47 protein-coding genes and 6 pseudogenes are annotated in these 57,061 nt (G+C 71.1%); 19 read left to right on the forward strand and 34 right to left on the reverse strand.

Annotated features, from left to right (window positions below):
- The 4 genes and pseudogenes from E4N62_RS15200 to E4N62_RS15215 form a co-directional block, all read left to right on the forward strand.
- Nucleotides 1-1,369: pseudogene (locus tag E4N62_RS15200) on the forward strand (tyrosine-type recombinase/integrase); the annotation flags it as partial.
- The gene (locus tag E4N62_RS15205; RefSeq protein ID WP_230214892.1) at nucleotides 1,366-1,890 is read left to right on the forward strand and encodes a DUF6262 family protein; all 525 of its coding nucleotides are present in this window, start codon (nucleotides 1,366-1,368) and stop codon (nucleotides 1,888-1,890) included. The pseudogene E4N62_RS15200 and the gene E4N62_RS15205, both read left to right, overlap by 4 nt.
- Nucleotides 1,891-1,970: 80 nt before the next feature.
- Entirely contained in the window at nucleotides 1,971-2,270 is a 300-nt protein-coding gene (locus E4N62_RS15210) for a transposase (RefSeq protein ID WP_230211858.1), read from the forward strand.
- On the forward strand, nucleotides 2,267-3,154 hold the full coding sequence (locus E4N62_RS15215; protein ID WP_230211859.1) for an IS3 family transposase: 888 nt from the start codon (nucleotides 2,267-2,269) through the stop codon (nucleotides 3,152-3,154). Before E4N62_RS15210 ends, E4N62_RS15215 begins: the two co-directional genes overlap by 4 nt.
- A 162-nt stretch (nucleotides 3,155-3,316) precedes the next feature.
- On the opposite strand, the gene E4N62_RS15220 is transcribed toward E4N62_RS15215, so the two are convergent.
- Complete coding sequence (locus E4N62_RS15220) at nucleotides 3,317-4,171, reverse strand: NAD(P)H-binding protein (RefSeq protein ID WP_230214893.1); 855 nt, start codon at nucleotides 4,169-4,171, stop codon at nucleotides 3,317-3,319.
- 87 nt (nucleotides 4,172-4,258) lie between these two features.
- On the opposite strand from E4N62_RS15220, the gene E4N62_RS15225 reads away from it, so the two are divergent.
- Nucleotides 4,259-4,855 carry a TetR/AcrR family transcriptional regulator gene (locus E4N62_RS15225; protein ID WP_230214895.1) on the forward strand — a complete coding sequence of 199 codons (597 nt, stop codon included), beginning with the start codon at nucleotides 4,259-4,261 and terminating at the stop codon, nucleotides 4,853-4,855.
- An 866-nt stretch (nucleotides 4,856-5,721) separates the two neighbouring features.
- On the opposite strand, the gene E4N62_RS15230 is transcribed toward E4N62_RS15225, so the two are convergent.
- A complete protein-coding gene (locus E4N62_RS15230; protein ID WP_230214902.1) occupies nucleotides 5,722-6,231 on the reverse strand; it encodes a GbsR/MarR family transcriptional regulator in 510 nt (169 codons plus the stop codon).
- A gap of 135 nt (nucleotides 6,232-6,366) precedes the next feature.
- Here E4N62_RS15230 and E4N62_RS15235 point away from each other — a divergent pair, with 135 nt between their 5' ends.
- Together E4N62_RS15235 and E4N62_RS15240 are read left to right on the forward strand one after the other, a co-directional pair.
- Nucleotides 6,367-7,275 (forward strand): ABC transporter ATP-binding protein, encoded by a 909-nt coding sequence (locus tag E4N62_RS15235; RefSeq protein WP_230214903.1) that lies wholly within the window; start codon nucleotides 6,367-6,369, stop codon nucleotides 7,273-7,275.
- Nucleotides 7,272-8,914: pseudogene (locus E4N62_RS15240) on the forward strand (ABC transporter permease). Before E4N62_RS15235 ends, E4N62_RS15240 begins: the two are co-directional and overlap by 4 nt.
- A gap of 55 nt (nucleotides 8,915-8,969) precedes the next feature.
- Here the strand turns inward: E4N62_RS15240 and E4N62_RS15245 are convergent.
- From E4N62_RS15245 to E4N62_RS15325, 17 genes and pseudogenes are all read right to left on the reverse strand, one after another.
- A complete protein-coding gene (locus tag E4N62_RS15245) occupies nucleotides 8,970-10,199 on the reverse strand; it encodes a cytochrome P450 (protein ID WP_230214904.1) in 1,230 nt (409 codons plus the stop codon).
- A gap of 82 nt (nucleotides 10,200-10,281) precedes the next feature.
- The gene (locus E4N62_RS15250; protein WP_230214905.1) at nucleotides 10,282-10,947 is read right to left on the reverse strand and encodes a response regulator transcription factor; all 666 of its coding nucleotides are present in this window, start codon (nucleotides 10,945-10,947) and stop codon (nucleotides 10,282-10,284) included.
- Complete coding sequence (locus tag E4N62_RS15255) at nucleotides 10,944-12,290, reverse strand: sensor histidine kinase (RefSeq protein WP_230214907.1); 1,347 nt, start codon at nucleotides 12,288-12,290, stop codon at nucleotides 10,944-10,946. The genes E4N62_RS15250 and E4N62_RS15255 overlap by 4 nt, the downstream gene beginning before the upstream one ends.
- 152 nt (nucleotides 12,291-12,442) lie before the next feature.
- A pseudogene (locus E4N62_RS15260) lies at nucleotides 12,443-13,332 on the reverse strand (alpha/beta hydrolase).
- Nucleotides 13,333-13,497: 165 nt separating this feature from the next.
- Nucleotides 13,498-14,889: a kynureninase gene (locus E4N62_RS15265; RefSeq protein WP_230214909.1), complete on the reverse strand. Its 1,392-nt coding sequence runs from the start codon at nucleotides 14,887-14,889 to the stop codon at nucleotides 13,498-13,500.
- Complete coding sequence (locus E4N62_RS15270) at nucleotides 14,882-15,727, reverse strand: tryptophan 2,3-dioxygenase family protein (protein WP_230214911.1); 846 nt, start codon at nucleotides 15,725-15,727, stop codon at nucleotides 14,882-14,884. Before E4N62_RS15270 ends, E4N62_RS15265 begins: the two co-directional genes overlap by 8 nt.
- A 207-nt stretch (nucleotides 15,728-15,934) precedes the next feature.
- Nucleotides 15,935-16,348 (reverse strand): DUF3151 domain-containing protein, encoded by a 414-nt coding sequence (locus tag E4N62_RS15275; protein WP_230214913.1) that lies wholly within the window; start codon nucleotides 16,346-16,348, stop codon nucleotides 15,935-15,937.
- Complete coding sequence (locus tag E4N62_RS15280) at nucleotides 16,345-17,823, reverse strand: MFS transporter (protein WP_230214922.1); 1,479 nt, start codon at nucleotides 17,821-17,823, stop codon at nucleotides 16,345-16,347. Before E4N62_RS15280 ends, E4N62_RS15275 begins: the two co-directional genes overlap by 4 nt.
- 73 nt (nucleotides 17,824-17,896) lie before the next feature.
- Entirely contained in the window at nucleotides 17,897-18,919 is a 1,023-nt protein-coding gene (gene fbaA / locus E4N62_RS15285; protein ID WP_230214924.1) for a class II fructose-bisphosphate aldolase, read from the reverse strand.
- A 166-nt stretch (nucleotides 18,920-19,085) separates the two neighbouring features.
- Entirely contained in the window at nucleotides 19,086-19,640 is a 555-nt protein-coding gene (gene pyrE / locus E4N62_RS15290) for an orotate phosphoribosyltransferase (protein ID WP_230214926.1), read from the reverse strand.
- A 48-nt stretch (nucleotides 19,641-19,688) separates the two neighbouring features.
- Entirely contained in the window at nucleotides 19,689-20,489 is an 801-nt protein-coding gene (locus E4N62_RS15295) for an aldose 1-epimerase (protein ID WP_230214928.1), read from the reverse strand.
- A gap of 209 nt (nucleotides 20,490-20,698) precedes the next feature.
- The gene (locus E4N62_RS15300) at nucleotides 20,699-21,694 is read right to left on the reverse strand and encodes an SRPBCC family protein (protein WP_230214930.1); all 996 of its coding nucleotides are present in this window, start codon (nucleotides 21,692-21,694) and stop codon (nucleotides 20,699-20,701) included.
- Nucleotides 21,695-21,807: 113 nt separating this feature from the next.
- Nucleotides 21,808-23,450, reverse strand: a pseudogene (locus E4N62_RS15305) (polyamine aminopropyltransferase).
- A 299-nt stretch (nucleotides 23,451-23,749) separates the two neighbouring features.
- Nucleotides 23,750-24,271, reverse strand: a complete 522-nt coding sequence (locus E4N62_RS15310; protein WP_230214933.1) for a DUF2617 family protein — start codon at nucleotides 24,269-24,271, stop codon at nucleotides 23,750-23,752.
- 507 nt (nucleotides 24,272-24,778) lie between these two features.
- A complete protein-coding gene (locus E4N62_RS15315; RefSeq protein WP_230214935.1) occupies nucleotides 24,779-25,153 on the reverse strand; it encodes a hypothetical protein in 375 nt (124 codons plus the stop codon).
- A 129-nt stretch (nucleotides 25,154-25,282) separates the two neighbouring features.
- Complete coding sequence (locus E4N62_RS15320; RefSeq protein ID WP_230214937.1) at nucleotides 25,283-25,504, reverse strand: hypothetical protein; 222 nt, start codon at nucleotides 25,502-25,504, stop codon at nucleotides 25,283-25,285.
- A gap of 145 nt (nucleotides 25,505-25,649) precedes the next feature.
- Nucleotides 25,650-25,868, reverse strand: a complete 219-nt coding sequence (locus tag E4N62_RS15325; protein ID WP_230214939.1) for a hypothetical protein — start codon at nucleotides 25,866-25,868, stop codon at nucleotides 25,650-25,652.
- A gap of 251 nt (nucleotides 25,869-26,119) precedes the next feature.
- On the opposite strand from E4N62_RS15325, the gene E4N62_RS15330 reads away from it, so the two are divergent.
- From E4N62_RS15330 to E4N62_RS15345, 4 genes are all read left to right on the forward strand, one after another.
- Nucleotides 26,120-26,578 (forward strand): hypothetical protein, encoded by a 459-nt coding sequence (locus E4N62_RS15330; RefSeq protein WP_230214941.1) that lies wholly within the window; start codon nucleotides 26,120-26,122, stop codon nucleotides 26,576-26,578.
- 123 nt (nucleotides 26,579-26,701) lie between these two features.
- Nucleotides 26,702-27,946 (forward strand): pyridoxal phosphate-dependent aminotransferase, encoded by a 1,245-nt coding sequence (locus tag E4N62_RS15335; protein WP_230214943.1) that lies wholly within the window; start codon nucleotides 26,702-26,704, stop codon nucleotides 27,944-27,946.
- 225 nt (nucleotides 27,947-28,171) lie between these two features.
- Complete coding sequence (locus E4N62_RS15340; protein ID WP_230214945.1) at nucleotides 28,172-28,969, forward strand: calcium-binding protein; 798 nt, start codon at nucleotides 28,172-28,174, stop codon at nucleotides 28,967-28,969.
- 88 nt (nucleotides 28,970-29,057) lie between these two features.
- Nucleotides 29,058-29,207, forward strand: coding sequence for a hypothetical protein (locus E4N62_RS15345; protein ID WP_230214947.1), 150 nt, complete (start codon nucleotides 29,058-29,060; stop codon nucleotides 29,205-29,207).
- A gap of 334 nt (nucleotides 29,208-29,541) precedes the next feature.
- On the opposite strand, the gene E4N62_RS15350 is transcribed toward E4N62_RS15345, so the two are convergent.
- Nucleotides 29,542-30,078, reverse strand: a complete 537-nt coding sequence (locus E4N62_RS15350; protein WP_184905588.1) for a YbjN domain-containing protein — start codon at nucleotides 30,076-30,078, stop codon at nucleotides 29,542-29,544.
- A 219-nt stretch (nucleotides 30,079-30,297) separates the two neighbouring features.
- Nucleotides 30,298-32,967 (reverse strand): ATP-dependent chaperone ClpB, encoded by a 2,670-nt coding sequence (gene clpB / locus E4N62_RS15355; protein WP_230214949.1) that lies wholly within the window; start codon nucleotides 32,965-32,967, stop codon nucleotides 30,298-30,300.
- A gap of 128 nt (nucleotides 32,968-33,095) precedes the next feature.
- On the opposite strand from clpB, the pseudogene E4N62_RS15360 reads away from it, so the two are divergent.
- Nucleotides 33,096-33,506 (forward strand): annotated as a pseudogene (locus tag E4N62_RS15360) (pyridoxamine 5'-phosphate oxidase family protein); the annotation flags it as partial.
- A 228-nt stretch (nucleotides 33,507-33,734) separates the two neighbouring features.
- On the opposite strand, the gene E4N62_RS15365 reads toward E4N62_RS15360, so the two are convergent.
- The gene (locus E4N62_RS15365) at nucleotides 33,735-34,070 is read right to left on the reverse strand and encodes a hypothetical protein (RefSeq protein ID WP_033524521.1); all 336 of its coding nucleotides are present in this window, start codon (nucleotides 34,068-34,070) and stop codon (nucleotides 33,735-33,737) included.
- A gap of 309 nt (nucleotides 34,071-34,379) precedes the next feature.
- On the opposite strand from E4N62_RS15365, the gene E4N62_RS15370 reads away from it, so the two are divergent.
- The gene (locus tag E4N62_RS15370) at nucleotides 34,380-35,396 is read left to right on the forward strand and encodes a helix-turn-helix transcriptional regulator (RefSeq protein ID WP_230214951.1); all 1,017 of its coding nucleotides are present in this window, start codon (nucleotides 34,380-34,382) and stop codon (nucleotides 35,394-35,396) included.
- Between the two features lie 22 nt (nucleotides 35,397-35,418).
- Nucleotides 35,419-36,426, forward strand: a complete 1,008-nt coding sequence (locus E4N62_RS15375) for a helix-turn-helix transcriptional regulator (protein WP_230214953.1) — start codon at nucleotides 35,419-35,421, stop codon at nucleotides 36,424-36,426.
- On the opposite strand, the gene E4N62_RS15380 is transcribed toward E4N62_RS15375, so the two are convergent.
- Nucleotides 36,383-37,447 carry a LuxR C-terminal-related transcriptional regulator gene (locus E4N62_RS15380; RefSeq protein WP_230214955.1) on the reverse strand — a complete coding sequence of 355 codons (1,065 nt, stop codon included), beginning with the start codon at nucleotides 37,445-37,447 and terminating at the stop codon, nucleotides 36,383-36,385. The two genes, E4N62_RS15375 and E4N62_RS15380, sit on opposite strands and share 44 nt — an antisense overlap.
- A gap of 125 nt (nucleotides 37,448-37,572) precedes the next feature.
- Nucleotides 37,573-38,085, reverse strand: a pseudogene (locus E4N62_RS15385) (RNA-guided endonuclease InsQ/TnpB family protein); the annotation flags it as partial.
- A gap of 436 nt (nucleotides 38,086-38,521) precedes the next feature.
- Between E4N62_RS15385 and E4N62_RS15390 the strand changes: the two are divergent.
- The 3 genes from E4N62_RS15390 to E4N62_RS15400 are packed head-to-tail and all read left to right on the forward strand — an operon-like array spanning nucleotide 38,522 to nucleotide 41,879.
- Nucleotides 38,522-40,066 (forward strand): circularly permuted type 2 ATP-grasp protein, encoded by a 1,545-nt coding sequence (locus tag E4N62_RS15390; protein WP_184905598.1) that lies wholly within the window; start codon nucleotides 38,522-38,524, stop codon nucleotides 40,064-40,066.
- Entirely contained in the window at nucleotides 40,063-40,998 is a 936-nt protein-coding gene (locus E4N62_RS15395; RefSeq protein WP_045558194.1) for an alpha-E domain-containing protein, read from the forward strand. The genes E4N62_RS15390 and E4N62_RS15395 overlap by 4 nt, the downstream gene beginning before the upstream one ends.
- A 5-nt stretch (nucleotides 40,999-41,003) precedes the next feature.
- Nucleotides 41,004-41,879, forward strand: a complete 876-nt coding sequence (locus E4N62_RS15400; RefSeq protein WP_230215545.1) for a transglutaminase family protein — start codon at nucleotides 41,004-41,006, stop codon at nucleotides 41,877-41,879.
- 64 nt (nucleotides 41,880-41,943) lie between these two features.
- Here E4N62_RS15400 and E4N62_RS15405 read toward each other — a convergent pair whose 3' ends face one another.
- The 4 genes from E4N62_RS15405 to E4N62_RS15420 all read right to left on the reverse strand — a co-directional run bounded on the left by E4N62_RS15405 (nucleotide 41,944) and on the right by E4N62_RS15420 (nucleotide 46,025).
- The gene (locus E4N62_RS15405; protein ID WP_230214957.1) at nucleotides 41,944-43,101 is read right to left on the reverse strand and encodes a sugar ABC transporter substrate-binding protein; all 1,158 of its coding nucleotides are present in this window, start codon (nucleotides 43,099-43,101) and stop codon (nucleotides 41,944-41,946) included.
- A gap of 855 nt (nucleotides 43,102-43,956) precedes the next feature.
- On the reverse strand, nucleotides 43,957-44,991 hold the full coding sequence (locus E4N62_RS15410; protein ID WP_230214959.1) for a zeta toxin family protein: 1,035 nt from the start codon (nucleotides 44,989-44,991) through the stop codon (nucleotides 43,957-43,959).
- Nucleotides 44,988-45,359, reverse strand: a complete 372-nt coding sequence (locus E4N62_RS15415; protein WP_230214961.1) for a hypothetical protein — start codon at nucleotides 45,357-45,359, stop codon at nucleotides 44,988-44,990. Before E4N62_RS15415 ends, E4N62_RS15410 begins: the two co-directional genes overlap by 4 nt.
- A 159-nt stretch (nucleotides 45,360-45,518) precedes the next feature.
- Nucleotides 45,519-46,025 carry a hypothetical protein gene (locus E4N62_RS15420; RefSeq protein WP_230214963.1) on the reverse strand — a complete coding sequence of 169 codons (507 nt, stop codon included), beginning with the start codon at nucleotides 46,023-46,025 and terminating at the stop codon, nucleotides 45,519-45,521.
- Between the two features lie 258 nt (nucleotides 46,026-46,283).
- Between E4N62_RS15420 and E4N62_RS15425 the strand changes: the two genes are divergently transcribed.
- On the forward strand, nucleotides 46,284-47,429 hold the full coding sequence (locus E4N62_RS15425) for a hypothetical protein (RefSeq protein ID WP_230214965.1): 1,146 nt from the start codon (nucleotides 46,284-46,286) through the stop codon (nucleotides 47,427-47,429).
- Nucleotides 47,430-47,467: 38 nt separating this feature from the next.
- Nucleotides 47,468-49,276: a glycosyltransferase family 4 protein gene (locus E4N62_RS15430; protein ID WP_230214967.1), complete on the forward strand. Its 1,809-nt coding sequence runs from the start codon at nucleotides 47,468-47,470 to the stop codon at nucleotides 49,274-49,276.
- Nucleotides 49,277-49,378: 102 nt separating this feature from the next.
- Here E4N62_RS15430 and E4N62_RS15435 read toward each other — a convergent pair whose 3' ends face one another.
- The 6 genes from E4N62_RS15435 to E4N62_RS15460 all read right to left on the reverse strand — a co-directional run bounded on the left by E4N62_RS15435 (nucleotide 49,379) and on the right by E4N62_RS15460 (nucleotide 56,769).
- Nucleotides 49,379-51,109 carry a type IV secretory system conjugative DNA transfer family protein gene (locus E4N62_RS15435; protein WP_230214972.1) on the reverse strand — a complete coding sequence of 577 codons (1,731 nt, stop codon included), beginning with the start codon at nucleotides 51,107-51,109 and terminating at the stop codon, nucleotides 49,379-49,381.
- A gap of 75 nt (nucleotides 51,110-51,184) precedes the next feature.
- Entirely contained in the window at nucleotides 51,185-52,612 is a 1,428-nt protein-coding gene (locus E4N62_RS15440; RefSeq protein WP_230214973.1) for a PQQ-binding-like beta-propeller repeat protein, read from the reverse strand.
- Nucleotides 52,609-54,690: a peptidoglycan DD-metalloendopeptidase family protein gene (locus E4N62_RS15445; RefSeq protein ID WP_230214974.1), complete on the reverse strand. Its 2,082-nt coding sequence runs from the start codon at nucleotides 54,688-54,690 to the stop codon at nucleotides 52,609-52,611. The genes E4N62_RS15440 and E4N62_RS15445 overlap by 4 nt, the downstream gene beginning before the upstream one ends.
- Nucleotides 54,691-54,696: 6 nt before the next feature.
- The gene (locus E4N62_RS15450; protein ID WP_230214975.1) at nucleotides 54,697-55,386 is read right to left on the reverse strand and encodes a hypothetical protein; all 690 of its coding nucleotides are present in this window, start codon (nucleotides 55,384-55,386) and stop codon (nucleotides 54,697-54,699) included.
- Between the two features lie 333 nt (nucleotides 55,387-55,719).
- Nucleotides 55,720-56,082: a DUF4913 domain-containing protein gene (locus E4N62_RS15455; RefSeq protein WP_230214976.1), complete on the reverse strand. Its 363-nt coding sequence runs from the start codon at nucleotides 56,080-56,082 to the stop codon at nucleotides 55,720-55,722.
- A 48-nt stretch (nucleotides 56,083-56,130) separates the two neighbouring features.
- The gene (locus E4N62_RS15460) at nucleotides 56,131-56,769 is read right to left on the reverse strand and encodes a hypothetical protein (RefSeq protein ID WP_230214977.1); all 639 of its coding nucleotides are present in this window, start codon (nucleotides 56,767-56,769) and stop codon (nucleotides 56,131-56,133) included.
- Nucleotides 56,770-57,061 lie beyond the last annotated feature (292 nt).

Raw genomic sequence — 57,061 nt, forward strand, 5'->3', positions numbered from 1 at the left:
GCACCGACATCGACAACTTCTGCACCGGATGGCCTTCCTCACCGAGACCGGCGTGTTCGGGGCCTACCACCGGGTCCACGTGATCCGGTCCGTCCGGCAGATCCTCAACAGGATCCGCGTCCTGGGCCTGACCGCCCACGGCGAGATACTGGACGGGCTCCCTGCGAGTTTCGCGCTGTCTGTGCAGGACATCCCGGACGAGCCCGAAGACACCGAGGCCGGCAAGGACCTGCCGGACGAGGTGATGCGCGAACTCTGCGACAACCTGGACCGGTTGGAAAAGACCAGCTACCGCGAGATCCGTGTCGCCACCGAGTTGCTGATCGACACCGGTCGGCGGCCCGACGAGATCGCCAAACTGCCCTGGGACTGCCTGACCACGGACCCCGACGGCTCCCTCATTTTGCTCTACGACAACCACAAGAACTACCGGCTCGGCCGACGCCTGCCGATCGCCAAGGCGACCGCCGCCATCATCACCGAACAGCAGAAACAGGTCCGTGAGCGGTTCCCCGACACCCCGATCAGCATGCTCAAACTCCTGCCGAGCCCCGTGGCCAACCCCGAAGGGAAGAAGTCCATCGGCACGATCGGGGACCAGCACCGGGCATGGGTCGACGCACTGCCCGACATCATGATCCCGGTCGTCGTCGAGATCGACGGGAAGCACGTCACGCGGCTGCTGCCGTTCGACAAGTCCAAGATCTTTCCCTACGCCTACCGGCACAGCTACGCACAACGGCACGCCGACGCCGGCATCGCGCCCGATGTCCTCAAGGATTTGATGGACCATCGTGAACTCTCCACCACACAGTCCTATTACCGCGTCAACCAGGAACGACGGCGCGAAGCCGTCGACCGCGTCACCGCCCTGCAGTTCGACCGGCACGGCACCCGTGTGTGGCGCAAGGCCCAGGGCCTGCTCGACTCCGAGCACGTGCGACGGGCCATCGGAGAGGTCGCCACGGCCTACGGCATCTGCCTGGAGCCCCACAACGTCGCGGCTGGCGGACAGAGCTGCCCGCTCCGCTTCCGCTGTGTCGGCTGCGACCACTTCCGCACCGACGTCTCCTACCTCCCTGACCTGGAGCGATACCTCGATGACCTTCTCCGCAGTCGAGAACGGCTGATGTCGGCCTTCGAGGCCGACGACTGGGCCCGCAGTGAAGCGGTGCCCTCCGAGGAGGAGATCCGCCGGGTCCGCCGTCTGATCAGCCGGGTCAAGGCCGACCTCGACGACCTCTCGCCCGAGGAACGCTCCCAGATCGAGGAAGCCGTCGCGGTGGTACGCCGCAGCCGCACCGTCATGCTCGGCATGCCTCGCATCGCCCAGCCCATGCCCGACGTCCGTCCCTGGAGATTGCCATGAGCACCACCATGCGAGACGGCCGTCAGGCCAACTCCGAGCGCCGCCGCCAGCGAGTGGCCGCCGCGATCAAGAACGCCAGGAAGAACGGCACCCCGATCAGTGTCTCGGCCATCGCCCGGCAAGCCGGAGTCGACCGCACATTCCTCTACCGCCATCGCGACCTGCTCGCCCTGGTCCACGCCGCCGAACTCGAACCGGCAGCCCAGGACCAGGCCGCAGCATCGCCGGTGAGCCGAGCCTCGCTCCAGGCTGATCTCGCCAACGCCCAAGCTCGGAATGCCCGCCTGGCCGCGCGAAACCAACTGCTGGAGAAGCGGCTGTCGCAGGGGATGGGGGCTCAAGCCTGGCAGGAGTCGGGGTTGGGCGCCCCGGCCGACATCGACGAACTCCAGCGGAGGATAACCAGGTTGGAGCAACAGAACGTCGAGCTGGCAGCCGCGTTGGAGGAAGCCCGGGCCGACCTCGACGCCGCGCGAGCGGCCAACCGAGACCTGACCAGAGCCTTGAACCAACGCGGCTGAATCACACAGGGGTGAAGCTTCCCCTTGATCGTGGACACCTGGAGACTGGGATCTTGAGGTTCCAGAGGAAGTAGCACCAGGTGGGAAGTAAGTACACGAAGCGGTACACCGAGGAGTTCAAGCGGGACGCGATCGCGCTCGTCGACTCCTCGGGCAAGACGGTCACTGCCGTGGCCCGGGAACTCGGCATCAGCTCGGAGTCCCTGCGCGGTTGGTACCGCAAGGCCAAGGCTGACCGTGGCGAGGGCCAGGGCGGCGAGCTGACCAGCGCCGAGCGTGAGGAACTGCGGCGGCTGCGGCGGGAGAACCGCGAACAGCAGCAGACGATCGAGATCCTGAAAAAAGCGACCGCCTTCTTCGTGAAGGAGAACGACCGGTGAGCGAGCTCTACCGGTTCCTCCACACGGAGAAGGCAAACTACCCGATCACGTTGCTGTGCCGGGTACTGAAGGTCGCTCGCTCCTCCTACTACGCGTGGCGCGAGGGCGAGGCGGCCCGCCAAGCCCGACTGGCCGCCGACGACACGCTCGCCCACGAGATCACCGTGCTGCACATCGCCTCCCGTCGCACCTACGGCGTCCCGCGCATCCATGCCGAGCTGCGGCGTCTGGGGCGGTGGGTGAACCGCAAGCGCATCGCCCGCGTCATGCGCGAGCGCGACATCCGCGGCGTCACCCGCCGCAAGCAGCACTCGCTGACCCGGCCCGATGCGAAGGCGAAGCCGGCCCCGGACCTGATCGGCCGTGACTTCCACGCCGAACGTCCCGGGATCAAGCTGGTCGGCGACATCACCTACCTGCCCACCGCCGAGGGCTGGCTCTACCTCGCTTGCTGGCTCGACCTGGCCACCCGCGAGGTCGTCGGCTACGCCATGGCCGACCACCACCGCGCCGAGCTCGTCGTCGACGCTCTCGACATGGCCCACGGCCGGGGCGGTCTGGAGCCCGGCTGCGTGATCCACAGTGACCGCGGCAGCGAGTACACCTCCGCCCAATTCCGGGCCCGAATACGAGAGTTGGGGATGCGGCAGAGCTGCGGACGCACCGGATCATGCTTCGACAACGCCGCAGCCGAGAGTTTCTGGGCCCTGCTCAAGGAGGAGATCGGCGCCCGGACCTGGCCCGACCGGGCCACCGCCCGCGCCGAGGTCTTCACCTTCATCGAGACCTTCTACAACCGCCGCCGCCTGCGCAAGCACAAGATCTTCGGCTACCTCACCCCGGCCGAGACCAGACAGCGGCATCAACACGCCCTCGCGGCATAACGATCACGTGTCCGAGATCACGGGGAAACTTCAGGGGCGTCGGCATCCTGGTCGATGAGAGTGGCGTTGGAAGCCAGGGCACAGGCAGTGCCGGCGAAGTACTGCTCGTCGGCACCTGCTGCGACGTCACGAGGCCGAAGGCGCAGGTCGCGGTCGACGCGGTTACGAACCCTCGGTGAACGCGGTGGCGTGGTCGGCGGCCCACTGGCGAAATGTTCGCGGCGCCGTCCCGAGGATGTCGGCCACCGCAGTGGTGATGAACGCGGGCTGTCCGACCGCCGCGCTCCACGCGGCGAGCAGCATGTCGACGACCGAGCTGGGCACCGTACCCTGCGACAGGCTTCGGAACTCGTCCGGCGTCATCTCCTCGAATGCGATCCGGCGCCCCAGGGCGTCACCGATGACGTCCACCTGCGCGGCTTGGGTCAGTGATTCGGGGCCCGTAAGGACGTAGTCGCCTCCGACATATCCGTCCTGATAGAGCGTCCGCGCCGCGACGGCTGCGACGTCACGGTCGTCGACCGGTGCCGACTCGGCAGCGCCGTAAGGCCACCGGACGACCTCACCGGCCCGGATCGCGGGCACCCACCAGGCCAGCGAGTTCGACGCGAACATCCCCGGCCGGATGATCGTCGACTCGAGTCCGGTGGCCGCGATGAGCCGCTCGATGTCGGCGTGCAGCACCGCCATGGGATTGGGCTGCTGGAAGAAGGGGTGCGGCGTCCGGTGCGGGGAGGAGAGGAAGACGATCCGCCGCACATGGGCTGCCAGCCGCTCGACGACTGCCGCGGCGGTCTCGGGCGGGGCGGTCCAGACGAGGAAGACCGCACCGGCGCCATTCAATGCCGGGTCGAGCGACTCGGGCACGGTGAGGTCGCCGGTGAAGACGTCGACCTTCGCCGGCATCGTCGCCGCCGCCTCCGAGCGATGGGTGAGGGCGCGGACCGGCACGCCCGCGTCGAGGAGCTGGTCGATGACGACGCGGCCGACCCGACCCGTCGCCCCGGTTACGAGCACGGGAGAAATGTCTGTCTGATTCACGCCGCCCATAAAAACGTTACTCGGTTAAAAAAGCAACTCGGTAACGAATGTTACGGTAGTTAGATGAGCGAGCCGACGGGACTGCGGGCCCGCAAGAAGGAGCGGACGCGCGACGCCATCGGCGACGCGGCCGTCTCACTGTTCCTGGAGCACGGCTTCGACCGCGTCTCCGTCAACGACATCGCCGCGGCGGCCGAGATCTCCAAGCCAACCCTCTTCCGGTACTTCCCCACCAAGGAAGACCTGGTGCTGCACCGTTTTGCGGACCACCAAGGAGAGGCGGCACGCGTCGTACGTGACCGCAGGTCCGGCATCAAGCCGGTGACGGCGCTGCACCAGCACTTCCGGGCCGGCCTCGATCGGTACGACCCCGTCACCGGCCTCAACGATCATCCCGAGCTGGTGGCGTTCCATCGGCTGGTGTTCACCACACCGAGCCTGGCGGGACAGCTCACTCAGTACCAGCTCGAGGACGAGGAAGCACTGGCGGACGCCCTCGGCGAAGGCATCCAGGCACGCCTGCGAGCCGCCCAGGTACTCGCGGTCCAACGGGTGCTCGCCCGGACCAACTGGCAGAAGATCGCCGACGGTCGAACCGCCCACGACGTCCACCCCGAGGCCGTAGCCGACGCCGACCAGGCATTCAACCAGCTGCGGTGACAGCGACGCTCCCGGTAAGAAGGCTCCGCGGCGCGGCGCACGCATTGCCGCGGGCCCGGTCAGGCCGCTTCCGTGGATGCTGGCGGCCACAGCCTCGTCGGAGACAGGCCGCCAGCATGGTGCCGATCCGGTAGTCAGAGAAGGTGACGGGGGCGCGGCCAGATAGCTCGCCGTCCGGTGGTCGCCGGTGGGGAATCTGAACTGGCCACTGACAACTGTTGCTGGTTGGCCCCCCGCGCCGCCTGCCTCCGAAACCCGCGCAGCGGACTCCGAACACTGACACCGAACCTCTGCTGCCGACTCGGCAATCCCGCTTGGCGACCCGGCAGTGGCGCAACAGGTGTTGCACACGATACTGTCGCTCACACCTGCGCTGAGCTGCACAAAGTAGTCTCCATTCGCCTCGCGCCACACGGTTACCCCCAGAGAAGGCGGCTTCCGGCACTCGCAACCTCATGCCCCACAACAGCCGGCGCGGCGGGTTCGCGCGTCGCCGACCCATGCGATCACGCGCACTGGCCGGCGCGCCAAGCACCATGGCCGCGCCAGGATTGGCCTTGTGCCTCCCGGCCTACCAGGCATAACCGCCTCCAGTCGCACACTCGGCCAGCCCGTCGAGACGCACGCAGACACTCCTGGCCATCGCGGCTTCCCCTCGCCACACGGCATCCTCACCCAATCGCTCGGCTTCTCCGGCCGCGGTCGGCGCCCACCCTGATCCGCCTACAGGGCCACCCGACTGCTGCCGCGAGGAAGGGCAACGTCGTTCGTCACGACAGGCTTGCTCGACGAGCGCCCGGCGGCACTTCAGGTCCGCGGACTACGGGACGGTTTCTCCAGGAAGCAGCGCGTCTCCGGGGCGCCCGTCAGTCCCGGCCGAAGAGTTCGTCGCGGTGGGTGCGCCAGCGGTTCATCATCGCCTCGACCTCGGTCTCGAGGAACTCGAAGAAGGCGAGGGTCTCGGAGAGCCGGCGGCCCGCCGGGCTGTCGGCGCCCAGGCTGGCGACGCCCTCGCGCAGCGCCTCCTCCCACCGCTTGATGATGGCCTCGCGGTTGGTGAGGGCCTCGTACCACTGTTCGCTGTGGACGCGGTAGCGCTCACGGCGCGAACCGGGCTCGCGTTCGCGCGAGACCAGGTGCACCTGGGCGAGATAGCGCACCGCGCCCGAGACGGCGGCGGGGCTGATCCGCAACTGCTCACCCAGCTCGACCGAGGTCAGCGCGCCGGTGTCGGAGGCCAGGAGCGCGGCGAAGACGCGGGCCGGCATACGCGCCATCCCGGCCTCGACGAGCTGCGCCGCGAAGTGTTCGACGAAACGGGAGACCGACTCCGGGTCCCGCTCCGGAACATCCGCCTCGACCTTCGGCTCCACCATCCCTCGCCATCTCCCCTGGTCAGACACCGCACTCCGTACTCAGGCGCGCTCTTGCGACACGCCCAGCCAGCCTACCGGCGGTTTATACGTTTCCTTAACTTCACAAATTTCTGAAGCAAGCGTACGTTCTGAAGCATGACGAAGGCCAACCCCGCCCTAGAGGTGTCCGGACTCCACAAGTCCTTCGGACGCACCCACGCCCTGGCCGGCCTCGACCTGACCGTCGCGACCGGCGAGGTCCACGGCTTCCTCGGCCCCAACGGCTCCGGGAAGTCCACCACCATCCGCGTCCTGCTCGGCCTGCTGCGCGCCGACGCGGGCGCCGCACGGGTGCTGGGCCGCGACCCGTGGTCGGACGCGGTGGAGGTGCACCGCCGGATCGCGTACGTGCCGGGTGACGTGACCCTCTGGCGCAACCTCTCCGGCGGCGAGGTCATCGACCTCTACGGGCGGCTCCGGGGCGGACTGGACGCCCGGCGCCGGGCCGATCTCGTCGAACGGTTCGAACTCGACCCCACGAAGAAGGGCCGTACGTACTCCAAGGGCAACCGCCAGAAGGTCGCCCTCGTCGCCGCCTTCGCCTCCGACGTCGACCTCCTCATCCTGGACGAGCCGACCTCGGGTCTGGACCCGCTGATGGAGGAGGTCTTCCAGCGCTGCGTACGCGAGGAGCGCGACCGGGGCCGTACGGTCCTGCTGTCGTCCCACATCCTCAGCGAGGTCGAGGAGTTGTGCGACCGGGTGAGCATCATCCGCAAGGGCGTCACCGTCGAGAGCGGTTCCCTCGCCGACCTGCGCCATCTGACCCGGACCACCGTCACCGCCGAACTGGCGGCCCCTCCCAACGGCCTGGCCCACCTCCCCGGCGTCCACGACCTCGACGTCCAGGGCCACCGCGTCCGCCTCCAGGTCGACACCGCCGAACTCAACGCCGTCCTGCGCTCCCTGACCGAGTCCGGCGTACGGTCCCTGACCTCGACGCCGCCGACGCTGGAGGAACTGTTCCTGCGGCACTACCAGGCGGAAGAGGTGGCCGCGCGATGACCACGACCGCCGACAGTTCGGGCGGCACCGACACCGGTCTCGCGGGGACACTCGCCGTACGATCCGGCGGGAGCCGTCAACTGGCCGGTACGGGGACCCTGTTGCGGTTCGCCCTGCGCCGTGACCGCGTGATGGTGCCGGCCTGGGTCGCGGTGACCGGGCTGATGGTCCTCTCCATGCCGAACAGCCTCGACGCCCTGTACGGCACCGCCGCCGAACGCGCCGACCTCATGCGGCAGTTGACCACCAACTCCTCACTGCGCGCCCTGGTCGGCCCGGTCTTCGACGACTCCCTGGGCGCCCTGACCGCCTGGCGCGTCGGGGGCTTCGCCGGCCTCCTCGCCGCCGTCATGAGCCTCCTCGTCGTCATCCGCCACACCCGCGACGAGGAGGAGAGCGGCCGCCAGGAGCTGATCGCCTCGGGCACGGTCGGCCGCCGGGCCTCGCTGACCGCCGCGCTGCTCACGGCCGCCGTCGCCAACGGCGGGCTCGCGCTGCTGGTCACGCTGGGGCTGGCGGGGCACGGCGCGGCCGGCGCGCTGGCCTTCGGGCTGGGGATCGCGGGCGTCGGGATGGTGTTCGCGACGATGGCGGCGGTCGTGGCGCAGCTGACGGAGAGCGCACGGCTGGCGCGGGGGCTGACGGCCGGTGTGCTGGGCGCGGCGTTCGTGCTGCGGGCGGCGGGCGACGCTTCGGAGAACGAAGGTTCGTCTTTCTTGACGTGGGTGTCGCCGCTGGGGTGGCTCGAAAACGAGCGTTCGTTCGCGGACGAGCGGTGGTGGGTGCTGCTGCTGTTCGTCGCGGCGGCGGTGGCCCAGGGCGTGGTGGCGTACGAGCTCGCCGGGCGCCGCGACGTCGGCATGAGCTTCCTGCCGACCCGGCCGGGACCGGCGACCGGCCGACTGCGAACGGCCGGCGCGCTGGCCTGGCGGCTCCAGCGCGGCAGCGTCCTCGGCTGGAGCATCGGGTTCTTCCTCGCCGGGCTCGTCTACGGCGGCCTGACCGAGGGCACGGCCGACTTCGTCGGCGACAACAAGAGCGCCCGCGAGATCTTCGAACGCATGGGCGGACAGTCCGGACTGACCAACGCCTTCCTGGCGTCGATGATCGGCATGCTCGGGCTGGTCGCGGCGCTGTACATCGTCGGCGCGGTGCTCCGGCTGCACGGCGAGGAGACCTCCGGGCGCGCCGAGCCGCTCCTCGCGAACCGGCTGAGCCGGCTGCGCTGGGCCGCCGGGCATCTGGTGATCGCCTTCGGCGGAACCGTCTGGATCATGCTCCTCGCCGGTCTCGGCTTCACCCTCGGCTACGGCAAGGAGGCCGGTCCGATCCTGGGCGCGTGTCTCGTCCAGGTCGCCGGGGTCTGGGTGATCGGCGGTGCCGCCGTACTGCTCCACGGGCTCACCCCCCGGGCGGCGACCGCGGCCTGGGGCCTCGCCGGCGCCGTCCTCCTCATCGGCTGGATCGGCCCCGCCCTCAATGCCCCCGGCTGGGTCCTCGACCTCTCCCCTTCGGCCACCTCCCGAAACTGCCGGGCGGCACGATGGACTGGACGCCGGTACTGACCCTGACCGGAATCGCGGTGGTCCTGGTGGCCGGGGGCCTGGCGGGGCTGCGGCGACGGGATGTGGGCGGCTGAGGGGCAGGGACCACGGCGGGCGGAAACGACGGCGGGCAGGACGACGGCGGGCGCCTCAGAGCTCTACCGCTAGACCGTCCAGGCCCCGGATCACGAAGTTCGGCTTGCGGGTCGGCTCGGTGGCGAGGGCGAGGGTGGGGGCCTGCTCCAGGAGCGCCGTCATCGAGGCCGCGAGTTCGATACGGGCGAGGGGCGCGCCGATGCAGTAGTGGATGCCCGCGCTGAAGGAGATGTGCGGGTTCTCCCGGCGGGTGAGGTCCAGCTTCTCCGGGTCGGCGAACACGGCCGGGTCGTGGTTCGCGGACCCGAACAGCATCGCGATCTCCGCGCCCCGGGGGATCGTCGTCCCGTCGATCTCGATGTCGTCCAGCACCCAGCGCTCGAACAGCTGCAGCGGGGTGTCGTACCGCATCAGCTCCTCCACCGCCGCCGGCACCAGCGAGTGGTCCGCACGCAGGGCCGCCAGCTGGTCGGGGTTGCGGAACAGCGACCACCAGCCGTTCACCGTGGCGTTCACCGTCGCCTCGTGGCCCGCGTTCAGCAGGAGCACACAGGTCGAGATCATCTCCTGCTCGGTGAGCCGGTCGCCCTCGTCGTGCGCGGCGATCAGGCCCGAGATCAGGTCCTCGCCCGGCTCCGCCCTGCGGTGCCCGATCAGGTCCCGCAGATAGTCCGAGAACTCCACCGACGCCCGCACCGCCCGCTTCGCCGTCTCCTCCGACGGGCTCAGCTCGTACATCCCGCAGATGTCCGCCGACCAGGGCCGCAGCTGCGCCCGGTCCGACTCGGGGATGCCCAGCATCTCGGCGATCACCGCCACCGGCAGCGGCTCCGCGACGTCCGCCAGCAGGTCGCCGCCGCCGGCCTCCACCAGTGCGGCCACCAGCTCACCGGCCAGCTCTTGCACGTACGGCTTCAGCTGCTCCACCGTGCGCGGGGTGAACGCCTTCGAGACCAGCCGCCGGATCCGGGTGTGGTCCGGGGGCTCCAGGTCGAGCATCCCGTGGTCGTTCAGGGTGTGGAACGGCTCGTGCTCCGCCGGCGGGGCGGTACGGCCGAAGTCCTCGTGCGTGAACCGGTGCTGGTACGTCCGCCCGAGCCGCCGGTCCCGCAGCAACGCCGAGACGTCCGCGTGGTGCGGGACGAGCCACTGGTTCGTGGGCTCGAAGTACCGCACCCGGCCCCGGGCCCGCAGCTCCGCGTACGCCGGGTACGGGTCGGCCAGGAAATCGGGGTCCCACGGGTCGAAGCCGAGGTCGGAAGCGGGGTCGGAAGCAGGTGCCATGACCGGACGCTAACCCGCGACCGGGCCCGCTGAACAGGGGGAACCGGCGTGTGACCTCTCCAAAGCCGCTCCCGGTGCCCGGTCAGCCGGGGGTGACCAGCCGGGCCTCGTAGGCGAACACCGCCGCCTGTGTCCGGTCGCGCAGGCCCAGCTTGACCAGGATCCGGCTCACATGGGTCTTGATCGTGGACTCGGCGACCACCAGGCGCTCCGCGATCTCCACGTTCGACAGGCCCTGGGCGATCAGGACCAGGACCTCGGTCTCCCGGTCGGTGAGCTCGCCGTACGCCAGCTGGGTGGCCGCCGAGGGGCGGGGGGCCTGGGCCAGCTTGGAGAACTCCGTGATCAGCCGCTTGGTGACGGACGGCGCGAGGAGTGCCTCCCCGGAGGCCACCACCCGCACCCCGTCGGCCAGTTGGCGGGCCGAGGCGTCCTTGAGGAGGAACCCGGAGGCCCCCGCGCGCAGCGCCTGGTACACGTACTCGTCCAGATCGAACGTCGTCAGCACCAGCACCTTCGCCCCGCCGTCCGACGCGACGATCTCCCGGGTGGCCTCGATGCCGTTCAGCTCGGGCATCCGGATGTCCATCAGGACGACGTCCGGCGACAGCTCCCGGACCCGGTCGACGGCGTCCCGGCCGTTCACGGCCTCGCCGACCACCTCGATGCCCGGCATCGCGCCGAGCAGCACGGAGAAGCCCTCGCGGACCATCATCTGGTCGTCGGCGATCAGCACGCGGATCGTCATGCGTCGGCCTCGCTCGCGCCGGGCACCGGGAGGAACACCGTCACCTCGTAGCCGCCGTCCGCCGTCTCGTTCGCCGTCATCTCGCCGTTCAGCATGGTGACGCGCTCCCGCATGCCGGTGAGGCCGTGGCCCGTGCCGTGGGTGGACTTGACCAGGTTCACCTCCGGGGACGGGCCGTTGACCACGCGCAGCCCGAGGCCGCCCAGGACGTAGCCGATCTCCACGCGGGCCGTCGCCCCGGGTGCGTGCCGCAGGCTGTTGCTGAGGGCCTCCTGCACGATCCGGTACGCCGACAGCTCCACGCCCTGCGGAAGCTCGCGGACCGCCCCGGTGACCGCCTTGTCGACCGTCAGCCCGGCCTCGCGCACATTGGCGAGCAGGCCGTCGAGGTCGGCCAGGGTGGGCTGCGGGGCGTCCGGGGCCTCGTAGTCCTCGGCGCGGACCACCCCGAGGACGCGGCGCAACTCGGTGAGCGCGGCCACCGCGTTCTCCCGGATCGTGGCGAAGGCCTGCTCCAGCTCCGGCGGCGGGTTCTCCACGCGGTAGGGCGCGGCCTCGGCCTGGATGGCGACCACCGACATGTGGTGGGCGACCACGTCGTGCAGCTCGCGGGCGATCGTGGTGCGCTCCTCCAGGAGGGTGCGCCGGGAGCGCTCGTGCTCGGTCACCGTCTGCTGGGCGGTGACCTCCCGCTGGGCCGTGCGGCGGATGGTCAGGGCGGAGGCGGCCAGCAGGGACATGGCGGAGATGACGAGCAGGGGGCCCGTGTTGGACGCGTAGTGACCGCCGCCGATCGTGCTTTCCACGAACACCCCGTACGCCGCGGTCAGCCCCCACATCCAGGCGGCTGTGCGCGGCCGGCTGCGCAGGGCGACCACCGTCATCACCACCAGATGGGCGGCGAAGCTGCCGGCCGTCCACGGCCAGTCGTCCCACATGCCGCTGAACACCGAGGTCAGCGGGGTGGCGATCATGGATGCCCAGAAGGCGGCCACGGGCCGGACCATGGTCAGCAGGATCGGGATCAGGGCGAAGGCCGCCGCGATCAGGGCGGCGATGCCGTCGCTGTCGGTGGCGGAGGCGGCGATGGTCATCGAGAGCAGGCCCGCCGTCACCACCGCCGCGTGCGGGGCCCAGGCCGTATAGGCACGGAGGCGGCCGGAGAGCCTGCTGGTGAACAGGCCGTCCATCTTCATGGGCGGCATCGGCCGGTAGGCGAACGCGTCATCGATCAGGTCGTGTCGCAGCCTGCGCCACGCGTCCATCACCACCCGGAACTCCGGGCTGCTCGGCTTGCCCCCGCCGCGTGAGGGCATCGTCTGCGTCTGGGTCGTCTCGGTCACGTGGAAAACGGTAGGCGGAGGGCGGGTGCGCCGTCGTCACCAGTGAGGAGGGTCTGTCCGGGTCCGTCTCAGGTACTACGGGTCGCGTGCGGGGCGGGGGCGGGAACCCGGAGGGGCGTGGAGGGGCCTCGGAGAGGGCTCGGCGCCGTCGCTCACCAGGCCAGCTGGGCGATCTCCTCCACCACCACCGCGCAGGCGTCCGCCGCCGGGTCGATGAGCGGGAAGTGGCCCACCTCCTCCAGCAGGGTCAGGCCCACGACCTCCCCCGCCTTGGCCGCGGCCTCGGCGTACGCCTCGGCGACGGCCTGGGGCACGACGATGTCCGCACGGCCCTGCACGAGGGTGGTGGCGATGCCGGTCGGGAGCAGCAGGGCCGGGTCGGCGTAGGGGCGACGGTCCGCGAACCTGTCCGGGCCGCCGAGGAGTTGGGTGGTCGCGCCGCCGCAGACGTCGAGTTTCTCGGCCACGGCGAAGTCGGCGATCGGGGCGAGGGCCACCACGCCGCGCAGGGGGCGGGCGGGGCTGTGCCACGGGGTGTCGGGCGGCAGTACGTGGCGGCCCGCGGCCCACAGGGCGAGGTGGCCGCCCGCGGAGTGGCCGGTGAGGACCGTGCGGCGGGGTCGGCCTGGGGCAGGGCCTCGCGCGCGAGGTCCGGGAGGGCGTCGAGGGCGGCGGCGATGTCGTCGAACGTCTCCGGCCAGCGGCCCGCGACCGGCGAGGGGGTGCCGGTGGGGCCGGTCTGGGCGGGGAGTGAACTGCCCCTCCTGTACTCGACGTTGGCCACCGCGAAGCCGTGGCGGGCGAGGAAGTCCGCGAAGGGGGTGATGTGGTGGCGGTCGTACGGGGCTCGCCAGGCGCCGCCGTGCAGGACCACGACGAGGGGGGCGGTGGCCGAGGCCGTGACCGCGCCCCGGGGGGCGTAGAAGTCGATCACCTGGTCGGGGTGGTCGCCGTAGGGCGCGGTCGCGTCGGGGTGACCGGGGTGCGAGAAGGCGGATGCCTCTTCGGCGGCATCGCGGGCTGCGGCGTCGTCGTCCGGCATGCGGCACCTCTCGGGGAACGGATTTGGAAGGGTTTGGGTGGGCGGGTACCGGGAAAGGGCGCCTGCCGTTGGCGGGGACGGTATCAGGCCGGTGACGTGCGCGGACACGGGGATGTGACGGGGGTCAGGGGTGGAGCCGGCGGGGTCGGACGGGGTGGGTTTCGCTCACCGGCGCTCGCCGGTGCTGCTGAGAGCGGCCGGAGACCGGCCGCTCACCCCACCCCCGCCCGCGCGCTCGCTACGCCGCCCCTCCAGCGTCTCCGCCAACACCCGTGCCGCTCGTTCCACGTCCGTGAAGCTGACGTACAGCGGGGTGAAGCCGAAGCGGAGGACGTCGGGGTGGCGGAAGTCGCCTATGACTCCCTGGGCGATGAGGCGCTTCATGATGTCGCCGGCGTCGTCGCAGCGCAGGGCGACCTGGCTGCCGCGTTCCGCGTGGGCGGTCGGCGTGAGGCACTCCACGCGGCCCTCCGGGACGTACGCCGACACGCACCGCAGGAAGAAGTCCGTCAGGGCGAGGGACTTGGCGCGGACCGCCTCGACCATCGCCCCGGCCTCCTGGGCCGGGCCCACGTCCTTCCCGTCACCCTCTCCGCCCCACCCGTACCAGACGTCCAGTGCCGCCTCCAGGGCCAGCATGGACAGGATGTCGGGCGTGCCGACCCGGCCCCGTACCGCGCCCGGCGCGGGCTCGTAGGCCGGGCGCATGGCGAAGGGGGCGGTGTGGGAGGTCCAGCCGGGCAGGGGTGAGTCGAAGCGGGGCTGGAGGTCGCGGCGGACGTAGAGGTAGGCCGGTGAGCCGGGGCCGCCGTTGAGGTACTTGTAGGTGCAGCCGACCGCCAGGTCGACCCCGTGCGCGTCGAGGCCGACGGGGAGGGCGCCCGCGCTGTGGCAGAGGTCCCAGACGGCGTAGGCACCGGCCTCGTGGATCGCCGCCGTCAGCCCGGGGAGGTCGTGGAGGCGGCCCGTGCGGTAGTCGACGTGGTTGAGGAGGACGGCGGCGGTACGGTCACTCAGGGCGGCCGGGACCTCCGCCGGGGTCACGGGGCGGAGCGTGCGGCCGGTCATCCGGGCCGCGGACTCGGCCAGGTAGCCGTCCGTGGGGAACGTCGTCGCGTCGACGAGGATCTCGTCCCGACGCCCGACACCAGTCCCACCAGTCCCACCACTCCCACCCTGCCGCGCGGCCTCGTCCTCGTCCGCCATCCGGACCGCCGCCACGACCGCCTTGAAGACGTTCACGCTCGTGGAGTCGCCGACCACGATCTGGCCGGGGGCAGCGCCCACCAGCGGGGCTATGCGGTCGCCGATGCGTTCGGGCGCGGTCCACCAGCCGCTCTCGTCCCAGGAACGGATGCGCAGCTCGCCCCACTCGCGGTACAGGACGTCCGCGAGCCGGCCGGGGACCGCGACCGGCAGCGCGCCGAGCGAGTTGCCGTCGAGGTACACCGCGTCGTCGAGGACGAAACGGCTGCGCAGACAGGCCAGTTCGTCGGACGCATCCAACTCCCGTGCCAGGGAGGTCAGTTCAGCGCTGAGCGCGGTCGGTTCAGACATGGGAGCGCGCCGTCCACAGCTCGGGGAAGACGTTCTTGCGGGCGCGCTTCTCCAGCCAGGCCACCCCGGCGGAGCCGCCCGTGCCGGCCTTGGCGCCCATCGCGCGGCGGGTGGCGACGAGGTGGTCGTTGCGCCAGCGCCACACCAGCTCGGCGACGTCGGTCAACGCCTCGCCGAGGCGGGCGAGTTCATGGTCCGGGTCGCCGGAGTACAGCGCGGTCCACGCCTCCTCGACCTCGGGGGACGGCTCGTAGCGCTGGGAGACGTCACGGCTCAGCACGGACTCGGGGATCGCGTGGCCGCGCCGGGCCAGGAGCCGCAGGACCTCGTCGTAGAGGCTCGGCTCGTGCAGCGCCTTCTCCAGCTCGGCGTGGACGCGGGGGGCGCCCCGGTGCGGGACGAGCATGGAGGCGGACTTCTCGCCGAGCAGGAACTCCATGCGGCGGTACATCGCGGACTGGAAGCCGGAGCCCTCGCCGAGGGCGGCGCGGTAGGAGTTGAACTGGGCGGGGGTGAGCTGGGCGAGCGGGCGCCAGGAGGCGTTCAGGGCCTCCAGTTCGCGCACGGAACGCTTCAGCGCGTCCCTGGCCCTCGCCACGTCGTCGCCCCGGATCGCGGTGGTCGCGGTCTCCCACTCGTGGACGATGACCGTGAACCACAGCTCCATCACCTGGGTCGTCACCAGGAAGACCATCTCGCCGGGGTCGTCGGAGAGGGGGTGCTGGAGGTGGGTGAGGACGTCCGCCTGCACGTAGTCCTCATACGGGGTCGTGCCCTGGAAGTCGAGATGCGGGGTCTCGGGCTCCGAAGCCTCGTGGGGCTGAGCCTGCTGGGACATCGCTGTCTCCTGTTGTGTACTCCGGGTAGCGGTCCGCCCCTGCCGAATTCCGACACGGGGGCCCCGGTCCCCACCGGCATGGTCGGCGATACCACCCCCGCACCGCAAGGTCCGCCTGGTCACACCAGGCGGACCTGCGCGAACGACCCTCCGGCCGGCCAGTGACCGATCGGCGTCCGCTCGGCCCGGTGACCGATCGACGTCCGCTCAGCTCAGCGTCTGCGCCGCCGTCGGGGAGGAGTCCTTCAGGAACTGGGAGCAGCGCTCGTACTCCTCCTGCTCGCCGATGTCCCCCGCGGCACGGGCGAGGGCGTGCAGGGCGCGCAGAAAGCCACGATTCGGATCGTGCTCCCAGGGCACTGGACCGTGGCCCTTCCAGCCGTTGCGGCGCAGGGCGTCCAGGCCACGGTGGTAGCCCGTACGGGCGTAGGCGTACGACTCCACGACACTGCCCCGCTCGTACGCCTCGTCGGCGAGCTGGGCCCAGGCGAGGGACGAGGTGGGGTACTTGGCGGCGACGTCGGCCGGGGGCGTGCCGTTCGCGAGGAGTTCGCGGGGCTCCGGGTCGTCGGGGAGGTGCGTCGGGGGCGGGCCCCCGAGGAGGTTCTGGTGAATCGTCATGGGTTCCAGTCTGGCTCATCCCCCGCCCGGCCCGCCTCCAACGGCGGCGACACCACCCCGCAGTGCGTCCGGCACTCGGGATGGCGGCAGTCCGGCTCCGGGCGGCGGATCGTGGTGAAGGACAGCACCGCGCCCACCACCAGCGTCGCGGCGCAGACGATCATCGCCGTGCCGAACGCCTCGTCGAACTGGGTCGCCGACCGGTACGCCTCCGGCCCCATCCCCGCGATCAGCGGCAGCGCGGCCACCGCGACCAGACCTGCCGCACGCGCCGCCGCGTTGTTGATGCCGCTCGCCAGCCCCGCGTGTTCGGTGTCCACGGAGGCCAGGACCGTCGCGGTCAGGGGCGCGACCAGGGTGACCATGCCCAGGCCGAGCACGAGCAGCGCGGGCAGGACGTCGAGGACGTACGACGCGTCCGGCCCGACCCGCAGGGCCAGCAGCATGCCCGCCGCGCACAGCAGCGGGCCGACGGTGAGGGGGATCCGGGGGCCGATCCGTTCGCCGAGCGCGCCCGCGCGGGAGGAGAGCAGGAGCATCAGCACCGTGATGGGGAGCAAGGCCGTGCCCGCGCCCAGCGCCGAGTACCCGGACACCACCTGGAGCTGGAGCGCGACGAGGAAGAAGAAGCCGCCGAAGGCCGCGTACACGCACAGGGTGACCAGGTTGACCGTCGTGAACTGACGGGAGGCGAAGATCTCCGGCGGCATCATCGGATCGGGGCGGCCGCGTTCGACGTACACGAAGGCCACGCCCGCCGCGACCCCGGCGACGGCCGAGACGGCCACCACCAGGGAGCCCTCCCCCGCCTCGATCAGGGCGTAGGTCACCAGCGCCAGCGAGGCCGCGCCGAGGAACGCGCCCAGCACGTCGAAGCGGTTCTCGTGGGCCCGGCCGTCACCCGACTCGGGGACGTGCCGGGTGGCCACGAGCACGCAGACGAGCGCCAGGGGGACGTTCAGCAGGAAGACCCAGCGCCAGCCGGGGCCGTCCACCAGCCAGCCGCCCAGGAACGGGCCGACGGCCGCGCCGATGCCGCCGAAGCCGGACCACAGGCCGACGGCCCGCGCACGGTCGTCGGGGTGGAACGAGGCCTGGATGAGCGCCAGGGAGCCCGGGGTGAGCAGCGCCCCGCCCACGCCCTGCAGCGCGCGGGCCGCGATCAGCACGCCGGCGTTCGGCGCGAGACCGCACAGCAGGGACGCCGCCGCGAACCACACCACGCCGATCACGAACACCTTGCGCCGCCCGAAGCGGTCGCCGAGAGCGCCGCCCAGCAGGATCAGACCGGCGAGGGTCAGCATGTAGGCGTTGACGGTCCACTGGAGGGCCGCGAGGTCCGCGTCCAGGTCCTCGCCCATCCGGGGCAGGGCGACGTTGACGACGGTGGAGTCCAGCAGCGCCATGCCGGAGCCGAGGATCGTGGTGAACAGGACCCACTTGCCCTGGGGCGAGGCGAGCCGGATGTCGGGCATGGGTCCAGGTATACAGCGAGCCCGGCGCCGTGGCGCCGGGCTCGCTGCACGAAAGGAGATGTGCGGGCTGGGCTTACTTGATCTTCTGGCCCGCCGAGCGCAGGTTCTGCGTCGCCTCGACGACACGCGCGGCCATGCTCGCCTCGGCGAGCTTGCCCCAGGTGCGCGGGTCGTAGGTCTTCTTGTTGCCGACCTCGCCGTCGACCTTCAGGACGCCGTCGTAGTTCTGGAACATGTGCGCGGCGACCGGACGCGTGAAGGCGTACTGCGTGTCGGTGTCGATGTTCATCTTGACGACGCCGTTCTCCAGCGCGGTGCGGATCTCCTCCTCCGTGGAGCCCGAGCCGCCGTGGAAGACGAAGTCGAACGGGGACTCCTTGCCGAAGCGCGCGGCCACGCCCTCGTTCAGCTCCTTGAGGAGGTCGGGGCGCAGGACGACGTTGCCCGGCTTGTAGACGCCGTGGACGTTGCCGAAGGAGGCGGCCAGCAGATAGCGGCCCTTCTCGCCCAGGCCGAGCGCCTCGGCGGTGCGGATCGCGTCGTCGACCGTCGTGTAGAGGGAGTCGTTGATCTCGTGGGAGACGCCGTCCTCCTCGCCACCGGTCGGGGTGATCTCGACCTCCAGGATGATCTTCGCGGCGGCGGCGCGGGCGAGGAGTTCCTGGGCGATGGAGAGGTTGTCGGCGAGGGTCTCGGCCGAGCCGTCCCACATGTGCGACTGGAACAGCGGGTTGCGACCGGCCTTGACCCGATCCTCCGACACGGCCAGCAGCGGCCGTACGTAGCCGTCCAGCTTGTCCTTCGGGCAGTGGTCGGTGTGCAGGGCGACCGTGACGGGGTACTTCTCGGCCACGATGTGCGCGAACTCGGCGAGGGCGACGGCGCCCGTCACCATGTCCTTGCTGTACTGACCGCCCAGGAACTCGGCTCCGCCGGTCGAGATCTGGACGATGCCGTCGCTCTCCGCCTCCGCGAAGCCCCGCAGCGCGGCGTGCAGCGTCTGGGTCGAGGTCACGTTGATGGCCGGGTAGGCGAACTTGCCTGCCTTCGCCCGGTCGAGCATCTCGTTGTAGACCTCGGGGGTTGCGATGGGCATGGTCCGCTCCTTGTATGTGCGGGTGGCGTTGTGCTTACGGTCCCTGACCTAGGGTTGCGACATCATCGTCGGCCCCATCCTTCCAGACGGGACCCGATGCTCCGGCCAGGGTGTCCGGAACTGTTCGGTAACCCCTGACCTTGGTGTTCCTCCCGGCGCGTCGGCCTCAGTCGAGACCCAGTTCGTCCTTCGAGAACGCGAACCGGTACGGGACTCCGGCGCCCTGCTCGATCTTCTCGGCGGCACCCGTGGCACGGTCGACGATCGTGGCGACGGCGACGACCTCGGCACCGGCCTCGCGGACGGCCTCGACGGCGGTGAGCGGGGAGCCGCCGGTGGTGGAGGTGTCCTCGACGACGAGGACGCGACGGCCCTTGATGTCGGGGCCCTCCACCCGGCGCTGCAGACCGTGCGCCTTGGCGGCCTTGCGGACGACGAACGCGTCCAGCCTGCGGCCCCGGGCGGCGGCCGCGTGCAGCATCGCGCCGGCGACCGGGTCGGCGCCCATCGTGAGACCGCCGACCGCGTCGAAGTCGAGGTCGGCGGTCAGGTCGAGGAGGACCTGACCGACCAGCGGCGCGGCCGCGCCGTCGAGGGTGACGCGGCGCAGGTCGACGTAGTAGTCCGCCTCCAGACCCGACGACAGGGTCACCTTGCCGTGCACCACGGCCTTGTCCTTGATCTGCTGCAGCAAAGATCCACGTACGTCCACGTCAGTCATGGCAGTCAGCTTAAGGGGGCCCTTATGTCCGCTTACCGGCGTGTCCGCCTACAGGCGACGCCAGGTCCAGGTCGTGCTCGCCTCCAGCGGGTCGATGGGGGTGACCAGACGGGGGTGGGTGTTGAGGCCGTTGGGCGGGCCGGTCTGCGGTTCGACGCACACGGCCTCCGCCTGCTCGTCGTAGACCACGACCCACTCCTCGCGCGAGGTCACCTTGAGCTCCAGCCGTTCCGGCCAGGTGAGGGTGACGTCGACGCCGTCGGGCATCCCGAAGCAGTCGTCCCACGGACCGCTCTTGGGATCGACGCGGTTACCGGTGGGCAGGTGGTCCGCGCCCCGCTCCTCCTGCCAGGCGGGCTGGAAGTCGATCCGTACGTCCGCGTCCTCGCCGCCGCCGTCCAGGTTCCGGTTGAACCAGGGGTGCCAGCCGATCTGGGCCGGGAAGGAGGAGTCGTACGTCTCCACGGCCATGGTGAGGGTGAGGGCGTCCGGGGTGAGGGTGAACACCTGGGTGACACGGCCGGGGTAGGGCCAGGGTTCGACCAGGTCGTAGGTGAGGACGGCCTCGGTGGCGTCGTGACGGGCGACGCGCCAGGCGCCCTCGCGGGTGGTGCCGTGGATGGCGTGGGGCGGGGCGTTGAGGGGCATCTGCTGGACGAAGCCGCCGCTGAGGAACTGTCCGTCGCGGATACGTCCGCACCACGGCACCATCGGGAAGCAGCCGAACCGCTCGCCCTGCCGCAGCAGTTCGACCCCACCGACGCGCAGCCCCGCGACCCGGCCACCGTTCCCCGGCGCCAACACGACCTCCGCGTCACCCGCGGCCAACGTGATCTCTTCACTACTCACGCCTCGACCCTACTGGTCGACGGGACGGGGGAGTTACGGACGACGATGCCGCGGCGCGAGCCGCCGGGGTGAGGCGGGGAGAGGTGGTGGGGAAGGCCGGAGCAGGAAGGGCGGCTGGGCCCCGGACCGGAAAGAAGGGCCGTAGGCAAGCCAGCACCGACCGACAGCAGAACTGAGCCGAGGAATGGGCAGAGCCCGGCGGCCTACGGTCAGCGGCGTCTGCGCAGGGCTCGACTCACGATGATGGCCGACGCCACAGCCAGGGCCGCCACAGGCGCCGCCCAGCGGAGGGCAGCGCTCGCGGAGACTGTTTCCGGGGCCGGGACCGGGGCGTATCTGCCGCGGGGCGGGGCGTGGTCCACCTCCTCCGCGCTGCGGCCGATCATCGTCCGGCGGGCGTGCGCCGCCTCGGCCGGGGGTTCGTCCCCGGCCGCGAAGCCGCCCTCGCCGAAGGGGTCCAGAGCCGAGGGTGGGACGTCGGTCTCGAAAACGGAGGCCGGCGGCTCGTCCTCAGCGGGGACCGGGGGTTCTTCGTCGGCGGTGCCCGGGGGTTTCTCCTCGTCGGCCGTGGCCGGGGGCTCCTCGTCGCCGGAAGCCGGGGGTTTCTCGTCGGCGGTGGCACCGGGCTCGCCGGCGGCCTCGGTCTTGGTCTCGTCCTTGGTCTCGTCCTTGGTCTTGGTCTCGTCCTTGGTCTTGGGTGCGGCCGGCTGTTCTTCCTCGGCCGGGGCCGGGGGCTTCTCGTGCTCGTCCCGGTCGGCGAGGGCTTCGCCTTCGGATGCTGTCGGCCCCGCCGCCCCCAGGTTCTCCGCGAACCTGTCCAGCAGACGGGTCGTCGCCGAGGTCACCGAGTCGGGCGGGAGGTCGGTGATCCGGCCGGTGGCGGTCGCGGCGGCAGAGCAGGCGATGGTCGTGCCCTCACCGGCCTGGACGAGGCGGAGGGTCAGGGTGAGTTTCACGGTGCCGGAGCCCCTGACCTCGGCGGCGTCCCCGTCCACGACGTAGGAGCCGTCCTCCTGCGGCGTGACACGCAGGGTGCCCCGGTAGGTGATGGTGTGCCCCGCGACCCGTACCTTCAGGCGCCCGGCGACCGGCGGCGTACCCGCGTCCTGCTGGAGCCCGGGGACCGCTCGGGCCACCCGCTCGGGGTCGGACAGCGCCTCCCGGAGGCGGCCGACGGGAACCGGAACGAACACCTCATGCTCCATGGCAGTCGAGCCTACCCACGAGGCCCCGCACCGCACCCGTACATACGCGTTATTGCTCGTGTTCCGCCCACGCGGCCCCGCACACCTCCCTGCGCCCCACCACCCTCCACGGCTCAGTCCGCGTACCTCGGGTGCACCAGCGTCGACGGCGGCAGGTCCCGCAGCCCGTCGGCCGCGCCGAGCCGCATCACCCCGGCGCCGAGGGCCGGGCCCGGGCGGCGGCCGTCGTGGGGCGAGGGACGGGTCGCCAGGACGAAGCCCCAGTCGTGGGGCGTGCGGGAGGTGTGGGCCGTACGGTCGGGGCCGGTGACGAAACCGGGGTCGGCGGCCGTGACCCTGTAGGGCGTGGTGCGCAGCCCGGCGGCGCGGACGGTCGCGTCGACGGTCCAGAACACCTGCCGCCGGGACGCCACCGGCCCGGCGTGCACCACCATGCGCCCGTCGACCGCCAGGACCTCGCGGGCCAGCCCGTAGAACTCCTGCGAGTAGAGCTTGGTGCTCGCGGTGATCCCGGGGTCGGGAAGGTCCGAGATCACGACGTCGTACGGCTCGGTCGGCCGGGCGCCGCGCAGCCAGGCGAAGGAGTCCTCCGTGTGGACGCGTACCCGGTCGTCGTCGTGGGCGTGGCCGTTGAGCGCGGAGAGCGCCGGGTCCGTGCGGGCCAGGCGCACCACGCCCGGGTCGATCTCGACGATGTCCACACGGCGTACGCCGTCGTGGCGGAGCACCTCGCGGGCGGCGAGGCCGTCACCGCCGCCGAGGACGAGGACACGGGCGTGCGGTCCGGCGTTCATGGCGGGGCGGACGAGGGCCCGGTGGTAGCGCTGTTCGTCGTTGCCGTTGATGCGCAGCCGCCCGTCGAGGTAGAGGGAGAACGGGCGCCCGTCCAGGCCGCCGGTGAGGACGACCTCCTGCCGGCCGGTCTGCAACGCGATCCGGACGTCCTTGCCGTACACCGCGTGCCGCGCGGCACGCTCGAAGTCGTCCACGTGTACGGCGGCGGTGGCGAGGAGGCCGAGCACGGCGAGGTTGGTGACCAGCAGGAGCCAGCGCGCGCGGCGGCTCAGGTCGCGGTGGAACAGACCGAGGACGAGCGCGCCGCCGACCAGGACATTGACCGTGCCGGTGAGCAGGGCGCCGGTCAACTGGCCGAGCCAGGGCAGCAGGAGGAAGGGGAAGGCGAGGCCGCCGACGAGCGCGCCCACGTAGTCGGCCGCGAACAGGTCGGCGACCGCGCCGCCCGCGTCCTGGCGGCGGATGCGCTGGATCAGCTCCATCAGCAGCGGGACCTCGGCGCCGATGAGCAGGCCGATGGCCAGGGAGAAGGCGACGAGGAGGTAGCGGGAGCCGCTCGCCCACATGCCGCCCCAGTCGCCGGTCCAGGCGAACGCGGCGTACAGCACGAGGGCACTGCAGCCGCCGACGAGGGCGAGGGCGGCCTCGATGAGGCCGAAACCGAGGGCCGCGCGGGGGCGGAGGCGTTTGGCGCCGAGGGAGCCGATGCCCATGGCGAAGACCATGACCGAGAGGACCACGGAGGCCTGGGTGACGGAGTCGCCGATCAAGTACGAGGCGAGGGCGACGAGTTCGAGTTCGTACACCAGTCCGCAGGCGGCGCAGACGAATACGCCGGCGAGGACGAGGAAACGGCCGAGTCCCGGGCGGACCGGGAGCCACGCCTGGGCACCCGGGCCCGGGCCGCTGTCGCCGCGCCAGGGGAGGGGCGCCGGGGGTGCGGGGCGTGCGGCTCGATCACTCCTGGCACGCTACCGTCACGGTCGCGCTGCGCTGGGTCACCCACACGGGTGGTCTGCGACGCTTGGCCGGGTGCCTGATAGCTCGGGGTTCGGGTGGGTGGGCGGCCGCGGGTGCGTGGAGCGTCTCGCGCAGTTCCCCGCCCCTGAAAACCGGGGCTACGCCCCGCACTTTCAGGGCGCAACCCCGGCTTTTCAGGCCCGCGGGGCCTGATCTTCAGGGGCGCGGGGAACTGCGCGAGAAGCCCCACAGGAGCCGCGCCCGCCGACGAACCCGCACCCCCGAGCTATCAGGCACCCGTCACAGCGCCGCAGGCACCCGCACCCCCACCCTCGTTCTCGTGGCCACCAGTTGCCCGTCCTGGGGATACGCGTGCCACGTACGCCAGTGCACCTGCCCCTCGTGGCGCTGCGCCAGCATCGCCGTGAAGGCGTGCGGGCTGCCGGGGAAGACCCCGGCCAGTCCATGGGGATGGTCGGAGACGAGCGCCAGGAGTTCCTGGGCCCGGCCCGCGAACGACCCCGGCGACAAGACCTCGACCCGCGCGGCGAATTCGTACTCCCAGTCGCCCACACGTTTGGCCACCCCGAGCGGGAGCGGCGTGCTGGATCCCGGGATGCACGCGACCGTCTCCGAACAGTGGCTCCCCCGCTCCTCCTCCAGGAGAACCTGGTGGGACGCGCCGAGCAGCCTCAACTGCAGCTTCGCACCGGTGAGTTCGAGATCGAGCGTGGCGAGCGCGGGCAGCGGCTCGCGCCCCAGCGCCCAGGCGAGGTCGGCCGCGCGCGTGTCGGTGTAGGCGGTGTTCAGGGTCGTGAGCATGGGTCGGCTCCGCAGCGACGCAAAGAGAAGAGGAGGTGGGTCCGGCGCACCCCGGTAGGCACCGGGAGCTGAGGCCCGGTCAGCCAGGTCACGTGAGGACGACGTCCCGGTCGGTCCGGTCAGCCAGGTCAGGCCTGCCGGGAGGGACGTCCGGGGGGCCGCGTTGGCGATTTATAGGGAATCATGAACTGTGGCGCCACCACAGCGTTTTTACCCAACTTGACGTGCTTTCCATCCCCCCGAGGGCTGCCCAGCTCAACTGTTCAACCAGGCGTACGCCCCGTCGGTCGACGCGCTCCCCACGCGCCCATCGGGCCGGGCGCGCGAACTCGGGGGAGCGCCTGCCGGACAACCGGGCCCACCCGGCGTACTCAGGCGTGAAAGACCGCCACATCGGTGCGCCTGCCCCCTTGTGCCGGACATACACACGCGAACCTGGACACGCGAGCGCCCGCCGGGAGGTTCGTCCCGGCGGGCGCTCGTGTCGTGGAGCTCGGCTGCCCCGTGTCAGCTGCCTCCACCGCATCCGCCCCCGCCGCCGCCTCCGCAGGACGAGCCGCTACTGCTTCCGCACGAGGAACCACTGCCGCTGCCGCAGGACGAGCCACCACCACCGGACGACGAACCGCGGTCGTCGTTCGAGGAGTGGGACGATCCCGAGTCGCCGACGGTCGCCGCCCCGATCACCCACCAGCTGTTGTCGGAGCTGCTGCTGTGGGCACCGCTGTCGCTTCGACTGCCGCGGTACGCGCTGCCGCCCCGGGCGGTCGACGGGCGGCGACGCGCCGCGTGCCTCCTTCTGCGGTTGTTGACGGCGACGATGGCCACCGTCCCCACGAAGACCACCGCCAGGATGATGCCGATCACCACGATCGCGTTCATGGCGTCACCCCTCCCCTCTTGTCCTGAGTCCCCCGAAGCGACCCCCCATGGGTGCCTCGTTCAATGTCGTTGCCCCACTTCGTTCGTGGGCGCTGTTGCCGAACTTCGTTCGTGGGCGCTGTCGCGCGGTCAGCTGCCGCCACCGCAGCCGCCGCCCCCACCGCAGGAGGACCCGCCTCCGCAGGACGCGCCGCTCCCGCACGACGAACCACTGGACGACGAACTGCTGGACGAGCCCTTGTCCGCCCACCAGCTGCCGCGTCGGCCGCGTCGCCGGGAGTTCCTGACGACTCCGATGGCGACGGCCAGACCGATGGCGCTGAGCACCAGGATGAAACCGACTTCCGCCATGGCCCACCCTCCCCTCTTCCTTGCGTGTGCCCCCGAAGCGACCCCCGTGGGTGCCTCGCTCACTTGCGTGTGGCGGGGATGCCCCGCCGGTGACCGCTCAAAGCCGAGTTGAGCAAGTCCAGAGCTTCGCGCGCGGCGGCACGTCTCAGCTGCCGCCACCGCAACCGCCGCCACCGCCGCCTCCCCCGCCGCACGACGAGCCACCGCCGCAGGAGAACCAGCTGCCGCCCCCGGACGACCGGTGGGACGACCCGCCGTCCGCCCACCAGCTGCGGCGGCGGCTGCGCCGCGAGCCTCGGCCGAGCGACGACAGCACCCCGATCAGGGCCACCGCGCCCAGGAAGAGAATGAAGAAGCCATCCATGACGGCACCCGCCTTTCGTTCCCCCGTACGCCCCCCGTGGGCCGTGCGTGACGTGGGGATGCCCTCGCGTCTCACCGGTCAAAGCCGAGTTGAGCAAGTTCAGAGGGTTCTCCCGGGTCAACACCTCCTGACCTGCACAGACATGCGGGTCGCGGGCCGCCCGACTTGCGGTTCCGGGTGGCCGCGCGAACCTGGAGCGGAGGGGAGGGACGTGAACGCCTGTCCGGGCGTTGAATAAGGAGACGGATCATATGTCTGTTCGAAGCATGACGTCGGCGCGGCTCACGGACGGTCGTCCGCAGGTGTTCGCGGGGAGCAACCACGGGCTCTTCACCCGCTGGAAGGTCAGTGAGCACCCGGACGCCGGCTGGACCGACTGGCAGCCGTTCCCCTTCGACCACGGCCGCGTGGTGTCGCTCGCCGCGGCTCCGCTCACGGACGAACGGCCGCAGATCTTCGCCGTGTCCGAAGGCGGCGAGCTGTGGAGCACCTGGAAGGTGACCACCGACGCGAGCGCCGCCTGGGCCGACTGGACGAAGTTCAACGGCCTGCCGGGGTCGGCCCGCAGTGTGGGTGTGGCCACCCTGACGGACGGCCGCCCGCAGATCGTGGTCGGCACCGACAACGGTTCGGTGTCCTCGTGGAAGGTGAGCACCCACCCCGACGACGCCTGGTCCGAGTGGTCCTCCTTCGACGGTCCGCCCGCCTGATCCCGGGAAGCACGCCGCCCGGCCGGGGTTTCCGGCCGGGCGGCGCGTGGGCGGCACGTGGGGCGACACCTCGAGTGCCACACTCCGAACCAGGGTTGAGGAACTCCAGAGCTTCGGCGGAGGATGGCGGCCATGACCTCCAGCGCCAGCTCCGCTCCCGCCCCTCGCCCCGCGCTCAACCGGCGGCTCGCCGAGTTCGGGACCACGATCTTCGCCGAGATGTCGGCGCTCGCCCTGCGGACCGGGTCGATCAATCTCGGGCAGGGCTTCCCGGACACGGACGGCCCCGAGGAGATCCGTGAGGCCGCCGTACGGGCACTGCGGGACGGCCGGGGCAACCAGTACCCGCCGGGTCCCGGCGTGCCCGAGCTGCGGACCGCGATCGTCGACCACCAGCAGCGCCGGTACGGACTGACGTTCGACCCGGACACCGAGGTGCTGGTCACCGCCGGGGCCACGGAGGCCATCGCGGCCGCCCTCCTCGGGCTGCTGGAGCCGGGGGACGAGGTGGTCGCCCTGGAGCCGTACTACGACTCGTACGCGGCCTGCATCGCGATGGCGGGCGGGACGCGCGTACCGGTGACGCTGCGGCCGTCGGACGGGCCCGGCGAGGGGGCGGACGAGGCGGGCGGGGGCCGACGGTTCCGGCTGGACCTCGACGAGCTGCGGGACGCCGTCACCGACCGGACGCGGCTGCTGCTGATCAACACGCCGCACAACCCGACCGGGACGGTCCTCACCCGCCAGGAGCTGACGGCGATCGCCGAGCTGGCGGTGGAGCGGGACCTGCTGGTGGTGACGGACGAGGTCTACGAGCACCTGGTCTTCGACGACGCCGAGCACCTGCCGCTGGCGTCGTTCCCGGGGATGCGGGAGCGGACGGTCACCATCGGCTCGGCGGGCAAGACGTTCTCGTTCACCGGGTGGAAGGTGGGCTGGGTTACCGGCACCCGGGAACTCGTGACCGCCGTACGCACGGCGAAGCAGTACCTGACGTACGTGGCGTCCGGGCCGTTCCAGTACGCCGTCGCCGAGGCGCTGCGCCTGCCGGACTCCTACTTCGACGGCTTCCGCGCCGACCTCCACCGCAAGCGCAACCTGCTCGGCGACGGCCTGCGGGCAGCCGGGTTCGAGGTCTACCAGCCCCAGGGCACGTACTTCATCACCACCGACATCACCCCCTTCGGCGAAAAGGACGCCTACGCCTTCTGCCGCGCCCTCCCCGAACGCTGCGGCGTCGTCGCCATCCCCAACTCCGTCTTCTACGACGACCCGGATGCCGGCCGCAGTCAGGTCCGGTTCACCTTCTGCAAGAAGGACGACGTTCTCCACGAAGCCGCGAGCCGACTGCAGCGCCTCGCGTCCTGAATGAGGTTCGGACAAGATCACCACCGGGATGGACGGATACCCGGGCGCGCGACCTACTTGACGCGTTCACGCCAGAATTGGCGTGAACGGATCGCCACAAGATGCACACCATATCGACACGATAGGCATCGCAGCGACACCGTCCTTGATCGGGCCCCAGTAGCGGAGAGACCGGAGGTCGCAGGGGTCCCGGAGTTCTTCGCCCCCAATCCGAGAGGAAACCTGATGAGCACTGCGAGACAAGCACTTGTCGTGGCCATGCTGGCCAGCGCGATGGCCTTCACTCTGCCGACGGCGGCGCACGCCGCGCCGGCGGCGACATGCAACGACGTGCCTGCCGACATCGTCGGCACAGACGGCGACGACCGGATCGTGCTGAACTCCGACGATCGCCTCGTGGTCTCCGTCGGAGCCGGCACCGACATCATCATCCTCAGCGGCGCCGGGAACCACATCATCTGTGCCGGAGACGGTGCGGACACGGTCGTCGGGGGCAGCGGCGCCGACTGGATCGACGGTGGGCAAGGCCAGGACCACATCGAGGGCCGGGGCGGCGATGACACCATCTTCGGCGGCGCCGGCCCCGACACCGTCTTCGGCGGCGCGGGCAACGACAGCCTCACCGGGGGCGCCGGAGCCGACACCCTGGACGGCGGTGCCGGCGCCGACTTGATCGACGGCCAGGCAGGGGCCGACCGGATCTCCGGCGACGCGGGCGGCGACACCATCTACGGCAGGGCGGGAGCCGACCGGATCTCCGGTGGCGCCGGCCCGGACACCGTTGAAGGCGGGGCCGGGCCCGACACCCTTCAGGGTGACGCCGGAGCGGACACCCTCCGTGGCCAGGCAGGCGCCGACGACCTCGACGGCGGCGCGGGCAACGACCAACTCTACGGCGGCGACGGCAACGACCTGCTGGCCGATCCCGCCGGCGCTGACGACTTCGGCGACGGAGGCGCGGGCGCGGCCGACCGCTGCGACATCCGGATCGAAACCCGGGTGAACTGCGAGGAACTCTTCTGAGTCCCGCAGTGACTGCTCAATCAAGGGCGACCGTCACTCCGAGTCAGAACGGCAGAACGGCCTGCCGCTGACGAATACCCAACAGCCGGTGTCCGTGCCCCGCCTGCCGAACCGCACCCGCGGCTCAAGTCACTGGCCATATAACAGCCGCACGGCCCGGTTCGGCCTCTTCCAGGACGCCTGCACGGCCGAACCGACCGACTTCACCGACACCGACCGCAACAACAACCGTACGTAACCGGTCACGGCAACCGCGCCGCCCCCCACGATCGCCGTCGCGGCGGTCCGCTCGGTATCGGATGGGGGGACCGGTGTGGGTCGAGGATGTCAGAACGGCCCGTCCTTCGTCTCTCGGGTGAGTTCCAAGGGATACCGGTGCCGACCGACCGACGGTCTTGAGGGTCGAGCCATCGGTCCACGGTGTCCACGATGGTGAGCCGCCCGGGAGAGACCGCCGCGGTCAGGGACCACCGGAGTCCCGCGGCGGCGGTCCTCGCCGGCACTTCTGGCGTCCCTCCGGACGGCCACCGGGGGCGGTCGGCCGCCGGTGGCCACGGAAGCGGGCGGGGCGGCTACGCGTCGCCCTCGTCGTCCTTGGGCTTGTCGGCCTCGTCGACGTCCTCGGCCAGGCCGAGCTGCTCGACGAGCCACTTGTCGAACTCGATGGCGGCGCGCACCCAGCTCACCGTCGACGAGACGAAGTGCTCCAGGCTGACGCCGGTGCCGATCAGCAGCTGGGCCTCGCCGATGAGGCGGACCGTGCCGTCGTCGTGGGTGTGGCTGTAGACCTTGGGCCACAGGGTGCGGCGGTTCCAGTCGTCGATGGTCTCCAGCAGGGCCGGCTTCTCGTCGATCTGGTGCGGGCGGTCGTAGAACGTGCGCACCGAGAAGACCTGCTGGTCACCCTCGCCACGGAACATGAAGTACGTACGGAATTCCTCCCACGGCGCCGCGAGGTCACCCTCGTCGTCGACGACGTACTTCAGCTCCATCTGGTCCAGGAGCTGCTTCACGAGGTCCTGATCCGGGACCACGGGGCCGGGCGGCGGGCCGGGCTGCGGCTCGGGCTGGCCCCCGAAGTTCGGAATCGAGGACGGGTCGATGCTCACCGTGATTTTCCCTTCGTACGGATTCCGCCATCCTCCCCCATGCGGGGGCGGGAGTGGCAACCCCCGCCCCGCGTGGTTCGTCGCCCTTGGCCGGATCCGGGAAGGGATTCACCCGCGGATTCAGCTACGAGCGTGGAGGGGAACCTTTCGGGTACCCCCGGTCACGCGTTTTCGGGTACCCCCGGTCACGCGTCCTTCTCCGTCCATCGGCATCGACGGTCACGGGTTCTTCTTCTCCATCGACGGGGCGGTCGGGCCGTCCGTCGCGGAGGTGGCCGGCGTGCCCGTCGTCGGCCCCACGATCAGGCCCTCTCCCTCTCCGAACGTGTCCACCCGGACCGTGTCGCCGTCCTTGACCTCGCCGGAGAGGATCTCCTTCGCGAGGCGGTCGCCGATGGCGGTCTGGACGAGGCGGCGCAGGGGGCGGGCGCCGTAGGCCGGGTCGTTGCCCTCGTCCGCGAGCCAGGCCAGGGCCTCGGGGGTGATCTCCAGGGTGAGGCGGCGCTCGGCGAGCCGCTTGGAGAGGCGGTCGATCTGGAGCTTGGCGATGCGCTCCAGCTCCGCCTTGTTCAGGGCGGAGAAGACGACCAGGTCGTCCAGGCGGTTGAGGAACTCCGGCTTGAAGGAGGCCCGGACCACCTCCAGGACCTGCTGCTTCTTCTCCGCCTCGGTGGTGACGGGGTCGACCAGGTACTGGCTGCCCAGGTTCGAGGTGAGGATCAGGATGGTGTTGCGGAAGTCGACCGTACGGCCCTGGCCGTCGGTGAGCCGGCCGTCGTCCAGCACCTGGAGGAGGATGTCGAAGACCTCCGGGTGGGCCTTCTCCACCTCGTCGAGCAGGACCACGGAGTACGGGCGCCTGCGGACGGCCTCGGTCAGCTGCCCGCCCTCCTCGTAGCCGATGTAGCCGGGGGGCGCGCCGACCAGCCGGGCCACGCTGTGCTTCTCGCTGTACTCCGACATGTCGATGCGGATCATGGCCCGCTCGTCGTCGAAGAGGAAGTCGGCGAGGGCCTTCGCCAGCTCGGTCTTGCCGACGCCGGTCGGGCCGAGGAAGAGGAAGGAGCCGGTGGGGCGGTCCGGGTCGGCGATGCCCGCGCGGGAACGCCGTACGGCGTCCGACACCGCGCGTACGGCCTCGGTCTGGCCGATGAGACGGCGGCCCAGCTCGTCCTCCATGCGGAGCAGCTTCTGGGTCTCGCCCTCCAGCAGGCGGCCGGCCGGGATGCCGGTCCAGGAGGCGACGACGTCCGCGATGTCGTCGGCGCCGACCTCGTCCTTGACCATGGTGTTCTTGGAGTTCTTGGACGCGGCGGCCTCCTCCTCCGCCTCGGATGCCTCTTCCAACTCCCTTTCCAGCGTGGGGATCTCGCCGTAGAGCAGCTTGGAGGCGGTGTCGAAGTCGCCGTCGCGCTGGGCGCGTTCGGCCTGGCCGCGCAACTCGTCGAGCTTCTCCTTGAGTTCACCGACGGCGTTGAGGGACTGCTTCTCCTTCTCCCAGCGGGCGGTGAGGCCCCGCAGCTCCTCCTCCTTGTCGGCGAGGTCGCGGCGCAGGCGCTCCAGACGCTCGCGGGAGGCGGCGTCGGTCTCCTTGTCGAGGGCCATCTCCTCCATGCGCAGCCGGTCCACGGACCGCTGGAGCTCGTCGATCTCGACGGGCGAGGAGTCGATCTCCATCCGGAGGCGGGAGGCGGACTCGTCGACGAGGTCGATGGCCTTGTCGGGCAGGAATCGGGAGGTGATGTACCGGTCGGAGAGGGTGGCGGCGGCGACCAGCGCCGCGTCCGCGATCACGACCTTGTGGTGGGCCTCGTAGCGGCCCTTGAGTCCGCGCAGGATGGCGATGGTGTCCTCGACGGTCGGCTCGGCGACCAGCACCTGCTGGAAACGGCGCTCGAGCGCCGGGTCCTTCTCGATGCGCTCGCGGTACTCGTCGAGGGTCGTCGCGCCGACCATCCGCAGCTCACCCCGCGCGAGCATGGGCTTCAGCATGTTGCCGGCGTCCATGGCGGAGTCGCCGCCGGCGCCCGCGCCGACGACCGTGTGCAGTTCGTCGATGAAGGTGATGATCTGTCCGTCGGAGTCCTTGATCTCGGCGAGGACCGTCTTCAGGCGCTCCTCGAACTCGCCCCGGTACTTGGCCCCGGCGACCATGGCGCCGAGGTCGAGCGCGACCAGCCGCTTGTTCTTCAGCGACTCGGGCACGTCGCCCTTCACGATCCGCTGGGCGAGCCCCTCGACGACGGCCGTCTTGCCGACGCCCGGCTCACCGATGAGCACGGGATTGTTCTTCGTACGGCGGCTGAGCACCTGCACGACCCGCCGGATCTCCTGGTCCCGGCCGATGACGGGGTCGAGCTTCCCCTCCCGCGCGGCGGCGGTGAAATCGGTCCCGAACTTCTCCAGGGCCTTGTACTGGCCCTCCGGATCGGCGGTGGTCACCCGGCGTCCTCCCCTTGCCTTCTGGAACGCCTCCTGCAACTTCCTGGCGCTCGCCCCCTGCCGGGAGAGTACGTCCCCGGCCTGGCCGCCCTTCTCCGCGATCCCGATCAGGAGGTGCTCGGTGGAGACGTACTCGTCGCCCAGCTCCTTGGCCTTCGCCTGGGCCTCGGCGACGACGCTCAGCAGCTCGCGGTTGGGCTGCGGCGGCGAGACGGTGGAGCCGGTCACACTGGGCAGACCGGCGAGGATCTTCTCGACGCCCGCGCGTACGGCCGCCTGGTCGGCGTCGACGGCGGCGAGCAGGTCGGTGATGTTCTCGTTGTCCTGCCCCTGGAGCAGAGCCAGCAGCAGGTGGGCGGGGGTGAAGTCGGGGTGCCCCTCGGACACGGCCCGGTTGCTGGCCGCGTTGATCGCGTCCCGGCTCCTGTTGGTCAGCTCGGCGTCCACAGTCGCGATTCCCTCCTGGCGTCAGTCGTCGGTCACAGTGACAGTGACTTGAGCAACGTACACAAAGTTGAGTCTATTCCACTCAAGGTGGAGTCGGGAGCGTTCCCTGTTGGTTAGATTCCGGGACCGTGAGCACCTACCGAGTGGATCCGGGCGATCCCGACGACGCGTACCTGGCCTTCTGGCGGGAGCGCCACCTCTGCACCCTCACCACCCTCCGCGCCGACGGCAGCCCCCACGTGGTGCCGGTCGGGGTCACATACGAGCCCGGGGCGCGTCTCGCTCGGGTGATCACCAGTTCGACGAGTGCGAAAGCGCGGCATGTGGCTCTCGCCGGGGAGGAAGGCGCCCGGGTCGCCGTCTGCCAGATGGAGGGCAAGCGCTGGGCCACGCTGGAAGGGCGCGCGTTCGTCCGCACGGACCGGGAGCGGATCGCGGACGCCGAGCGACGGTACGCGGAGCGGTACGGCAGGGATCCGCGACCGAATCCGCAGCGCGTGGTGATCGAGATCGAGCTGACGCGGGCGTTGGGGCGGGGGAGGGCAGGGCCGAGGGGCCGCGGGGGCGGCTACACGTCGTCGGCGGCGACCGCCTGCTTCCGGTTGACCTTTTTCGGCCAGATGAGCAGGCGGGTCGGAGGATTCCGAAACTGGCGGGCATGCCGAAATGTCCCCACAAACCTGCAGCGGCGTCACCGTGTTCAGGTCACGGTGACGCCGCTGCTGGGGGGAAGCGCCTGAGCGATTTGCAACGACGGGGGAATCGCTTCAGGCACTGCGGGGGGTGGCTGAGACGGCCGTGGAGGCCTGGGTCTCCGGCTCGGCGAGCCGGTGGTCGCGCTGGTCGAGATTGACGAAGACCATCCCGTACCGAACGGCACACCGCACTGGCTGCGGCGCGCCGCGCGGTCGCCGCAGACACCGGTACGCCCGGATGTCCTCGTCCTCGTCCCGGGTCACCACCACCGGTTCGCCGAACACGGTCACCATCAACGAGTCACCGCTGTGGGGGATGGCGGTGGCCAGGTCGATGAAGTGCCAGCCGGAGCGATAGGCGGTGGCCATCTCGCGCCGGAAAGAACGGTCGTCGGGAGGAGTGGTCATGTCAGGCCCCTGCTCCGTCATCAGCCGGGGGCACCGGCCACGTAGTGTCCGCGGCCCACGCCAGTGTCGTCGACTCCGCCACCGCCGGCCAACTGGTGTCCGCGCGAGTGTCACCCTTCGCCTCGGAGAGGGCACTCAGCGCTCCGAAAGCGACAACGGTGGAGAAGGCGGCGACAAGCACCGAGCGAAGCATTCTCTTACGCATAGTCGGCTTCGTCCTCACTTGAAGGTCCCCTCTTCCCCCGTCGAGTACGACGATGGCTCATTCGGGCACGTCATGGCCACATAATCAATGCATCATGTTCCTGCATGTTCAGGACCCTGGGGGGTGGAGATTTGGTGGAAAATCGGGTTGAAGCGACACATCCCCACACGGTGGCTGATCTGTGCGACGAGGGAGCACGTCTCTACGCACACGCACTGCGGACGGGACGCATCGCACGCGAGGAGGTGGGGTCCGCCCCCTGCCTCATGGAGTTCCCCCTGCTCCATCCCGACCCCGATGACGCGAACTGGCTCCGTCCCGTTCCCCCTTCGGTCGCACTGGCCCAGCGGCTCAACCCGATAGAGCGCGAGATCGCCGAACAGCGCCGCCGGTCGATCGAGCTCAGCGACGCGTTCGAACCGTTTATGGCACTCAGCGCCCAGGTGTCGGCCCCGACGCACGCCATCAGGGTGTTGGAGGGCGGAGAGCAGATACAGACGGCTCTCAACCTGGCCACCGCCGAGTGCCAGATCGAGGTGCTGACGGTCCAGCCGAGCAACCGCATATCGGAGCGCAACCTGCTCCAGGGACTGGAACGTGACAGACCGTTGATCGAACGTGGTGTGCGGATCCGCACCCTGTATCAACACACGGCCCGACACAACCCGGAAAAGCTGGCCTACGTGGCGCGGCTGTCCGACGGCAAGGTGGAATACCGCACCATCGACGAGTTGGTCGAGCGCCTCATCATCTGCGACGACACCGTGGCCTTCATCCCCACCCGCGACGACCAGCAGGTCGCCCTGGAACTCAGGCATCCGGGGCTCGTGCGCTACCTGGTCAAGGTCTTCGAGTTCATGTGGGGCCGAGCTGTCCCACTGACCGCCGGCGCGCCCTACGAGACGGCCCCCGACGGCATCACGGACATCCAGCACTCCATCGCCAAGCTCCTCGTCGAGGGCCACGTGGACGAGGCCATAGCCCGCCGCCTCGGCATGAACGTCCGCACCTGCCGCGCCCACATAGCCAAGCTGGCCACGGTGCTGGGCAGCGGTAGCAGGGCCCAACTCGGTTATCTGATCGCGCAGTCGGGGATCCTGGAGCAGGGCCAGAGCCACTGACGGCCGAGGGAGGCGAGTACAGGTGACCAGCGAGGTCCACGGGCATCGGACCGACGAACTGTGCGCAGCCGGCAGTGAGTTGTACGCGCGGGCGTTGCGGGACGGACGGGTGCGGGGCAAGGAAGCGTCCGCGGCACCCTGTCTGATCCAGGCCGGGTTGCTGCACCCGGCCATCGAGGAGCCCGACTGGCTGGAGCCGGTCGCTCCCACGGTCGCCCTGCACCGGCTACTGCGCGACATCGAGGAGAGAGTCGCCGAGGAGCGGCGCCGTGAGGAGCGGTTGGCGGCGGCATTCGAGCCGATGCTGCGGATCGCGGACCAGCGCACCGCACCCGGCGGCAGCGTCATACAGGCGATCACTTCGCTGAGCGGGATCGAGCAGATCAACGCCGCCATCGCCGAGGCCATTGCCGGGGCATCCGAGGAACTGCTGTGCATCCAGCCGCACGCGAACTACTACGCCCCGCGCGGCCGGCAGGGCCAACAGGGCCACGCCGTCGCCCTCGATCGGGATCAGGCACTGCTGGCCCGAGGCGCCCGCATCCGCACGCTCTACCCGCACACTCTCCGGCACTCCCCCTTCGTCCTCGACCGCTACGAGCGACTGCGCGGCGACGCCGAGGCCCGCACCCTGGACCAGGTCACCGACCGCCTCATCCTCGTCGACCGCACGGTGGCCTTCATCCCCGCCGACGCCGAGCGCACCTTGGCCCTGGAGATCCGCCACCCCACCCTGATCTCCTTCTTCGCCACCACCTTCGACCGACTGTGGCACCTGGCGACGCCCATGTACCCCGAGGCCGTCCGGCTCCCCGTGATCGATGGCTTCACCCCCCGCCAACGCGCCATCGCCCGCCTCCTCGTGGAAGGCCACACCGACACCGCCATCGCCGACCGTCTCGGACTCAACGTCCGGACAGCCCGTGCCCACATCGCCAAACTCGCCGCCCAGCTCGGTAGTGAGAGTCGGGCCCAACTGGGTTACCTCATAGGGCAGTCGGGGATTCTGGAGCGGGAAGCGGCGCCGTAGGGGCGGGCACCCTGAGGGTGTCGTCGTCCGCTGATGTGGTGCGGGGCGGACTGTCCAGGCCCGCCTCGGCGATGCGGACGCCCAACTGCGTCCGGCTGGCCGCGCCGAGGCGTTCGGAGAGGCGGGCGATGTGGGCCCGGCAGGTGCGGACGCTGATGCCGAGCCGTTCGGCGACCACCGCGTCCTGGTGACCCTCCGCCAGCAGCGCCGCGATGGACCGTTCCCGATGGGTGATGCCCGCGACACCGGTGGAGGGGAGGGACGCGGCTAGCGGAACTCCGAGACGCCACAGACGTTCGAAGACCGTGACCAGGTACTCCACCAGCGCGGGGTGACGGATCTCCAGGGCCATGGTGCGGTCGGGGTTCGCGGGGATGAAGGCCACCGTGCGGTCGAAGACGATGAGGCGTTCCACCACCTCGTCCAGGGTGCGGGCCTCCGCCGACTCCCCCATCAGCTCCATGTAGTTGTGCAGGCCCTGCCCGTGCCGGGCCACATGCGTGTACAGGTCCCGCATCCGCACGCCCCGGCGGCACATCGCCAGCGCCCGGTGCAGCCCCTCGCGCAGTTCGTCCTCGCGCCGGATGCCGCCCGGCTGCACGGTCAGCACCTCGGTCGTACAGCGGTCGGTGGCCTCGTCGATCGCCGCCCGGATCCGGGACAGCCCGTCGAGCACCCGGATCGCCGCGCTCTCCGTCGTCTGCCGGGCGCGGGAGCCCCCGAGGCCCGCGTACCACTCCACCGCGTCGACCGCCGCGCCCATCCGGGCCTGACTGGCGCTCACCTCTGCGTGGACGCCGCGCAGCAGCCGGGTCATGACCTCCTGCGGGGAGGTCGGCACCAGCCAGCCCATGTCGTCCGGGTCGGGGTGCAGCAGGGCGAGTTCGAGCAGACAGGGCACGGCGTCGGCGTCCGCGCGCGGGACACGGCCCCGCCGTACGGCCCTGGAGTACACCCGGTCCCCGGCCGCGCAGAGCCGGTCGGCACCGTGCGGATGCTCCTCGGTCGCGTGCCCGGCCATCACCCATTCACCCCCGGTTCCAGCCCTTCGCAGCGCAACTATGCGCGGCCCGCACCGGCTCCGCAACACGGCTGCGCCTGGGTTATGCCCCTATAGGAGGGGTAGTGTTCGCTTTTCTCCACCCCTCAGGCAGTGCGCTCTGCAACAAGGTCAACGACCCGGGACTGAAGTCCCGGGCTTGCAGAGCGGGCGCCACTGGTTGTGGTGTTGCGCCTGCGTCCTGTCCCGCCCTCGGATGTCGGGGGCGGGACTGAGGCGGTTGACTGCGCCCCGCGTCGCCACAACTCTTCCGCGCGGGCGCGGATGTTGCGGGAGCTGTTGCGGTCCGCGTGATCAACGAATCCGCAGGACCGGCACGCGAACCACGCCTGTGAGGCGCGGTTCGCCTTGTCGATGTGGCCGCACTCGGCGCAGGTGCGGGAGGTGTATGCCGGATCGACGTACACCACCGGCACCCCGGCCTTCTTGGCCTTGTACGCGATGAACGCCCCCAGCTGAGCGAAGGCCCAGCTGGAGTGGGTGGCCCGTTGGGGCTTGCGAAGCCGTACCCGTTCGCGAATGCCCGTCAGTTTTTCGAGGGCGATTCCGCGACCGGTGCGTTCTGCCTCGGCCACCACATGCTTCGCGATCTTGTGGTTGCCCCGGCCGTACGTTCGACAGCGCCCCGGCTTCGCCAGACAGCCCTACGGGCGCTCCGCGCCCGAACTCCCGGACACTGCGACGCTCCGCGTCGCCACCACACGATGCGATTCCTCCCAGGCGTAAACGCCTGGGGTTCCTCGCATGAATCTCGCTGAAGTCAACGACGCAGGCGCCCCGCGCACGCCTCGGTCCGTCACACCCGCGCCGCGCCGGGGCCGTTGCACCCGCGCCCGCGTGCCTGCGCCCCGCACGCCCGTGCGAACGGCAGGTCGTCGGACGGAGACCCCGGTGACTGTTCCCCGCGCGCCGCACCCCGCCTCCCCGCCCGGCCGTACTTCAAACCCTCCGCTTCCGCAGGTCGTGGCCGTCCCCGCAAGGTGGCGGAAACGCGATGGTGATCACGGTGTTACGGAGCGCGCTTACCGTCGGCCCATGGCGGACATATTTGACGCGTACGCGCTGGCCGACGCGTGGGACGAGATGTTCGAGCGGCCGGGTGAGGTCAGGGCCGCCTACGAGCCGGTGCTCGCGGCGCTCCAGCCGATCGAGCCGGCCGAACTGCGGTTCAGGGCGGACCAGATGGCCCGCGCGTTCACCGACCGGGGCGTGACCTACGCCTTCGCGGGCGAGGAGAGACCCTGGCCGCTGGATCTGGTGCCGAGGATCCTGGACGCCCTGGAGTGGGATCTGATCCAGCGCGGAGTGGCGCAGCGCGTACGGGCGTTGGAGGCGTACCTCGCGGACGCCTACGGGCCGTGCCGGGCCTTCGAGGACGGGGTGGTGCCCTGGCGGCTGCTCCTCAACTCCCCCCACTTCCACCGGGCCGCACACGGCGTGGAGCCCGCCGGCGGGGTCCGCATCCATGTCGCCGGCATCGACCTCGTACGGGACGAGGCGGGCGACTTCCGGGTGCTGGAGGACAACGTCCGGGTGCCGTCCGGGGTCTCGTACGTCATCGAGAACCGACGCGCGATGACCCGGGTGTTCCCGTCCCTCTTCGCCGAGCAGCACGTGGTGCCCGTCGACGGCTACGCGCAGCGGCTGCTCGCCGCCCTGCGGGCCGCCGCGCCCGGCGGGATCGGGGACCCGCGCGTCGTCGTCCTCACCCCCGGCCCCAACAACGCCGCCTACTTCGAACACGCGCTGCTGGCCCGGCTGATGGGCGTGCAGCTGGTGGAGGGACACGATCTCGTCTGCCGGGGCAACCGGGTGTGGATGCGGACCACCCGCGGGGAGATGCCGGTCCATGTCGTATACCGGCGCCTCGACGACGACTTCCTCGATCCCCTCCACTTCCGGCCCGACTCGGTGATCGGCTGCCCCGGGATCATGAGCGCCGCGATGGCGGGGAACGTGACGCTGGCGAACGCGGTCGGCAACGGCATCGCGGACGACAAGCTCCTCTACACCTACGTCCCGGACCTCATCCGCTACTACCTCTCCGAGGAACCGATTCTCCCGAACGTGGAGTCCTTCCGGCCGGACGAACCCGGACAACTGGAGGCGGTCCTCGACCAGATCGACCAGCTGGTGATCAAGCCGGTCGACGGGGCCGGCGGCCAGGGCATCGTCATCGGCCCGAAGGCGGACCGGGAGACGCTGGAGCGCACCCGGGAGGCCGTGGCGGCCGATCCGCGCGGCTGGATCGCGCAGCGGCCGGTCGCGCTGTCCACCTCCCCCACCCTCGCCGGCGAACGGATGGCCCCGCGCCACATCGACCTGCGGCCCTTCGCCGTCAACGACGGCGACGAGGTGTGGGTCCTGCCCGGCGGGCTGACCCGCGTCGCCCTCCAGGAGGGCAACCTCATCGTCAACTCCAGCCAGGGCGGCGGCTCCAAGGACACCTGGGTGCTCGCCGAGGGCCCGGCCGAGCAGCGCCCCGAGGCGATCGGCGGCCCGCTGCCGCAGAAGGCACCGCGTCTGCTCGGGCCCGACGGCACCCGCGCGGTCGTACAGGAAGGGGCGCAGCAGCAGTGAACGACGTGATCCTCTCCCGGATAGCCGAGGCCCTGACCTGGACGGGACGGTACGTGGAGCGGGCCGACGCGACCGGCCGCATCCTCGACGCCTACCTCCACCGCCTCCTCGAAGATCCCTGGCGCGACGAGGACGCGGCCTGCCGCTCGCTCTACGCGATCCTCGGCGTCGACGCGCCCGACCGGCACTGCGACATGCAGCAGGTGCTGGACCGGCTGGCCTTCGACGCCCGCTCGACGGGGTCGATCGAGGGCGCGCTCGGCGCGGCGCGGCTGAACGCCCGCAGCGCCCGCGAGGCGGTGTCGTCGGAGATGTGGGAGTGCCTGAACTCCACCTGGCACGCGCTCGCCGACCAGCGCACGGCCGCGCGCCGCACGGGTGGCCCGTACGCGTACCTGGAACTGGTACGGCGTCGCGCGGCGCTCTTCTTCGGGCTCGCGGACTCCACGATGAGCCGGGACGACAGCTGGCGTTTCGTGGTGCTGGGCCGGAGCCTGGAGCGGGTGGACATGACGGTGCGGCTGCTGTCGGTACGGGTGCTGGACGCGGCGCACGCGCCGGACTGGCCGACCCTGCTGAGCGCGAGCGGCGCCGACGAGGCGTACGCGCGGGTGCACGGCGGGTTCGGAGACAGCCCCAAGGTGGCGGAGTTCCTGCTCCTGGACCGCGACTTCCCGCGCTCGGCGCTGCACGCCCTCACCACGGCGGAGGAGTGCCTGGCGGCGCTCGGCCGCCCCCGCCAGGACCCCGCCCGGCGTCCGATCGGCGCCCTGCGCACCCACCTCGAATACCTCGACTCCGAGTCGCTGGAGGCCGGGCTGCCGGCGCTGCTGCGCGACCTCCAGCAGGCATGCATGGCCTCGGCGGAGGCGGTCGCCGAGAAGTTCTTCCCGTACCAGGGGCCCGTCGAATGGGCCCAGGAAGGCGCGTGAGCACGATGAACATGCCCGCCACGCCCGCCACGGCTCCTCGGGCGCCCCGGCGCCTGCGCATCCGGCACACGACCCGCGTCGCGTACGCGCAGCCCGCGGCCTCCTCCCACAACGAGGTCCGCATGACGCCGCTGACGATGCCCGGCCAGACCACCCTGGACGCCCGGGTCCTGGTGAACCCGTCGACGCCGACCTGGTCGTACTGGGACTACTGGGGCACCCAGGTCACCGGTTTCGACCTCATCGAGCCGCACTCCGACCTGACGATCACCGCGACCAGCCTGGTGGAGACGTCCCCGCCCGAGCCGCTCCCGGACGCGCCGGACCGGGCGGAGATCCGCCGGGCGAGCGCCGACTCCCGCCTGCTGGAGTACCTGACGGCGACGGGCCGTACGACGCTGCCGCAGGACCTGCTGGACCGGGCCCGGGAGGCGTCGGAGGGTCTCTCCGCGCACGAGACGGCGATCGCGGTCTCGTCCCTGGTCGCCGACCGGGTGGCGTACGTGCCGGGCGCGACCGGGGTGCACACGAGCGCCGCCGAGGCGTGGGCGCAGGGGGCCGGCGTCTGCCAGGACATCGCCCACCTCACCCTCGGCATGCTCCGCGGCCTCGGCCTGCCGGCCCGCTATGTCTCGGGCTACCTCCACCCGGAGCGCGAGGCCGAACTCCACCGCCCCGTCGCCGGCCAGAGCCACGCCTGGATCGAGTACTGGGCGGGCGACTGGACGGGCTACGACCCCACGAACAGCGTCCCCGCCGACGAGTCCCACGTGGTCGTGGGCCGAGGCCGCGACTACGACGACGTGACACCGCACAAGGGCATCTACCGGGGTGGCGGGGGCCCACCGGAGGTGACGGTCGAGTTCACCCGGGTGGCTTGAGGGCTGCCAGGGGCGGGCCGGGCCGCCTGGGCGCTGCCTCAGGTCGGCCGGGGCCGCCTGTGCGCTACTTCAGGTTGACCGCGTCGCAGTCGGACTTGAACTCCGCCGTGCAGATCTGCTTGACGGTGTAGATCTCGTCGGCGATGACCGTGTCCTGGATGTTGTTCTTGGTGAGGGCGACCGGCGGCACCAGCTGGGCCGGGATGTTCTTGGTCGTCGGGGAGTCGATGCTGTCCTTGGCGAGGGCCTCGAACTCGATCGAGCGGCCCTGGACCTTGGCGACGGCCATCTCGGCGGCGGCGCTCGCCTGCGTCGGGAACGACTTGTACACGGTCATGTACTGGTCGCCCGAGAGGATCCGCTGCACCGCGTCCAGGTCGGCGTCCTGCCCGGTGACCGGCGGCACCTTGGCGACGCCGGCGGTCTTCAGCACGTCGATCACGGCACCGGCGATGCCGTCGTTGGCCGCGTAGACCGCGTCGATGTTGTCGGCACCGAGCTTGGCGACCACCTGCTCCATGTTGACCCTGGCGACCTTCGGGTCCCAGTCCTTGGTGTCGAAGCTCTCGGAGATCGTCACCTTGTCCTGGAGCTCGGAGAGCGCCCCGTCCTTGAACAAAGCGGCGTTCGGGTCGGACGGCGACCCGTTCATCATGACGATCTTGTTGGCGGCGCTGTCACCCAGGTCCTCGACCAGCGCCCGTCCCTGCACCTGCCCGACGAGCTCGTTGTCGAAGGAGACGTAGCCGTCGATCGGGCCCTCGGCCAGCCGGTCGTAGGCGATGACGGGGATGCCCGCGTCGTCCGCCTTCTGCACGGCGGGCGCGACGGCCTTCGAGTCCACGGCGTCGAGGATGATGATGTCGACCTTGTCCGCGACCATCTGCTCGATCTGGCTGTTCTGGGTCTCCGCGTCCTTGTCCGCGTTGGCGTACTTGGTCACGCCCTTGTTGTCGGTGAGCTCGGCGATCTTCTTCTTGATGTTCGGGTAGTCGAACTGCTCGTACCGCTTGGTGTCCTTGTCGGGGAACAGCACGCCCACCGTGATGTCGTCGCCCTTCGTGGGGCTCGCCTCCGCGCTGTCGCCGATGTCCGAGACCCCGCAGGAGGCCAGGGACACGGCCGCCGCCGAGGCGACGAGGGCGGTGGCGGTACGGCGCAGGACTGTGGCGCGACGACGTATACGAGTGCTGAGGGTGGTGCTGGTGGTACGGGCGTTCACATCAAGGGCCTTCCGGGCGTGGGCACGCAGCACTGCGACCCAGGTGGCTGAAAGCCAACGCGGTGATCACCTCTGCGTCAAGGACCAATCACTTAACGAGATGACAACAGCCTTGTGTGGTCTCGGTGTGAAGAGGGTAAAGCAAGGGCCCTCGATCTCGCCGCGTGGCCTTCACCCCCGACCCGGGCGGGCGGCTCCCGCCGGTGGCCGCCTGGCGCCAAGGTCCGGCGTACGGCCGCGTGTTGTCCGCGCAGGGGGTGGTGCCGGCCGGGACGGGGGTCGCCGAGGAGAGGTGGCAGGTCAGGGCGGAAGCCGACCGGGGTGGTGTGGCGTGCTGGGGCGGCCGACTGCGACAGGGATCACCACGGGCTCGCCACGGCTTGTTCTGTTTCTCCGACCGACGGGGGCCGGCCGAGAGGGTGGCGGACCTCACGCGGAGGCCGCCACCCGCCGAGCGGACCGGCCGCTGTCCGCTACCTGCCGCGCCGGTTGGGGTCGGGGCCGGTCGGGCCCTGCGGAGGGGCACGGCTGCCCGACCGGAGCCGGGGCGGGGCCTGTCCGGGAGGCGGGGCCTGTCCCGGGTGGTCGGGCCGCCGGGCGTGGGGTGCTGCGGGAACGGGCGGCGGCGGCCGAGGGAGAAGTGGGAGGGAGAGGGCGCTGCCGGCCGGCGGCCGGCGGCGCCGGGCGTCGGAGGCGTCGGAGGCGTCGGAGGCGTCGGAGGCGTCGGAGGCGTCGGAGGCGTCGGAGGCGTCGGAGGCGTCGGAGGCGTCGGAGGCGTCGGAGGCGTCGGAGGCGTCATGGAGGGCTGTGGCGGCGACGGTGCCGTGGAGGGCAGCCGGGCGGCGGTGGCCGGGGTCAGCAGGGGCGGGCCTGGTCCTCGATGCGGGTGAGGCGGTCCGGCCACTCGGGGCCCAGGACTTGTGCGCCTTCGCGCAGGCGCAGCTGCGTACTGACGAAGGAGTCGCTCTCGGCCGCCGTCCAGGGGCGGGCCCGTTCCGTCGCGAGGGCCTGGCGCAGCTCCGGCGGGCCTGCCCAGTTGCCGGTGCCGTCGAGGGAGTTGCTGTAGCGCGGCTTGCTCTCACCCCGGCGGTAGACACTCGCGAGGTCGGCGAGGGCGCCCCGGTCGACGCGGTCGGCGAGTTCGAGGATGCCGACGTAGGACTCGTCGGCGTTGGACTGCACGGTCAGCCGTCCCTGGCCCCGGTCGGCGAGCTGCTCGAAGTACCGGTTGACGATGCCCTGGTTGCTCATCGCCTGCGGCACGCCCATGAACAGGGCCTCGACACGGGCGCCGGAGTCGCGGTAGGCCCGCATCTTCTCCTCCACGGCCCGCGCGTTCTGTGAGGTCTCCTGGATGATCGCGTGCAGCCCGTGCTCGCGGACGTACGCCTCGGCCTGGGCCATCCAGGCCCGCCCGTCGGCACGGGTGTACGCGGCCATCAGGGTGTCGTCCTCGGCCATCAGCCGGGCGTACGCGGGGTGGTACGGCTTGTAGAGGTCGCTGTCGACGTCGGCGAAGCCGCCGTGCCGGTTCAGTGCGCCGGCGACCATCTCGGTGACCCGGCTCTTGCCCGCGCCGGGCTGGCCGACCAGGAAGACCACGGTGGGGGTCTCCTGCCCGAGGCGGCCCGCGAGGAGGTCGGGGACGATCCGCTCGCGGAAGATCCGCCGGTTCTCGGCGTCGGACAGCCTGTGCCGCTCCACCTCGGCGGGGTCGATCTGGCGCGGGGGTGGAGCGGGCCGGGGTGGCGGCGGGGCAGCCGAGGACGGCGGGCTGGGCTGGGGTGGTGGGGAGGCCTGGGACGGCAGGCCGGGCCGGGGCGGCGAGCTGGGCTGCGGCGGGGTCGACTGGGGCCCCGCACTGGACCGGTGTTCGGCCGGGTCGGTCACGTGAGGTCCGCCATGACCTCGCGGGCGAGCCGGGCGTAGTGCGAGCGGGCCTCGGCGATCTGCTCCCGGTCGGCCGACCGCAGCCGTTCACGCTCCTTCGCCAGCCGTCCCTGCGCGGCGCGCGCGGCTTCGATGACGGCGGTGTCGGGGGCGTCCTTGGCCTCCTCCGCCGCGATGCGCGCGCTGTACGCGCCGACCGCGCCGTTCACGGCCTCGATCGCGGCCTCGTACGCCGCGGTCTCCTCGTTCGACCAGTCGTGCGGCTCCAGGTCGTGGGTGACCGAGACACCGCTGTTCCGCGCGGTGCCGCGTGCGGTGTCCCGTGGAGCGCCCTGCGGGGTGGTTGACGGAGTGTCCCGTGCGGTCATGTGTCCCTCCGGTGTCCCGGTGTCCAGTGGTCATTGTGGGGGACGGCGGACGAGGGGAACGGGGTTCCCGGGAACGCGCGGGCGGGAGAGAGACACCGCGCGGGACACCCCGGCGGCTCGGGCCCTGGGCGCAGGCCACGACCGCCCGCTCCCGGCGGCTCAGGCCACGGCCGCCCACTCCCGCAACAGAGCCTCGCGCCGCTCGCGTCGCGGGGTGCCCTCGGCGGCGTGGTCGCGGCCCCAGCGTGCGAGGGTGTCGACGTCCGCCGTACCCGCCACGAGGCGGTCCAGCAGGGCGACGGAGAGGTCGTACTCGGACTGGACGTAACCGCCGAGGGCCGCGGCCGACAGCGCGTTGAGCTCCACGGTCCGGTCGGCGGTCTCCAGGTGCACCTCGAACGCGGCCGCGGCGTCCCCGCCGCCGGCGACGGCGTGGGTCACGAGGTCGACGGCGGTGGTGGCGAGCAGCCGGGCGCCGGACCGGACCCGCACGTACCGCACGGTGGCGGACTTGATCTCCGACCAGCCCCACACCGCGCTCTGCCCGGTCCCCAGCCCCTCCACCCAGTCCCGCGTCAGCCGCACCCCGAGCCCGAACCCCTCCGGCTGCGCCCCGACGTACACCCCACCGTCCTCGGCGATCCAGAACAGTCCGACCATGGCCATGAGTGCCTCCCCAACCGGCGACCTACGCGTTTCACCTGGTGAGACGTCACTCGGCCGTAGATGGTTCAGCGCCCTGAGCCGTCCACGGGGGCACACCTGACGCACGCGCAGGCTCCGTGCGAGGCACGCGAACTGCCGTCCTCGGCTTTCGCCCGACGCTCACCGAAGGACCCGCCCCCACCGATTTGATCTTCACCGCTTCGCTAAAGCGCAGTGTGAGAATGTGAGTTACTTGATCAGTCGTGAAGGAGAGCCGGGATGAGCGGCCAGATGCAGCTTGCCGACGCCTACGACCTCGTGTACTCGGCGGCGGCGCGGATGTTGTGGGTGGAAGAGACCCGTGTGTGGCGCCTGGACAGCCCGGGTGGCGGTTGGCCGGAGGAACGCCGGGAGGCCTGGCGCGCGCTGGAGGCGGCCCTCAGCGTCTCCGAGGCGCCCGAGCCGCAGGCCGGTGAACCGTCCGACCCGGTACGTCATCTGATCTCCCGTCGCGCGTCGGGCCCCGTCGACCGGCCGATCACCTTCGCCGAGGCGGTCGCCGAGTGGACCGCCCGGCTGGCCGAGGATCCCGGCCCCTACGAGCCGCGGATGGAGCCCTACCCGGACGACTACATGGTGCCGGGCCGGACCGTGGTGATCCCCGAGGGCCACATGATGGTGCTGTGTCGCCCGCTCGACGAGTTGGTCCACCGGCTGGCGGCGGGACGTCCCCCGGTGACCATCGCCGCGGACACCGCGGAGTTGAGCCGTCTACTGCACGAGGCGGCCGACGAACTGAGGGCGGCCATCGGCCTGCCCACACCTACCCCGCACCCGGTCGGCACGGTCGACGTGGCGCGGGTGTTCCACCGGCCGTCCGACGTGGACGACCTGCAGACGCGGTACGAGACCATGTCCCGCGCGGCCTGGCGTGCGTCGGAAAACCTGCCGTCCCTGAAGGACATGCGGGACCACGGGGACTTCTCGGTGACTCCGGCGACGACGATCGCGGCCGACGACCTGCAGAACCTGCTGGCCGGGCGGTCGGGGCTGTACTGGCGGGAGCGGCACGAGACGATCGATCCGCGGGTGCATACGCTGTTGGGGGTGGACTGGCACGAAGGGCAGCCGGTTCCCGACTCGATCGCGACCGAGGCCGAGAGTTTCGAACGCAGTGTGACGCTGGGGCGAAAGCCGAGGGCTCCCCACCCGAACGAACGCCGCATTTTCCGTGAGAAGGGGAACCCCGAAGACGTCGCCATCTCCGCCGTCCGCGCGGAGATCCTGGCGGAGCTTCTGGACGAGTACGCGGCGAGGATCCACCCGGGCGCCCAGTGCGGTGTCATGCATCTCTCCTCCTACGACCTGACGGACTTCATCGCCCAGGGAATCGGCCGCGAACTCAGGGCGACATTCGGCTTCTGAGACGGGACGGATGAAGGTTGCGAAACACGGGGGAATCGGTGTCCGAAGCGCGCTACAACATTCTCGTCGTCTCCGACAACAGCGGCAGAGGCCAGGGCGGCGCGGAGGTCTTCAACCAGGAGTTGGCCGAGGCTCTCGCCCGTCGGCACAACGTCACGCTGTTCACGGCCAATCCCGACATGCCCGCACACCAGGGCATTCAGAGAACGGTGCAGACGCAACCGCCCTTGATGGAGCCGGGACCGGGCGCGGAGGGCGAACCGCAGCCGATGGAGCGGCGGGACTGGCTGACACACCTGGCCGGCCAGGACCCTCGGCAGTACGGACTGGAGGACCCGGCGGCCCAGCCGTACGACATCATCATCGGGCACTCGCGGTTCTCCGGGCCGGCCGCCGCCGGGCTGCGGGAGAACTGGTACCAGGACGCGCGTCTGGTGCACTTCCTGCACACGAGCCCCGAGCGGCTTCCGTTCGTACGGGGCCTCACGCCCGAGAGGGCCGAAGCCAAGGCTGCCAAGGACTCCGGCATCGAACGCGGTCTGATGGAGCGTTCGGACGTCGTGGCCGGAGTCGGCCCACTGCTGGCGCAGGCAAGCAGAGACCTCTCCGCCGAGGGCGATCACATTCCGCACTCCCACGAGTTCGTTCCGGGTACCAAGATCTATGATCCGGTGCAACACGACCCGGAGCCGGACCGGTTGAACCTGTTGGTCATGGGGCGGGTGAACGATCCCCTGAAGGGCGTGCAGGACGCCGCGGAGGCAGTGGCTCGGCTGAATGCGGCAGGTGTTCCCGTCCATCTCACCGTCCGTGGTGTTCCCGAGGCCGAAATGGAGCGCGAGGGAAAACTGCTGCGCAAGCTCAGCGGTGGAAACGTCACGGTCAAGGGTCGTACGAGCAGCGTGGACGAGCTCAACGAGGACATCAGAGCCGCCCACGCGATGATCATGCCCTCGAAGCACGAGGGTTTCGGCATGGTGGCGTCCGAGGGCCTGGGCCATGGCGTGCCGGTTCTGGTCAACGAGGAGAGCGGCGCCGCGCTGTTCCTCCAGGATGCCGACAGGTTCCCGCCGGAGATCGGTGGAGCATGCGTGGTGAAGGAGCCGACTGACGGCACCAGCCGCGCACACGCATGGATGCAGGCGATCAATCAGCTCAGGCAGGACCTCCCCCAGCGCCAGGCCGGTGCCCTTCGCATTCGGGAGATCCTCCAGCAGTACTCCTGGGAACACGCCGCCGAAGCCACCGTTCAGGCCGCGATGGAGCGGACTCCGCTGCCGCGCCGGGACCCCAGGGCTCTGGTCACCGCTCAGGAGCGGGACCTGATGCGTACGGTGCAGGGACCCGACGGGCGGTTGCTCAGGCCCGACGCGCCGGAACAGGCGTCGCCCGCGACGGAGGGGCCGGAACCCGGGGTCGGCGTGCAGCGGGCCGGGCCGGTGCGGGAGGGCCGGGCACCCGGCGCTCCCGCACCGATCTGGCAGGCGGGTCTGCCGCAGAACGCCCAGAACACGCAGAGCACGCAGAGCACACAGGACGCGCCCGGCGGACAGAGCCGGCAGGGCGCGCAGCTCCAGGCCGGGGCCGAGAGCGCCCGGAGTGCCGCCTCGCCCGAGCAGCAGACGCCGCTGTGGCAGGTGGGCCTTCCCCAGCATCAGGGCGGCACCGGCAGCCCTCGCGGTACCGCCCCTGCCGAGAGCGCGACACCCCTGTGGCAGGTGGGCGTCTCCCAGGACCCGCCCGCGGCGGGGCGCGATGCCGGGGAGAGCGGAGCGGGACGGTCCGGGGGTGCACAGCAGCCGCCGCCGGATCTGTCCGGACCCCGCGGCGGCGAAATCGAGGTGTGAGGCGGTGAGGCCGGGGCGGCGCGTCCGCCCCGGCCTCACCGAGGCCTCACCCCGGCCGGGCCGGCGAGGCCTCAGGGCGTGCGCCGGGCTCCCGCCTCGCGTTCAGCGCGCCCCGGGGTCGTACTTGCGCAGCGACTCCTGGACCTCGCGGGCGTACGGCCCCTCCCACCACGGGATCGTCTCGACGAGGACCGGCTTGGTGCCGGAGGCGAGGACCAGGGCGCGGCCCGCGGGCATGGCGCCCAGGTCGGACACGCCTAGGACGCGCTGGCGGCTGACGGACTCGCTGACCGTGCGGTTGCCGCTCCAGCCGCCGAACTCCGACTCACGGCTCGCCTGGTACTCGCGCATGTCGTACTCGCCGGCCAGTTCGCTGAGATCGCCCAGGAAGCGGGTGTCGGAGACACCGCCGCCGTAGACGCGGATGTTCGCGGCGGACCACAGCTTCTCCATGCCGCGCTCGCCCCACACCTCGATGCCCTGGGCCCAGGACTGGAGGATGGTCATGAGGATGATGCCGCGCGAGCCGTAGTGGGAGTACAGGTCGGGCAGCGTGCGCCAGCGGCAGACGTTCGCGGCCTCGTCGAGGACGCCGACGAGAGGCAGCGGGAGGCGGCCGCCGCGCTGGGTGGTGGCGTACTCCTCGGCCGCCTCGACGACGGCGACGGTGAGCGCGGTGACCAGTGGTCCGGCGGAGTCGCGGCCCTCGCGGGAGAGGGAGTACAGGGTGCCGCCGGTCCGGACGAAGGCGTGCGGGTCGAACTGGGGTGCGTTCGGGTCGGCGGGCGGGGTCACCCAGCGGTTGACCTCCGGGTTGATCAGGCAGGACGCCATCTGCTGGGCGACGCCGTAGATGCCGCTGCGCTGCTTGTCGGGGGCGGTGAGGACACCGCTCAGGCCGTCGGCGGCCATCGTGTGCCCGGAGCCGCGCAGGATCCGCTCCGGGGTGTCGTCCTTGGGGTTGGACAGCCAGGTGTAGATCTGCGTGATCGGCATCTTGCCGCAGGCGGCGGCGAGGAGGAGGTTGGCGAGCAGGTCCTGGCCGGCCGGGTCGAAGAAGGCGTCCGTGGAGGCGTTGGCGTCCCGCGAGCCGCTGGCGAAGTGGTCGGCCATCTTGCGGGCCTTGGCCACGTCGGTGACGTACGACAGCGGGTTCCACCACCAGCTGGGCGTCTCGGCGGCGACCTGCTGCGGGTCGAAGACCCAGACCGGGCCGCGCGCGGAACGGGGGCCCCGGGTGGAGTCCACGATGTCCCGCTTGTTGGAGGTGACGAGGACCGCGCCGGGCCCGTCGAGGATGGCCGGGACCGCCCGCCGGGTCGTCTTGCCGGTACGCGGGCCCCAGATGTCGACGTGCATGTCCTCGTACGAACCGAACAGCGGCTGGCGGCCCTTGACGGACCGTCCGATGAAGACACCGGGGGTCTGGGCCTTCACGCCGAGCCGTTCGGCGATGGCCGCCGCGCCCTTCATCGTCAGCTTGCCCAGCTCCTCGCCCTTGGCGAGATGCTGCGCCGCCCCGTCCACCTTGGGCTTCTTCTTGAACCGCTGCACCATGCGGTACACAGCGGTCCCGAGGATGCCGAGCAGCACGGCCTCGGCGGCGGCGACGGCGCTGGCGGGCGACCCCGGCCAGCTGTAGTCGCCCTTGACCAGGGCGACGAGGAACGTCAGCGGGTTCGACGCGGGCGCCGGCGCGTCCGCGAACGGCGCGCCGATCTTCGCCGCGAGCCAGGCCCCGACGACCCCCAGGAGCACGATCGCGACGACGATGACGATCTCGATCGTCCAGTCGTCCTCGGCGCGGGGCTTCTTCTGCTGTTCTGCGGTCACCCGCGGGTCCGTCCTTTCTGGGGTGGGATGGGGTTGGGGCGGCGTCCGCCACCACACCATGCGTGCCGGTCGCGGTTACCGCTTCGTCTCCGGGGCGAAGACGAAGAGGTCCGTCCCCGCCAACACCCCGTAGCCGTTCGTGGTGAATTGCAGGGGTTCTGCGTCGGCGGTCAGGCCGGGGCTCAGGTCCGGGGCGAGGTCGGAGGCCAGGACCTTCTTGGTCCTCGGGTCCAGCGCGGTGAGCCCCATGCCGTCGACGGAGGCGTAGAGGACATCCGTGGTCGTCAGTCCCCAGGGTTCGACGCTGTGCTCGTCCTCCTCCTGCCGCCACAGTTCGGCGCCCGTCCCCGGGTCCCAGGCCACCGCACCACCACCGAACCGGGTGACCACAGTGCCGCCGTCCGGAGCCAGGACGATGTTCCCCCGTCCTCGGGAGGGCTCGTCGAGGTCCTGCTTCGGCCCTTCGGCGATCAGCCGACCGGTCTTCAGGTCGACGACGGTCAGGATCTCGTCGTCCGCGTCGTCACCCGGCTGCTTCCAGGCGAGGACGCCCTTGTCGTCGGTGAGGGGGAGGAGACGGGCATCCAGGTCGCCGGAGTCCTCGACCGCGGCGAGGGCGGACGGCCGGTCGACGTCCCCGAGGTCCCACAGTTCCTTGCCGGTGAGGCGGTCACTGACGACCAGGCGGCTTCCGCTGCCGTCGACCACGGACCAGGTCGAGGCGGTGCGGTAACCGAACCCGGGGCCCAGCGGCTGCCGGCCAAGGCCCCGGTCGCGGACCTCGACGGGGGAGCCGCCGCCGATGGGGGTGTACGTGTCGCTCTTGTACTCCTCCTTCGTGAGGAGGTGCCCGGCCTCGGCGCTCAGGCCGGAGCCGTCCTCACCGGCGAGGGTGGAACTGCCCAGCTCCTTCCCGGACGGCGCGTACATGGTGTACGTCGTGGTGATCGCGGCCTTCTTCAGTCCGTCCGGCTCGACCACGGCACCGGAGACGACCAGGAGGGCCGGGGAGCCGTCCTTCCACTCGGAGATCTGCAGGAAACGGTCCAGGGACCGCTCCCGGTCGCCCTTCCACTCGGCGGGGACCGTGACGTCGACAGTCCGACGGATCTCGCCGGTGGCGGGGTCGTACAGCCGGGCCCGGAAGCGGCTCTCCGTCTCCGCGGCCTCGGAGTGCTCCGACAGGTCCTCGGTCAGGACCACGGCGTCACCCAGCACACAGGTCTGGGCGTCGAAGTGGACGACCTCGGTCGCGGCCGCCTCGGCCGGGTCGTCGGCGCAGCCCCTGAAGCCGCCGCCCTTCAGGCTCCACACCGGTTCCGCCGACAGGCCGGGCAGCCTCCCCCCTTCGTAGGCGGGACCCGTCCGCTGCACGGCTGAAGGTGAGGCCTTGGGCTTCGCCCTCTCCGTCGCCTCCGTGTCCTCGGGATCGCCGCTCCCGCCGCATGCGGTCAGGACACCGAGGGACAGGATCGTCCCGGTCACCAGGAACGTGCGCCTCATGCGTCCTCCGTACCGGTCTTGCCGTCGCCCTCGACCGCGTTCGTACCGGCCGGGATCGGCACGCGGTAGACGCCCGTGATCTCGTCCTGGACGTCCCAGGTGCTGAAGGAGACCGACTTGCCGGGGCGCGGGGCGTGGATGATCTTCTTGGTCTTGGGATCCCAGACGAGGCCCACGTGCCCGGAGAAGCCGCCTCCCTCGGGCCGGAAGAAGATCAGGTCACCGGGTTGCGCCTCGGACAGCGGCACCTCGTACTTGCGGAGCCTGGGCTCCTGATCACGGGTGGTGGCGCCGATGTTGATCTTCCCGTCGCTGGCCATGTAGTACGCCCACTGCGTGAAACTGGAGCAGTCGAAGCTGGTCGGGTTCCGGCCCTGGAGGCGCGGCGCGCCGTACACGTACGGGACACCGACCCCGCGCTGCGCCCAGCCGAGGACAGCGCGGATCACCGGGTCGTCGGAGTCGGGGAGGACACCGGAGGCCCCGGCGCCGTCGGGGGCGACGGCCGCGCCGCCGTTGTCCTCGGCGCACTCCTCGTACTGCGCGTTGCGGCCCTCGCCGTTACTGTCGCCCGGGACGGTGCCGTAGTCGGGGTTGGCGGTGACCCGGCCCGCCATCCACTCCGCCGGGTCGACCATGCCGGGGCCCTGGTCCTGGCCGCCGACGAACGGGTTGTCGACACCCGGGACGAGGACCTCCCAGTGCAGATGAGGGCCGGTGACATTGCCGGTCGCACCGATCGTGCCGATCTGGTCACCGCGCTTGACGGACTGGCCGACGGACACCTTGATCGAGGTCTGGTGGGCGTAGAGCGTGATGACACCGTCCGCGTGGCGGAGCTTGGTCATGTTTCCGTACGACCCGCCCGGCCCGGCGACGATGACCTCTCCGTCGGCCGGAGCATAGATCGGCGTGCCGGTGGTGGCCGTCAGGTCCAGGCCGGTGTGGTAGCCGAGGCTCCACATGTTGCCCTGTTTGTGGTAGGGCGTACCTATCTGGTAGGTACCCTTCTTCATAGGCCACTGCCAGTCCTTGCCACCGGTGACGGGCTTGGCGGCGGGGAGCGCGAGGGTCGTCGAACCGGCGTCTGCGTCTGCGGAGTACGCGGCCAGGGACATCGCGGTGGTGGTGTCGTCGCCGCCGTCGTCCAGCGGGGGCGTCGACCAGGAGCGGGCCGGGCTCGCGGCGATGCTGAGGGCCCGGCTGGGCTGGGCGCCGTTGCCGACCGGCTCGGGGATGTCCGACTGCTTCCCCAGGGTGGGGAAGGCTGGGTTCTTCTCGATCGTCTCCTTCAGATGGGCGTACCAGCGCTTGATGAGGTCCTTGTCACCGGTGAGCGCGCCTCGGTAGCGGGCGGACTGGGTGAGGACGACACGCGGGTAGACGCTGTTGGAGGAGGCCGAACCGGAGTAGATCTGGAGGGCCTTGAAGGGCTGGGTCTCCGCCTTCTTGGCGTGCAGGAAGTTGGCTGCGGCGTAGGCCGCGTCATCGATGTTGTACAGGTCCCTCTTGCCGTCGCCGTTGCCGTCGTCGCCGTAGTCCGTCCAGGCCGGTTTGCCGAACTGCAGGATGCCCATGTAGCCGAGGGAGTTGGCACCGCCGGGCGCGGCCGAGGGGTCCTGGCCGTACTTGGTCTCCTGGTACATCTGCCCGGCGATCATGGTCCAGTCGAGACCGTCGTAGCGGGCGGCCGCGCGCATCGCGGCGAGGATCATCTTCGGCGGGATCTCGTTGCGCGCGGTCTCGCTCGGCGTGTACATCTTCCCGGCCGGCATGACCGGGTTGGTGGCCGCCGCGTCGTCGGTGTTGCCCGCCTCGGCGTTGTCGGCGTAGTCCTCACAGGAGGCGGCGGCGGCTCCCGCTCCCATGCCTCCGAGGAGCGATCCCAGCAGCACGAGGACGAGGGTGCCGCTCCCGGCCAGGGGCAGGAATCCGACACCCGCTGCTATCCACAGCCACTTCTTGTTGTTGTTCTTCTTGCCGCCACCCGAGCCGTTCTTGACCTGGGCCGCCGCCTTGGCCGCCTTGGCGACCTTCGCCGCCTTCGCGGCGGCGGCCAGTACCGCCGGTGCCACCATCGCGCGTCACGCCCCCGAGTCGTCGGAGGCGCCCACGTCACCGAGCCCGAAGATGTCGAAGCCGGAGACGACCCACTTGCCGTTGACCTCCTGGACGCTCACCAACCACTGGTTCGACTCGGTGATGGTCTCGCCGCCCTCGGTGCGCGTGGCCTTCACCTCGACCAGGCTGGAGATGGAACGGCCGCTGCCACGCACCAGATCGTCGGAGATCACCGCGTCGCGCTCCACGGCGGCGGTGCCCTTGGAGGTGCACCGCTCGGCCTGGCAGGTGGCCCACGCCTTGCCGGTGGGCAGCGCCGTCAGCTCCTTCATCCGCTCGTCGTTCAGGGTGAGTTCGAGCAGCGGTGCCCGCCAGGCCGCCGCCCTGGCCGTGTGGTCGTAGGTGTTGATGCCGGCCATGTACCGCGTCATGATCCCGTGGGCCTCGGCGGCCTCGGCTACCGAGACGATCGGCGCGGTGGCCGCGTCGCGGCCTCCATCCGTCGTGTCCTCGTCGGAGTCGGAGGTCTCCTGTCCGCCCGATCCCGTGCCGCCCTGGCCGGCGGTGGCGGTGGGGCTCGCCGAGCCACCGTCCTCGTCGCTCCCCTCGTCCCCGTCGAAGACGGTGAACACGGTCAGGACGGCGATCAGGAGAACGCCGAGCACCCCCAGGGCCAACAGCCCCGTGCGCTTGTTCTCCTCAGGCAACTCCACGCTCCCGCGCCTCCCTTGTGCTGAGCCGGTACGGCGGTCGACGGGTGACCGGGACACGGTAGGGGGAGGTGTGGGGCGGGGAGCCGAAGGGATTCCCGGCGGGGAAAGCACGGGGTGCCGCCGGGAAAGAGCGGGACACGCGAGCAGGGGGCGGCTGGCCGTGCCGCCCGGACGGGCCGCCCGGCGTCACCGCCCGGGCAGGGGCGAGGCGGGCCGTCGGCGTCCGAGGCACTCGTCTCGGCCCGTACGCCCGGCATCGCTTCGTCGCGCTGTTCCCCGCCCGCTCGTCGCGCTCACTCCGGCCGCGCTGTTCCCCCCACCCGTCCGTCCCGCTCACTCCGGCCGGGCGTCCACCGGCAGCGGGTCGAACGGATAGGCCGTGTGCCCGTCCTTGGGTGAACACGCCGCGAACGGGCCCGCGTCGGCGTCCATCAGCACCCGTAGATGCGGGTCGGCGTGGTGCAGCCACCACGTCGACATGCCGAGCGCCGAATCCTGGCGCAGGTGTTCCCAGGCCAGCCAGAGCGCGGAGAGGCGGGCGCCTGCCTCGGGGTGCTCCCACCAGCGGGGGCACCAGGTCGCCGACGAGCCGTTGACGCGGCGGCGGACCATCTGGGCGAGGTAGTCGGAGACGAACGCGTAGACGTCCGCGAAGTAGAACTCCGGCTGTTCGGAGGATGCTTCGGTGCCGCTCATCGTTCCGCTCCTGCGGGCTGCTGTCGGGGGCCGGGGACGGTGGAGGGATCAGGTCAGGACGATGCCGAGGAGCAGGAGCACCACGACCACAGCGCCCATCACGATGCGCGCCGTCGGGTCCTCGCGCTCCCACAGGTCGTGGACGAGGGCCCAGCCGGTGAGCCGGGCGGCGCGGCCGCCGTGGAGACCGGGCGCCTGGCCCTGCTGATCCACGTCCACGTCCACGTCCTCCCCGTCCGGCGGGAGCGGCCCGGACTCGGGGTCGGCGTCGAAACCGACCGGCAACCCCTGCTGCTCCTGGGCCACCAGGACCATCTGCTCCAGGAGTTCGGGAATCGTGTGCGGGGTGAGGGGATAGGTGAAGGTGCCGTACGGCGTCTCCATGCACAGCCGCGCCTGCCAGGGGTTACCGGGCTCGTAACCGTCGACCCAGGCGTGGTCGGCCTGGAAGACCTGGGGCGCCGCCGGTACGGCCGCGGGGGCGGGAGCCTGGACGGAGGCGGGAGCGGGGGCCGGAACGGGCGCCTGCGATGTCGGCGGGGTGTGCTGGACCGACGTCTCCTGGACCGGCGGCGTCTGCTGCGCAGGCCGCGCCGGCTCGACCGGCTCGACCGGTACGGTCTGCTGGGGGACGCCCCAGGCGCGCGGTTCGGGCTGCTGCTGCGGGTGCCCGTTGTGGTCGGTCAACTCTCGTCCTTCGCCGGGTCCGTCGGGTGCAGGGTGTTCCGGGACGTCGTGCGTACCGCGGACGTGCGCCGCCGTACGGCACGCGTGCCCCGCGCATTGTGGGCCCAAGGCGGGTCAGGACAGCGAGCCCGCTTTCCCGCCGTGTCCCTGACACTTTTCCCGGCCGTTTTCCCGGAGGCCGCCTCGCCGGGAATCCACGCTCTCCCGGAGGGGAAAGCGGCGGCGGTCCGGTGACAGGTCTTTGTCACACTGCCTGCGCACCTGGCTGGGCCAGGGCCCGTCGTGCGGTGCG

The organism is Streptomyces sp. MNU76 (assembly GCF_020982545.1).
Classification (GTDB): Bacteria; Actinomycetota; Actinomycetes; order Streptomycetales; family Streptomycetaceae; genus Streptomyces.

What these genes read in the sequence shown, in the direction of transcription:
- E4N62_RS15420 (WP_230214963.1), bottom strand. Translation starts at nt 46,025, where the DNA reads ATGGCCATGGTCGGACTGTTCTGGATCGCCGAGGACGGTGGGGTGTAC.
- E4N62_RS15280 (WP_230214922.1), bottom strand. Translation starts at nt 17,823, where the DNA reads ATGCCCGACATCCGGCTCGCCTCGCCCCAGGGCAAGTGGGTCCTGTTC.
- E4N62_RS15325 (WP_230214939.1), bottom strand. Translation starts at nt 25,868, where the DNA reads ATGGATGGCTTCTTCATTCTCTTCCTGGGCGCGGTGGCCCTGATCGGG.
- E4N62_RS15320 (WP_230214937.1), bottom strand. Translation starts at nt 25,504, where the DNA reads ATGGCGGAAGTCGGTTTCATCCTGGTGCTCAGCGCCATCGGTCTGGCC.
- E4N62_RS15425 (WP_230214965.1), top strand. Translation starts at nt 46,284, where the DNA reads ATGAGCGGCCAGATGCAGCTTGCCGACGCCTACGACCTCGTGTACTCG.
- E4N62_RS15300 (WP_230214930.1), bottom strand. Translation starts at nt 21,694, where the DNA reads ATGGAGCATGAGGTGTTCGTTCCGGTTCCCGTCGGCCGCCTCCGGGAG.
- E4N62_RS15415 (WP_230214961.1), bottom strand. Translation starts at nt 45,359, where the DNA reads ATGACCGCACGGGACACTCCGTCAACCACCCCGCAGGGCGCTCCACGG.
- E4N62_RS15340 (WP_230214945.1), top strand. Translation starts at nt 28,172, where the DNA reads ATGAGCACTGCGAGACAAGCACTTGTCGTGGCCATGCTGGCCAGCGCG.
- E4N62_RS15275 (WP_230214913.1), bottom strand. Translation starts at nt 16,348, where the DNA reads ATGACGATTCACCAGAACCTCCTCGGGGGCCCGCCCCCGACGCACCTC.
- E4N62_RS15270 (WP_230214911.1), bottom strand. Translation starts at nt 15,727, where the DNA reads ATGTCCCAGCAGGCTCAGCCCCACGAGGCTTCGGAGCCCGAGACCCCG.
- fbaA (WP_230214924.1), bottom strand. Translation starts at nt 18,919, where the DNA reads ATGCCCATCGCAACCCCCGAGGTCTACAACGAGATGCTCGACCGGGCG.
- E4N62_RS15400 (WP_230215545.1), top strand. Translation starts at nt 41,004, where the DNA reads ATGAACATGCCCGCCACGCCCGCCACGGCTCCTCGGGCGCCCCGGCGC.
- E4N62_RS15445 (WP_230214974.1), bottom strand. Translation starts at nt 54,690, where the DNA reads ATGGTGGCACCGGCGGTACTGGCCGCCGCCGCGAAGGCGGCGAAGGTC.
- E4N62_RS15455 (WP_230214976.1), bottom strand. Translation starts at nt 56,082, where the DNA reads ATGAGCGGCACCGAAGCATCCTCCGAACAGCCGGAGTTCTACTTCGCG.
- E4N62_RS15265 (WP_230214909.1), bottom strand. Translation starts at nt 14,889, where the DNA reads ATGTCTGAACCGACCGCGCTCAGCGCTGAACTGACCTCCCTGGCACGG.
- E4N62_RS15205 (WP_230214892.1), top strand. Translation starts at nt 1,366, where the DNA reads ATGAGCACCACCATGCGAGACGGCCGTCAGGCCAACTCCGAGCGCCGC.
- E4N62_RS15230 (WP_230214902.1), bottom strand. Translation starts at nt 6,231, where the DNA reads ATGGTGGAGCCGAAGGTCGAGGCGGATGTTCCGGAGCGGGACCCGGAG.
- E4N62_RS15310 (WP_230214933.1), bottom strand. Translation starts at nt 24,271, where the DNA reads ATGCTCACGACCCTGAACACCGCCTACACCGACACGCGCGCGGCCGAC.
- E4N62_RS15370 (WP_230214951.1), top strand. Translation starts at nt 34,380, where the DNA reads ATGTTCAGGACCCTGGGGGGTGGAGATTTGGTGGAAAATCGGGTTGAA.
- E4N62_RS15245 (WP_230214904.1), bottom strand. Translation starts at nt 10,199, where the DNA reads ATGGCACCTGCTTCCGACCCCGCTTCCGACCTCGGCTTCGACCCGTGG.
- E4N62_RS15390 (WP_184905598.1), top strand. Translation starts at nt 38,522, where the DNA reads ATGGCGGACATATTTGACGCGTACGCGCTGGCCGACGCGTGGGACGAG.
- pyrE (WP_230214926.1), bottom strand. Translation starts at nt 19,640, where the DNA reads ATGACTGACGTGGACGTACGTGGATCTTTGCTGCAGCAGATCAAGGAC.
- E4N62_RS15250 (WP_230214905.1), bottom strand. Translation starts at nt 10,947, where the DNA reads ATGACGATCCGCGTGCTGATCGCCGACGACCAGATGATGGTCCGCGAG.
- E4N62_RS15225 (WP_230214895.1), top strand. Translation starts at nt 4,259, where the DNA reads ATGAGCGAGCCGACGGGACTGCGGGCCCGCAAGAAGGAGCGGACGCGC.
- E4N62_RS15365 (WP_033524521.1), bottom strand. Translation starts at nt 34,070, where the DNA reads ATGACCACTCCTCCCGACGACCGTTCTTTCCGGCGCGAGATGGCCACC.
- E4N62_RS15440 (WP_230214973.1), bottom strand. Translation starts at nt 52,612, where the DNA reads ATGAGGCGCACGTTCCTGGTGACCGGGACGATCCTGTCCCTCGGTGTC.
- E4N62_RS15235 (WP_230214903.1), top strand. Translation starts at nt 6,367, where the DNA reads ATGACGAAGGCCAACCCCGCCCTAGAGGTGTCCGGACTCCACAAGTCC.
- E4N62_RS15335 (WP_230214943.1), top strand. Translation starts at nt 26,702, where the DNA reads ATGGCGGCCATGACCTCCAGCGCCAGCTCCGCTCCCGCCCCTCGCCCC.
- E4N62_RS15380 (WP_230214955.1), bottom strand. Translation starts at nt 37,447, where the DNA reads ATGGCCGGGCACGCGACCGAGGAGCATCCGCACGGTGCCGACCGGCTC.
- E4N62_RS15330 (WP_230214941.1), top strand. Translation starts at nt 26,120, where the DNA reads ATGTCTGTTCGAAGCATGACGTCGGCGCGGCTCACGGACGGTCGTCCG.
- E4N62_RS15315 (WP_230214935.1), bottom strand. Translation starts at nt 25,153, where the DNA reads ATGAACGCGATCGTGGTGATCGGCATCATCCTGGCGGTGGTCTTCGTG.